This window comes from Polaromonas sp. P5_D5 (assembly GCF_054049435.1).
Map to the genome: position 1 here is coordinate 1 of NZ_JBFUMJ010000002.1, position 55,944 is coordinate 55,944.

The 55,944-nt window shown below is 63.0% G+C and carries 50 protein-coding genes and 1 pseudogene (1 of these 51 only partly in view); 27 read left to right on the forward strand and 24 right to left on the reverse strand.

Features of this window, described 5'->3' with window-relative positions; all coding sequences use genetic code 11:
• Window positions 1-414: 414 nt before the first annotated feature.
• From ACXJKE_RS06690 to ACXJKE_RS06700, 3 genes are all read right to left on the reverse strand, one after another.
• Window positions 415-1,182 carry an ABC transporter permease gene (locus ACXJKE_RS06690; RefSeq protein ID WP_457280952.1) on the reverse strand — a complete coding sequence of 256 codons (768 nt, stop codon included), beginning with the start codon at window positions 1,180-1,182 and terminating at the stop codon, window positions 415-417.
• A 2-nt stretch (window positions 1,183-1,184) separates the two neighbouring features.
• Window positions 1,185-2,006: an ABC transporter ATP-binding protein gene (locus ACXJKE_RS06695; RefSeq protein WP_457279814.1), complete on the reverse strand. Its 822-nt coding sequence runs from the start codon at window positions 2,004-2,006 to the stop codon at window positions 1,185-1,187.
• Window positions 2,007-2,117: 111 nt separating this feature from the next.
• Entirely contained in the window at window positions 2,118-3,119 is a 1,002-nt protein-coding gene (locus ACXJKE_RS06700) for an ABC transporter substrate-binding protein (RefSeq protein WP_457280953.1), read from the reverse strand.
• Window positions 3,120-3,888: 769 nt separating this feature from the next.
• Here ACXJKE_RS06700 and ACXJKE_RS06705 point away from each other — a divergent pair.
• The 3 genes from ACXJKE_RS06705 to ACXJKE_RS06715 are packed head-to-tail and all read left to right on the forward strand — an operon-like array spanning window position 3,889 to window position 6,740.
• On the forward strand, window positions 3,889-4,776 hold the full coding sequence (locus ACXJKE_RS06705) for a phosphate/phosphite/phosphonate ABC transporter substrate-binding protein (protein ID WP_457279815.1): 888 nt from the start codon (window positions 3,889-3,891) through the stop codon (window positions 4,774-4,776).
• Between the two features lie 3 nt (window positions 4,777-4,779).
• Window positions 4,780-5,865, forward strand: coding sequence for a hypothetical protein (locus ACXJKE_RS06710; RefSeq protein ID WP_457279816.1), 1,086 nt, complete (start codon window positions 4,780-4,782; stop codon window positions 5,863-5,865).
• A complete protein-coding gene (locus ACXJKE_RS06715; protein ID WP_457279817.1) occupies window positions 5,862-6,740 on the forward strand; it encodes a phosphate/phosphite/phosphonate ABC transporter substrate-binding protein in 879 nt (292 codons plus the stop codon). Before ACXJKE_RS06710 ends, ACXJKE_RS06715 begins: the two co-directional genes overlap by 4 nt.
• A gap of 7 nt (window positions 6,741-6,747) precedes the next feature.
• On the opposite strand, the gene ACXJKE_RS06720 is transcribed toward ACXJKE_RS06715, so the two are convergent.
• The 4 genes from ACXJKE_RS06720 to ACXJKE_RS06735 are packed head-to-tail and all read right to left on the reverse strand — an operon-like array spanning window position 6,748 to window position 11,385.
• Window positions 6,748-8,001: a M20 family metallopeptidase gene (locus ACXJKE_RS06720; protein ID WP_457279818.1), complete on the reverse strand. Its 1,254-nt coding sequence runs from the start codon at window positions 7,999-8,001 to the stop codon at window positions 6,748-6,750.
• Complete coding sequence (uraD, locus tag ACXJKE_RS06725) at window positions 7,998-9,773, reverse strand: 2-oxo-4-hydroxy-4-carboxy-5-ureidoimidazoline decarboxylase (protein WP_457279819.1); 1,776 nt, start codon at window positions 9,771-9,773, stop codon at window positions 7,998-8,000. The genes ACXJKE_RS06720 and uraD overlap by 4 nt, the downstream gene beginning before the upstream one ends.
• A gap of 2 nt (window positions 9,774-9,775) precedes the next feature.
• Window positions 9,776-10,711 (reverse strand): allantoinase PuuE, encoded by a 936-nt coding sequence (puuE, locus tag ACXJKE_RS06730; protein ID WP_457279820.1) that lies wholly within the window; start codon window positions 10,709-10,711, stop codon window positions 9,776-9,778.
• 8 nt (window positions 10,712-10,719) lie between these two features.
• Complete coding sequence (locus tag ACXJKE_RS06735; RefSeq protein ID WP_457279821.1) at window positions 10,720-11,385, reverse strand: GntR family transcriptional regulator; 666 nt, start codon at window positions 11,383-11,385, stop codon at window positions 10,720-10,722.
• A 197-nt stretch (window positions 11,386-11,582) separates the two neighbouring features.
• Between ACXJKE_RS06735 and uraH the strand changes: the two genes are divergently transcribed.
• Both uraH and ACXJKE_RS06745 read left to right on the forward strand, forming a co-directional pair.
• A complete protein-coding gene (gene uraH, locus ACXJKE_RS06740; protein WP_457279822.1) occupies window positions 11,583-11,936 on the forward strand; it encodes a hydroxyisourate hydrolase in 354 nt (117 codons plus the stop codon).
• Between the two features lie 84 nt (window positions 11,937-12,020).
• A complete protein-coding gene (locus ACXJKE_RS06745; RefSeq protein ID WP_457279823.1) occupies window positions 12,021-13,070 on the forward strand; it encodes a tripartite tricarboxylate transporter substrate binding protein in 1,050 nt (349 codons plus the stop codon).
• Between the two features lie 153 nt (window positions 13,071-13,223).
• On the opposite strand, the gene ACXJKE_RS06750 is transcribed toward ACXJKE_RS06745, so the two are convergent.
• Window positions 13,224-13,739 (reverse strand): hypothetical protein, encoded by a 516-nt coding sequence (locus tag ACXJKE_RS06750; RefSeq protein ID WP_457279824.1) that lies wholly within the window; start codon window positions 13,737-13,739, stop codon window positions 13,224-13,226.
• Between the two features lie 170 nt (window positions 13,740-13,909).
• Between ACXJKE_RS06750 and xdhC the strand changes: the two genes are divergently transcribed.
• Together xdhC and ACXJKE_RS06760 are read left to right on the forward strand one after the other, a co-directional pair.
• A complete protein-coding gene (gene xdhC, locus ACXJKE_RS06755; protein WP_457279825.1) occupies window positions 13,910-14,746 on the forward strand; it encodes a xanthine dehydrogenase accessory protein XdhC in 837 nt (278 codons plus the stop codon).
• Window positions 14,747-14,948: 202 nt separating this feature from the next.
• A complete protein-coding gene (locus ACXJKE_RS06760) occupies window positions 14,949-16,178 on the forward strand; it encodes a urate hydroxylase PuuD (protein ID WP_457279826.1) in 1,230 nt (409 codons plus the stop codon).
• A 12-nt stretch (window positions 16,179-16,190) separates the two neighbouring features.
• On the opposite strand, the gene ACXJKE_RS06765 is transcribed toward ACXJKE_RS06760, so the two are convergent.
• Window positions 16,191-17,126 carry a LysR family transcriptional regulator gene (locus ACXJKE_RS06765; protein ID WP_457279827.1) on the reverse strand — a complete coding sequence of 312 codons (936 nt, stop codon included), beginning with the start codon at window positions 17,124-17,126 and terminating at the stop codon, window positions 16,191-16,193.
• A gap of 101 nt (window positions 17,127-17,227) precedes the next feature.
• Here ACXJKE_RS06765 and ACXJKE_RS06770 point away from each other — a divergent pair, with 101 nt between their 5' ends.
• Complete coding sequence (locus tag ACXJKE_RS06770) at window positions 17,228-18,316, forward strand: tartrate dehydrogenase (protein ID WP_457279828.1); 1,089 nt, start codon at window positions 17,228-17,230, stop codon at window positions 18,314-18,316.
• Window positions 18,317-18,395: 79 nt separating this feature from the next.
• Complete coding sequence (locus ACXJKE_RS06775; protein ID WP_457279829.1) at window positions 18,396-19,376, forward strand: tripartite tricarboxylate transporter substrate binding protein; 981 nt, start codon at window positions 18,396-18,398, stop codon at window positions 19,374-19,376.
• Window positions 19,377-19,465: 89 nt separating this feature from the next.
• Here ACXJKE_RS06775 and ACXJKE_RS06780 read toward each other — a convergent pair whose 3' ends face one another.
• The gene (locus ACXJKE_RS06780; RefSeq protein ID WP_457279830.1) at window positions 19,466-19,801 is read right to left on the reverse strand and encodes a DMT family transporter; all 336 of its coding nucleotides are present in this window, start codon (window positions 19,799-19,801) and stop codon (window positions 19,466-19,468) included.
• A gap of 134 nt (window positions 19,802-19,935) precedes the next feature.
• Between ACXJKE_RS06780 and ACXJKE_RS06785 the strand changes: the two genes are divergently transcribed.
• Complete coding sequence (locus tag ACXJKE_RS06785) at window positions 19,936-21,294, forward strand: glycerate kinase type-2 family protein (protein WP_457279831.1); 1,359 nt, start codon at window positions 19,936-19,938, stop codon at window positions 21,292-21,294.
• A gap of 65 nt (window positions 21,295-21,359) precedes the next feature.
• Here the strand turns inward: ACXJKE_RS06785 and ACXJKE_RS06790 are convergent, their stop codons facing one another.
• The 3 genes from ACXJKE_RS06790 to ACXJKE_RS06800 form a co-directional block, all read right to left on the reverse strand.
• On the reverse strand, window positions 21,360-22,877 hold the full coding sequence (locus ACXJKE_RS06790) for an amidase (protein WP_457279832.1): 1,518 nt from the start codon (window positions 22,875-22,877) through the stop codon (window positions 21,360-21,362).
• Window positions 22,878-23,249: 372 nt separating this feature from the next.
• Complete coding sequence (locus ACXJKE_RS06795) at window positions 23,250-24,248, reverse strand: Bug family tripartite tricarboxylate transporter substrate binding protein (RefSeq protein ID WP_457279833.1); 999 nt, start codon at window positions 24,246-24,248, stop codon at window positions 23,250-23,252.
• Between the two features lie 85 nt (window positions 24,249-24,333).
• Window positions 24,334-25,467, reverse strand: coding sequence for an NAD(P)/FAD-dependent oxidoreductase (locus ACXJKE_RS06800; protein ID WP_457279834.1), 1,134 nt, complete (start codon window positions 25,465-25,467; stop codon window positions 24,334-24,336).
• 75 nt (window positions 25,468-25,542) lie between these two features.
• Here ACXJKE_RS06800 and ACXJKE_RS06805 point away from each other — a divergent pair, with 75 nt between their 5' ends.
• Complete coding sequence (locus ACXJKE_RS06805; protein ID WP_457279835.1) at window positions 25,543-26,154, forward strand: helix-turn-helix domain-containing protein; 612 nt, start codon at window positions 25,543-25,545, stop codon at window positions 26,152-26,154.
• A gap of 103 nt (window positions 26,155-26,257) precedes the next feature.
• Here the strand turns inward: ACXJKE_RS06805 and rtcR are convergent.
• Window positions 26,258-27,787, reverse strand: a pseudogene (rtcR, locus tag ACXJKE_RS06810) (RNA repair transcriptional activator RtcR); the annotation flags it as partial.
• Between the two features lie 199 nt (window positions 27,788-27,986).
• Between rtcR and ACXJKE_RS06815 the strand changes: the two are divergent.
• From ACXJKE_RS06815 to ACXJKE_RS06835, 5 genes are all read left to right on the forward strand, one after another.
• Window positions 27,987-29,540 (forward strand): vWA domain-containing protein, encoded by a 1,554-nt coding sequence (locus tag ACXJKE_RS06815; protein ID WP_457279836.1) that lies wholly within the window; start codon window positions 27,987-27,989, stop codon window positions 29,538-29,540.
• A gap of 608 nt (window positions 29,541-30,148) precedes the next feature.
• Complete coding sequence (locus ACXJKE_RS06820) at window positions 30,149-31,381, forward strand: RtcB family protein (RefSeq protein ID WP_457279837.1); 1,233 nt, start codon at window positions 30,149-30,151, stop codon at window positions 31,379-31,381.
• On the forward strand, window positions 31,368-32,009 hold the full coding sequence (locus ACXJKE_RS06825; protein ID WP_457279838.1) for a hypothetical protein: 642 nt from the start codon (window positions 31,368-31,370) through the stop codon (window positions 32,007-32,009). The genes ACXJKE_RS06820 and ACXJKE_RS06825 overlap by 14 nt, the downstream gene beginning before the upstream one ends.
• A 19-nt stretch (window positions 32,010-32,028) precedes the next feature.
• Window positions 32,029-33,087: an RNA 3'-terminal phosphate cyclase gene (gene rtcA / locus ACXJKE_RS06830; RefSeq protein WP_457279839.1), complete on the forward strand. Its 1,059-nt coding sequence runs from the start codon at window positions 32,029-32,031 to the stop codon at window positions 33,085-33,087.
• Window positions 33,088-33,206: 119 nt separating this feature from the next.
• On the forward strand, window positions 33,207-34,175 hold the full coding sequence (locus ACXJKE_RS06835; RefSeq protein WP_457279840.1) for a hypothetical protein: 969 nt from the start codon (window positions 33,207-33,209) through the stop codon (window positions 34,173-34,175).
• Window positions 34,176-34,201: 26 nt separating this feature from the next.
• On the opposite strand, the gene ACXJKE_RS06840 is transcribed toward ACXJKE_RS06835, so the two are convergent.
• From ACXJKE_RS06840 to ACXJKE_RS06860, 5 genes are read right to left on the reverse strand one after another with little or no spacing between them, the layout of a single operon-like run.
• Window positions 34,202-34,828 (reverse strand): hypothetical protein, encoded by a 627-nt coding sequence (locus tag ACXJKE_RS06840; protein WP_457279841.1) that lies wholly within the window; start codon window positions 34,826-34,828, stop codon window positions 34,202-34,204.
• A complete protein-coding gene (locus ACXJKE_RS06845; protein WP_457279842.1) occupies window positions 34,825-35,457 on the reverse strand; it encodes an SCO family protein in 633 nt (210 codons plus the stop codon). The genes ACXJKE_RS06840 and ACXJKE_RS06845 overlap by 4 nt, the downstream gene beginning before the upstream one ends.
• 35 nt (window positions 35,458-35,492) lie before the next feature.
• On the reverse strand, window positions 35,493-36,092 hold the full coding sequence (locus ACXJKE_RS06850) for a c-type cytochrome (RefSeq protein ID WP_457279843.1): 600 nt from the start codon (window positions 36,090-36,092) through the stop codon (window positions 35,493-35,495).
• An 18-nt stretch (window positions 36,093-36,110) separates the two neighbouring features.
• Window positions 36,111-36,713 carry a cbb3-type cytochrome c oxidase subunit II gene (locus ACXJKE_RS06855; RefSeq protein WP_457279844.1) on the reverse strand — a complete coding sequence of 201 codons (603 nt, stop codon included), beginning with the start codon at window positions 36,711-36,713 and terminating at the stop codon, window positions 36,111-36,113.
• Window positions 36,703-38,367, reverse strand: a complete 1,665-nt coding sequence (locus ACXJKE_RS06860) for a cbb3-type cytochrome c oxidase subunit I (protein WP_457279845.1) — start codon at window positions 38,365-38,367, stop codon at window positions 36,703-36,705. The genes ACXJKE_RS06855 and ACXJKE_RS06860 overlap by 11 nt, the downstream gene beginning before the upstream one ends.
• A 384-nt stretch (window positions 38,368-38,751) precedes the next feature.
• Between ACXJKE_RS06860 and ACXJKE_RS06865 the strand changes: the two genes are divergently transcribed.
• A complete protein-coding gene (locus tag ACXJKE_RS06865) occupies window positions 38,752-40,014 on the forward strand; it encodes an Nramp family divalent metal transporter (RefSeq protein WP_457279846.1) in 1,263 nt (420 codons plus the stop codon).
• Here ACXJKE_RS06865 and soxR read toward each other — a convergent pair.
• Window positions 40,011-40,487, reverse strand: coding sequence for a redox-sensitive transcriptional activator SoxR (gene soxR, locus ACXJKE_RS06870; RefSeq protein ID WP_457279847.1), 477 nt, complete (start codon window positions 40,485-40,487; stop codon window positions 40,011-40,013). The genes ACXJKE_RS06865 and soxR overlap by 4 nt on opposite strands.
• Before the next feature lie 101 nt (window positions 40,488-40,588).
• Here soxR and ACXJKE_RS06875 point away from each other — a divergent pair, with 101 nt between their 5' ends.
• Complete coding sequence (locus ACXJKE_RS06875; protein ID WP_457279848.1) at window positions 40,589-40,927, forward strand: antibiotic biosynthesis monooxygenase; 339 nt, start codon at window positions 40,589-40,591, stop codon at window positions 40,925-40,927.
• A gap of 144 nt (window positions 40,928-41,071) precedes the next feature.
• On the opposite strand, the gene ACXJKE_RS06880 is transcribed toward ACXJKE_RS06875, so the two are convergent.
• The 3 genes from ACXJKE_RS06880 to xdhA all read right to left on the reverse strand — a co-directional run bounded on the left by ACXJKE_RS06880 (window position 41,072) and on the right by xdhA (window position 45,559).
• A complete protein-coding gene (locus ACXJKE_RS06880; RefSeq protein WP_457279849.1) occupies window positions 41,072-41,491 on the reverse strand; it encodes a hypothetical protein in 420 nt (139 codons plus the stop codon).
• A gap of 49 nt (window positions 41,492-41,540) precedes the next feature.
• Window positions 41,541-43,892, reverse strand: a complete 2,352-nt coding sequence (xdhB, locus tag ACXJKE_RS06885) for a xanthine dehydrogenase molybdopterin binding subunit (RefSeq protein WP_457280954.1) — start codon at window positions 43,890-43,892, stop codon at window positions 41,541-41,543.
• Window positions 43,893-43,972: 80 nt separating this feature from the next.
• Window positions 43,973-45,559: a xanthine dehydrogenase small subunit gene (xdhA, locus tag ACXJKE_RS06890; RefSeq protein WP_457279850.1), complete on the reverse strand. Its 1,587-nt coding sequence runs from the start codon at window positions 45,557-45,559 to the stop codon at window positions 43,973-43,975.
• A 70-nt stretch (window positions 45,560-45,629) separates the two neighbouring features.
• On the opposite strand from xdhA, the gene ACXJKE_RS06895 reads away from it, so the two are divergent.
• From ACXJKE_RS06895 to ACXJKE_RS06925, 7 genes are all read left to right on the forward strand, one after another.
• Complete coding sequence (locus ACXJKE_RS06895; protein ID WP_457279851.1) at window positions 45,630-46,562, forward strand: LysR family transcriptional regulator; 933 nt, start codon at window positions 45,630-45,632, stop codon at window positions 46,560-46,562.
• A gap of 77 nt (window positions 46,563-46,639) precedes the next feature.
• Window positions 46,640-48,223 (forward strand): ABC transporter ATP-binding protein, encoded by a 1,584-nt coding sequence (locus tag ACXJKE_RS06900; RefSeq protein ID WP_457279852.1) that lies wholly within the window; start codon window positions 46,640-46,642, stop codon window positions 48,221-48,223.
• Window positions 48,220-49,329 carry an ABC transporter permease gene (locus ACXJKE_RS06905; protein WP_457279853.1) on the forward strand — a complete coding sequence of 370 codons (1,110 nt, stop codon included), beginning with the start codon at window positions 48,220-48,222 and terminating at the stop codon, window positions 49,327-49,329. Before ACXJKE_RS06900 ends, ACXJKE_RS06905 begins: the two co-directional genes overlap by 4 nt.
• On the forward strand, window positions 49,329-50,249 hold the full coding sequence (locus ACXJKE_RS06910; RefSeq protein WP_457279854.1) for an ABC transporter permease: 921 nt from the start codon (window positions 49,329-49,331) through the stop codon (window positions 50,247-50,249). The genes ACXJKE_RS06905 and ACXJKE_RS06910 overlap by 1 nt, the downstream gene beginning before the upstream one ends.
• Window positions 50,250-50,348: 99 nt before the next feature.
• A complete protein-coding gene (locus ACXJKE_RS06915) occupies window positions 50,349-51,497 on the forward strand; it encodes a BMP family ABC transporter substrate-binding protein (protein WP_457279855.1) in 1,149 nt (382 codons plus the stop codon).
• Window positions 51,498-51,605: 108 nt separating this feature from the next.
• On the forward strand, window positions 51,606-52,658 hold the full coding sequence (locus ACXJKE_RS06920) for an adenosine deaminase (RefSeq protein ID WP_457279856.1): 1,053 nt from the start codon (window positions 51,606-51,608) through the stop codon (window positions 52,656-52,658).
• A 59-nt stretch (window positions 52,659-52,717) separates the two neighbouring features.
• Complete coding sequence (locus ACXJKE_RS06925; RefSeq protein ID WP_457279857.1) at window positions 52,718-54,004, forward strand: YbfB/YjiJ family MFS transporter; 1,287 nt, start codon at window positions 52,718-52,720, stop codon at window positions 54,002-54,004.
• Window positions 54,005-54,016: 12 nt separating this feature from the next.
• Here the strand turns inward: ACXJKE_RS06925 and ACXJKE_RS06930 are convergent, their stop codons facing one another.
• Entirely contained in the window at window positions 54,017-54,421 is a 405-nt protein-coding gene (locus ACXJKE_RS06930; RefSeq protein ID WP_457279858.1) for a tautomerase family protein, read from the reverse strand.
• 133 nt (window positions 54,422-54,554) lie between these two features.
• On the opposite strand from ACXJKE_RS06930, the gene ACXJKE_RS06935 reads away from it, so the two are divergent.
• Window positions 54,555-55,439: a LysR substrate-binding domain-containing protein gene (locus ACXJKE_RS06935; protein WP_457279859.1), complete on the forward strand. Its 885-nt coding sequence runs from the start codon at window positions 54,555-54,557 to the stop codon at window positions 55,437-55,439.
• Window positions 55,440-55,699: 260 nt separating this feature from the next.
• On the forward strand, window positions 55,700-55,944 hold the 5' end (the start) of the coding sequence (gene queE, locus ACXJKE_RS06940) for a 7-carboxy-7-deazaguanine synthase (RefSeq protein ID WP_457279860.1). 391 nt of this gene lie beyond the right edge of the window; only the first 245 of its 636 coding nucleotides appear in the window; it begins with the start codon at window positions 55,700-55,702; its stop codon lies off the right edge, out of view.

A 55,944-nucleotide genomic window follows, 5' to 3' on the forward strand; every position in this document is an offset into this window, starting at 1 on the left:
AACCTGCGCTCCTCGGCGCAGACAGAAGGGGGTGGAGGCAGGAATACCAAACAACCGAAGACAAAACCCGGAATACCAGAAGAAACCAGGACTCGCCCTGGCGAGTCCTGGTTGGTATTTGTCTTTGGTATTCGGTCCCCGTTCCCGATTGGCCCTTGTGGATGCGCCGAGGAGCGGAGGTCCAGACGGATCGGGGCAAAAACTCGTTTGAGCGAAGCGAGTTGTTTTTGACCCCGGCTGGACCGAGCACCAGGCTGCCCGCAGCGAAGCGAAGGAACGCAGGAACCAGGGTCGCCTTTTCTTTGGTGACTTTCTTTTGGCGAAGCAAAAGAAAGTTACTTGCATGCCGGGCAACCCCCGGCCAACAGCCCTCAGCAAAGAGCGCAAAGGCCGGAGCAAGACCCGACCAATACCTTAGCCGTTCTGCGACCCCCGATGCGCCCACGCCGTAGTGTGCTTCTCGACATAGCTAAACAACTCATACATCGCCATAGCCATCGCCCCAATCACCACCAACCCGGCAAAAGCCAACGCCAGCCGTTGCTGCGACCCGGCACTTTGCATGAGGTAGCCAATGCCTGAATCACCCGCAGTCATTTCAGCCAGTACCGTGCCGACAAAAGCCAGCGTGATGGCGACCTTGAGCGAGGCAAAGAAGAAGGGCATGGAGCGCGGCAGGCCGACCTTGACCAGCACGTCCCAGCGTTTGGCGCCCAGCACGCGCAGCACGTCTTCCAGCTCTGGCTCCAGCGTGGCCAGGCCCGTGGCCATGTTCACGGTGATGGGGAAAAACGAGATCAGGAAAGCCGTGAGGATGCCGGGGCCCACGCCGATGCCGAACCAGACGATGAGGATGGGAACAATCGCGGCCTTGGGCACCGCGTTGAAAGCCACCAGCAGCGGATAGACCGCGGCATAGGCCAGCCGCGACGAGCCCACCAGAAAGCCCAGCAATACGCCGACCACGATGGACAGGCCGAAACCCACCATCGTGACCCAGAAGGTTTTCCAGGCGGCTTCGGCAATCGGGCCCGCGAATTCGTGCATGGCCTGGGCAATGGCCAGCGGCGCGGGAAAGATGAACTCCGGCACCGAGAAACCGGCGCACACCGCCTGCCACAGCGCCACCACGGCTGCCAGTAACACCCATGGCGCCCAGCGTTCGAGCTGTTTGTTGTTCATGTTCATACGGCGGCTCCGCCGCGCACCGCGCCGATGTGGCCGCGCAGCTCATGCACGATGTCGCTGAACTCGCGGGTGTAAGTGACTTCCAGGTCGCGCGGACGCGGCAGTTCAATCTCGCGCCGCACGACAAAGCGTCCCGGGCTTTTGCTCATCACATAGACGGTGTCGGCCAGGAACACCGACTCGCGCAAATCATGCGTGACCAGGATCACGTTGAAGCGCTGCTCGGTCCAGAGGTCGCGCAGGATGCACCAGAGCTCTTCACGCGTGAAGGCATCGAGCGCGCCGAAGGGCTCGTCGAGCAGCAGCATTTTGGGCTCGTGGATCAGCGCGCGGCAGATGCTGGCGCGCTGCTGCATGCCCCCAGACAGCTGCCAGGGGAATTTGTCTTCATAGCCTGCCAGGCCCACCTTCTGCAGCAGCTTGCGCGCCCGCTCTTCAAACTCCTTGCGCCTGGCCTTGAACTGGCTGCGATAAGGCTCGACGATCTCAAGCGGCAGCAACACGTTGTCGACGGTGGTGCGCCAGGGCAGCAGCGATGGCGCCTGGAAGGCCATACCGGAAATCTTCAGGGGCCCTGTCACTGGCCGTCCGTCAATCAGGATGCTCCCGGCCGACGGCATCTTCAGCCCGGTGGCCAGCTTCATGAAAGTGGACTTGCCGCAGCCCGAGGGCCCGACGATGGCAATGAACTCGCCCTGGCGCACCTGCAGATCGATGGCTTCAACGGAAAACTGTTTGCGCGCCAACAGCTCGTCGTTGTAGGCAAGCCAGACGTCCCGGAAGTCAACAAAAGGGCTGTCAGCGGTGGCGAGGGGCATGTTTTAGGTAGGAAAACGGCTGCTGGCCCAATCGGGATGTGCGCAAGCAGCTATTAAAAGTGTAGCAATCCGGGCAGGCATGGCGCCAGGCACAGAGCCTGAGGCCAGGACTTATTTCTTCGGCAGCACATTGAGCTCGGCTGCCGTGGGCAGGAAGGAGCCGTTCCACACTGCGTCGGGGTTGACACGGGTCTTGGTGCCGAAAGCGTCCGACACCTGCGAGGCCATCAGCGAGAGGCGCGGCGCTTTGACCTGGCCGAAGCCTTCGGCACGTGCGTCGGGGCTGTTGACGACGGTGTCGATGGCCAGGCGCAGGCGGCGCACTTCCAGCGGCACATTGATGATGCCGTCGCGCGCTTTCACGAATTCGATGGCGGCGGCCGGGTCGGCCACCACGTCTTTCACGCCCTTGGTAAAGGCCTGCAAAAACGCCTTGATGGCGGCCGGGTTTTCCTTGATGAGTTTGGGCGAGACGATCACCACGTTGCCGTAGTGCTTCACGCCGAAGTCGGCATAGGGCAGCACCACCACGTCTTCAGCCTTCACGCCGCGCGCCTCCAGGTTGAGCAGCGAGGTGAAGGTAAAGCCGGTGATGGCGTCCACGTCGCCGCGGGCCAGCATGGTTTCGCGCAGCGGCGGGTCCATGGCTGTCCACTGGAAGCCGGTGATGTTGTTGGCCTTGGCAAAAATCGGGAAGGCGCGGCGGCCGGCGTCAAACACCGGCGCGCCCATTTTTTTGCCGTTCAGGTCGGAGGGCGTCTTGATGCCTGATTTTTTGAGCGCCATGACGGAGGCCGGCGTGTTGTTGTAGACCATCATCACGCCTACCGGCTTGTTGGGTGCGTCCGGGTTGTTGGCGTGAAACTCCATCACCGAGGCCATGTCGGCAAAACCCATGTCGTAGGTGCCCGAGGCCACACGGGTCACCGCCCCGCCTGAGCCATTGCCGGCGTCCACCGTCACGTCGAGCTTGTTGGCCTTGAAGTACCCCTTGGCCACCGGCGTGAGGAAGAGGGCGGACGGGCCTTCGAAGCGCCAGTCGAGCTGGAACTTGATCGGCGTGTTTTGCGCATGGGCGTTCAGGGCTGCCAGGGCGATCACCGCCCCGGTCATCCTGGCTACAAGGCTGGGAAAGGCAGATGCGGCAGGTGCACGATTTTTCATGGCGGGATTTTCTTGAAGGGGTTGCAAAAGGGGAAACCGGCAGGCCAGCAATCAGCATAAGAACGCGGTGGCCGTGAAATCGAAGCGAACCTCAAAACGATACAGCAAAAACAATGCCTGCCACGCTGCGGAGTAGAACTTTGGCATTGCCCCGGCAGTTCAGGTGTCTGGTGGGTCTTGCCGCTGGGCGATGCGGATTGGCCTAAGAGCAACACCTGCCGCGTTCAGGTGCTGTCAGTTTTCGCACACTGGGATTACTCACAGGATGCATTTTGTGATGTATCGGCATCCGTATTTTTGGATGTACGGCTGGCCTGCTTTCCGCACATTGAGCGGCCCTGGCCGGGAGGATGCCCAAAGGCAGCTATTAAAAAGGTGGCCGCTGGCACCTCCTGTTCCTGGCCGCCAGGAAGTTCTGGAGGAAGGCTGAGGCTGTTACAGCTGTTTACGTTTGAGCGGAGCAGCTGCCGGTGATTTGGGCCGGGCACCGCCGCGCCCATGCCCATGGCAGGTTTCACCTGTCAGTCCTGACAGGGCGGACGCCATGAACAGGCTTTGACTATTTTTGCGGCCCGTCCATAGAGTGTATTTGCGTAGGTGACAAGGATTAAGCCGCAAGGCCATGCAGTTCCGAAGCCTTGACAAAGCCTTGGGGCAGTAGCCGAAGTCATCCAGCAACGATGTACTGGGTTAGCGGGCTTTCCAAAACAAGGCTTTCATGAAAACACCTTCCTCGCAGCTTCGCCGTCAGATGTTGTCAATCCTGGGCCTGGGCGCCCTCGCAGGGGGTATGGGTGGGCCGGGTAACGCCTGGGCCCAGGTTTCGGCTGCTGCCGCTGCCTCTGCTGCTAAAAAACCCGCAGGTGGCGCGAACTGGCGGTTGCTGATCAATGAAGCGGTGGGGGGCGACACCAACTCATTTTTGCTGACCAACCGTTATCGCCCTGCCGCCGACTTCATCAGCACCCAGCTCAAGGGGCGGCCCATCGTCGTGGAGCCCATGGTGGATATCAAGCGCTTCATGGCGGTGGCCCAAGGCGCCAGCAAGCCGGAGTTTGTCTTCGGGAAGTCCGTCAACCAGCTGGCCAAGCTGGTGCGCGACAACGGCTACCAGCCGGTGGTGCGGCGCGCCGATCCCTACAAGGCGGCCTTCATCGTGGCCAAGGATTCGCCCATTAAAACCCTGGCGGATGCGGCTGATGCAAAGGTCATCATGCCCGACGAGTCTGCCGCCACCAGTGCGGTGGCCCTGGCGGAACTGCGGCGGCAAAAACTCGGCCGGGTCCGCGTGACACACGTTCGCTTCCAGGAGGAAGTCGCGCAGTTTGTGAAGTCCGGAATGGGCCAGATCGGCGTGGTCAATCCCACCATTGCCAAAAAGTGGGTGGAAGAGGGCGGGCGCGTGGTGGCTGAAACCCAGCCGGTGGTGAACTGGTCGGTGCTCGCCAGTCCCAGCCTGGCGGCGGACATGGTGCAGCAGCTGCGCGACGCGCTGCTGGCCACCAATTCGGAAAGCGCCGCAGTGATGGCTTCGATGGGCGTGAAGGCCTGGGCTAAAGCGGAACGGAAGGACTACCTGGATTTGTTGGACTACACGAGGGAGTAAAAAATGGGTACGTTGATTCAAGCACGTCTGTTTTCACTTTCACTTTCGCCATGGCGGGCCGGACTGCTGGCAGCCATATTGGCATTTTCCTGCGGCGTACAAGCCCAGGAAAAAAGGGCGATACCGCCCAACATCGCACAGGCAGCGGCTGAAATTGCCGCGGAGCTCGCCAGCAGTTGCCCGCTGGCGCCGGCCGGTGACGTCAATGCCTACACGCAGTGCCGGCAAACCCTGTTCGGCCCGAGCCAGCTGCGTGCACATGTGGCGCCCATCATGCTGTGGGGTCGGCAAAACAAAAAGGACAACGCCACCCTGCGCCAGACCAACCTGACCCAGTTCGCCCCTGACGCCTGGACCGGCATGTATGCGCCGCTCTTCATGTTCAACGGCCGGCATACCGTGGAGTGGGTGGCCGACGAGAAGATGTTCCTGGTGCGGCTTGAGGCGGCCTTTCGCAACCGCCTGCCGCCGGGCCAGTTTCCTTATCCGTTCTGGCACGACGAGGCCAAGTGGTCGATGTACGAAAACGCCCGCAGCATGATGCTCTGGATCAGCCCCGAAACGGGAACCATCAAGGTAGCGCAGTTCACCGACGTGGCGCCCACGCCGCTGTTGCAACCGGTGCAGACGGTGCAGCATGAAAAATACCAGGGCCCATGGCTCTGGACTGACGACAAGGGCCACACCCAACCGGCGGTGACGCTGTTCGACGGCTTGTACCGGCCGGAAAACCCGCATCTGGGCAACGTCGACAAACGCTACCGTGACCTGGCGCTGCAGATGCGCGAGTCGCAGTGTGTGAACTGCCATGTACCCAACAACCCCGACAAGATGAGCCGCCTGGTGCTGCTGTCTACACCCGCGCATGCCGCGGCAGAGGTGGACCGGTTGATCAAGGCCGTGCGGGAAGACCGCATGCCGATGGACGAGTTCAGGTTGAGCTACGCGCTCTCGGAAGACAACAAGAAATGGCTGCTTGAGAGTGCGCTGGCATTCAAGGCAACCTTGACAGCTGCCAGGCAATGGGAAGACGAGGCAGCGAAGAAGACCGTGCAATCTGCAATTAACCCTTTGAAGGTGATCAAATGAATACTCCGTTGCTGTCACAAGTTACCGGTCGCCGCGCGGTTCTTCGCGGTGTGGTGGGCACCGCGGTTGCCGTGGCCTGGCAGGGCTTTCCCATGGTCAGCTGGAGCCAGCAGGCGGCGGGCCAGCTGGCGGGTGTTGATCGCTGGAGGCTGCTGATCAATGAGGCGGTTACGGCAGACCTCAGCATTTCGATGCTGGCCCTGCGTTACCGGGGGCTGGCCGACTACCTGGGAGGGCAGATCCGCAACAAGCAGGTGGTGGTTGACCCCGTCATCGACATCCAGAACTTCGTGCGGCAGGCATCGTCAGAGCAAAAGCCCCTGATGGTGTTCGGAAAATCCGTCAACCAGCTGTCCAAGCTGGTTCGCGATGGAGGTTACCAACCCCTGGTGCGCAGGCCCGAGCCCTACCAGGCCGCCTTTATCGTGAAGAACAACTCACCCATCAACAACATCGGGCAACTGAGCGGCAAGAAGATCCTGATGCCCGACGAATCGTCCGCCACGGTGGCGGTCGCGCGTGCCGAAATGCGCCGCCTGAACGTGCGCGAACCCTATATTTCCTACACACGCTATCAGGATTCCGTGTCGGCACAGGTGGCGGCAGGCCTTGCCGAGGTGGGTGCGGTGAATCCGACCATCGCCAGGAAATGGCAGGAGGGCGGGGGCCGTGTCATTGGTGAAACCCAGCCCGTGGTGAACTGGTCGGTGCTGGCCGCCCCCGGCGTGCCGGCGGACATGATCAGCCGCCTGCAGGATTCCCTGCTGGCCATGAACAGCCAATCGGCCGGCATCATGTCCGAGATCGGCGTCAAGCAGTGGGTCAAGGCCGAGCGCAAGGAATATCTCGCGCTGCTGGACTACACCCGCGAGTAACCTGCCATCAGACCGGGCCGGGCAGCAGCAGATCGAGTAGCGTCCGCGCAATCACCTTGGTAGCGCGGCGCAGGTCTTCGAGTTCCAGGCGCTCATCGGCCCGCTTGGCATGCGACTCCAGCACGGTGCGCGGTCCGGCGCCGTAAATGACGCCGGGAATGCCGGCCTCAGCGTACAGCCGTACGTCGGTGTACAGCGGCGTGCCCATGGCCGGGATGGCCTGGCCGAACAGCGCTTCGCCGTGCTTCTGGATGGCCTCCACCAGGGGCTTGTTGCCCGCCAGCGGCCGCATCGAGTTGGCCAGCAGCAGGCGCTTGATGTCGACCGAGATGCCCTTGCAGCCGGCGGCCGCGTCGGCAATCACTTTGCGGATGTTGGCCTCGACCTCGGCGGGGTTCTCCTCGGGGATCATGCGGCGGTCCAGCTTGAACATCACCTTGCCCGGCACCACGTTGGTGTTGGTGCCGCCTTCGATGCGGCCCACGTTCAGGTAAGGGTGCTGGATGCCCTCGACCTTTGAAGTCACCTGCTGGTACAGCGCATTCTGCGCATAGAGCGCATTGAGAATGTGCACCGCGCCCTGCAAGGCGTCGATGCCGGTGTCGGGAATGGCGGCGTGCGCCATCTTGCCGTGCACCGTGACTTCCATCTGCAGGCAGCCGTTGTGCGCGGTGACGACTTCGTATGAGAAACCCGCCGCGATCAGCAGGTCGGGTTTTGTCAGGCCCTTTTTGAGCAGCCAGCCCGGGCCCATCTCGCCGCCGAACTCTTCGTCATAGGTGAAATGCAATTCGATAGCGCCCTTGAGCGGCGCGCCCAGCGACTCCAGCGCGCGCACCGCGAAGGTGAAGCTCGCGAAATCGCATTTGCTGACGGCCGATGCGCGGCCGTAAATCTTGCCGCCTTCAATCTCGCCGCCATAGGGATCTTTGGTCCAGCCTTCGCCGGGCGGCACCACGTCGCCGTGGGCGTTGAGGGCAATGGTTTTGCCTTCGCCTTTGTTGCCGTAATGGCGGCGCACGATCAGGTTGGTGATGGACTCCATGCCGTAGCCACGCACTTCGGCTTCGGGCACGGGGTGTTTTTCAGCGTCAAAACCGAAGACCTTGATGAGCTCTGCCGTGCGCTCGGCATGTGGGGCGTTATTGCCCGGTGGCGTGTCGGTGGGCACGCGGATGAGCTGCTGCAGGAATACCGTTTCTTCGTCGAAATGGGCATCGATCCAGCTGTCAAGCCGGGCGTAATCTGTAGTGAGGGTCATTGTTGTTCAGAAGAAAGATGGGTAAGCAGATGCGCCAGGGCATGGATCGCAAGTTCGATGTCGTCGCTGGTGGTGCTTTCCAGCGGGTTGTGGCTGATGCCCGAGTTCTGGCCGCGTACAAAAAGCATGGCCTGCGGCATCACCTTGTGCAGTTTCATCGCGTCATGGCCGGCGCCGCTGGGCATGCGGTACAGAGGCACGCCCAGGCTTTGCACTGCGGCTTCCCAGCGCAGTTGCCAGGCAGGTGCGCTGGGGGCAGCGGCGGCGCGCTCGGTCAATTCGGTTGTGAAGTGCATACCGCGGCGCTCGCAAATGCTTTTGAGTTCGGCCAGCACGTCGGCCACCAGCGCGTCGCGCTGCGCATCGATGGGCGCGCGCAGGTCGAGCGAAAAGAGGCAGCGCCCGGGCACCACATTGATGGAGCCGCTGGGCACCTGCAGCATGCCGACCGTGCCGACGGAATTTCCGTCTTGCGCCGCGCGCCGTTCCACATACAGCAGTAATTCGGCCGCGGCTGCTGCGGCGTCACGGCGGCGGTTCATGGGCGTGGTGCCGGCGTGGCTGGCCATGCCGGTGATCTCGCACAGGTAGCGCACGTTGCCGTTGATGGAGGTGACGATGCCCAGCGGCAGGTCGAGCTCGTTGAGCACCGGGCCCTGCTCGATGTGCACCTCGATAAAGCCGAGGTAGTTGTCCGCGTCACGTTTGATCTTCCCGATGTCTTCGGGCTTCAGGCCGGCGTTGTGCATGGCCTCGCGCATGGTGATGCCGTCAGCGTCTTTCTGCTCCAGCCATTCGGGCTTGAAGTCGCCGATCAGCGCGCCCGATCCAAGGAAGGTGGCCTTGTAGCGCTGGCCTTCCTCTTCGGAAAAACCGACCACCTCAAAATTAAAGGGCAGGCGCTTGCCCTGGCGGTGCAGTTCGCGCACGCAGGCCATGGGCACAAAAATCCCGAGCCGGCCGTCGTATTTGCCGCCGTTGCGCACGGTGTCGTAGTGGCTGCCGGTCAGCAGGGTCTTGGCGTTGGGGGTGGCGGCCTTGTAGATACCCACTACGTTGCCGACCGCGTCGATCTTCACCTCGTCAAAGCCGCAGTCCCGCATGGTGTTGCTGATGAAAGCCGCGCAGGCACGGTGCGCATCAGTGAGGTAGGTCACCGTGAGCTGGCCCTTTTCAAGATAGCCCGGATCGCTGTACTGCGACATCGTTTCCTGCCAGTCCCACACGTCGTTGCCCAGCGCGGGCGTGGCGGCGAACTTGTCGTTGAGCCGTAGCTCCACCACGCGGTGGATGTTGCGCAGGTTTTCCTGCAGCTCGAAGTCAGGGTGATTTTGCAGGCGCCGAGCGAAGGTCTCGATGATCTGCTGCTTGCTCAAACCGTCGCCGCGCGGGCCGCGCACCGCCAKGATAAAAGGAAAGCCGAACTTCGCGTTGTAGTCGGCATTGAGCTTTTGCAGGGTGGCGAACTCTTCGGGCGTGCAGTCCGTGAGGCCGGCCTTGCCTTGCTCGTTGGTCGATTCCGCCGTCAGGCTTTTACTGACCATGGCTTTGCCGGCCAGTTCGGGGTGGGCCTGGATGAGCTTGACCTGCGCGTCCTTGCCGGCCTCGCGCAGTACTTGCGCCATGGTGTGCTTCAGGTGGGCGAGGGACTGGAAAGGGCGGGCGTCCAGCGCCTTTTCGGCAATCCAGGGGGAATGCTCATAGAGGCCGTCGAGCAGTTGCAGCGCTTCTGCGCGCGGTACGGCATTGACTTGTTCCAGCGTGATGGCCATGTTCAGCTTTCCTGCCGGGGCATGTAAGGATGGTTGGCCTGCCAGTGGCGCGCAATATCGATGCGGCGGCAGACCCAGACGCGCTCATGCCTTTGCACATGGTCAAGAAAACGCTGCAGCGCCACAATGCGGCCCGGCCGACCCAGCAGGCGGCAGTGCATGCCGACGCTCAGCATCTTGGGCGACGCACTGCCTTCGGCATAGAGCGCGTCAAAGCTGTCGCGCAGGTAGATGAAAAAATCATCGGCCTGCGAGAAGCCCTGCGGGAGGGCAAAGCGCATGTCGTTGGTGTCCAGCGTGTAGGGCACCACCAGGCGCGGCACGACCTGACCGTCGGTGCGTTTCACCTCGGTCCAGAAGGGCAGGTCGTCGCCGTAGTAGTCGCTGTCGTATTCGAGCCGGCCGTCATCGGCCACCAGCCGGCGCGTGTTGGGGCTGTCGCGCCCGGTGTACCAGCCCAGCGGGCGTGTGCCGGTGAGTTTTTCAATGGCGTCCAGGCCCAGGCGCATGTGTTCGCGCTCGGTGGCTTCGTCGATCTGCTGGTAGTTGATCCAGCGCCAGCCGTGGCAGGCGATTTCGTGGCCGAGTTCGGTGAAAGCCGCGGCGACTTCGGGGTGGCGCTGCAGCGCCATGCCCACGCCGAACACCGTGAGCGGCAGCTTGCGCTTTTCAAACTCGCGCAGGATGCGCCACACGCCCACGCGTGAGCCGTATTCGTAGATGCCTTCCATGCTGAGGTGCCGGTCGGCAAAGCTGGGTGGATTGGCCATCTCGGACAAAAACTGTTCGGAGCCGGCGTCGCCGTGCAGCACCGAGTTTTCGCCGCCTTCTTCATAGTTGAGGACGAACTGCACGGCGATGCGTGCCCGCCCCGGCCAGTTGGCTTGTGGCGGGTTGCGGCCGTAGCCGACCAAATTTCTAGGGTAGCCAGTGTTCATATCAGTACTCATGACAGCGCCATGGAAATATCGTTCGTCGGTACCTTGCGGTCAAAGGCGAGGCTCTTCTCGACGTGCAGCAGGTGGTCATTCATGAGGCGTACGGCCAGCGCTTCGTTCCTGGCGGCCAGCGCCTTGACGATTTCGGCGTGCTCGTCATTGGAGTGTTCAGCAGCACTGGCTGTCTGGTACATCAGGGTAATGAGGGCGCAGCGCGAGGTCAGCTCGCCCAGCATCTGGGCCAGCACTTCATTGCCCATGAGCTCGGCCATGCGCACATGAAAGTCGCCCAGCAACTCCGTCCGGCCCGAAACGTCGCCGAGGTCCACCGCGGATTTTTCGCGTGCGACGTGTTCCTTCAGTGCCTTGATTTTGGCGGGGGTGACTTCGCGCACAAAGGCCCGTGTCATTTCGGCTTCGAGCATGCGGCGCACGGCAAACACCTGCCGCGCTTCCATCACGGACGGCGCGGCCACGAAAGCGCCGCGGGCCGGTTCCAGGCGGATCAGGCGGTTTTGCGAAAGCTGGAACAGTGCCTGCCGCACCAGTGTGCGCGAGACGCCGAAATGGTCGGCCAGTTTTTGCTCGGCCAGCTTGGTGCCCGGATGCAGCCTGTGCTCCACAATAGCCTTGGTCAGGGCTTCGACGATGGTGTGGGTGGTTGACGATTCCATCGGTCGATAATAGCCGGAATGCTGAAAAGTGTATACACTTTTGGTAAACCGGATCAAAACAAGAGCTGCTCAAAAACCCAGCGAAGCGGTCCTGGCCAGGCGCGTCGCCGCAGACAGTGCTATCAGCACGGCAAGGTGGCGCAACAACGCCAGGAGGGTTTTTTGAGCAGCTCCCTCAACTACTACCAAGGAATACCATGGGCTTGAGCACACATGTACTGGACACCATGCACGGCACGCCGGCAGGCGGCATGAAGGCGTCGCTCTACACCACGCATGCGGGTCAGGCGACGCTGGTGAAGCACTTCATCCTCAATGAAGATGGGCGCAATCCCGATGGACTGCTATACGACAGCGCTAATCTGAAAGCCGGCACCTACCGGCTCGTGTTCGAGGTGGCGGCCTACTTCAAGGCGCGCGGCGTGAAACTGCCCGAGCCGGCTTTCCTGGACGAGGTGACGCTGGACTTCGGTGTGGCCGATCCGGGCCTGCATTACCACGTGCCCCTGCTGGTCAGCCCCTGGAGTTATTCCACCTATCGCGGCAGCTGAGCGGGTGCCAGGCCAGACCCGTGTCATGGCGCCGTCATCCGGGGCGGCGACAATCAGCGGTTTGTGCAACTTTCTTCCTCCTCCATGAATGTCAAGCCAATGACCCTGAGCCGCCGCCAGGCCCTGCTGCTGTCCGCAGGCACCGCCGCCAGCCTCGTGGCTCCAGCCGTATTGGCCCAAGGCCCTTCAGCGGGTTCTGCCGGCTCACCGGCCTCGGCCGCATCCGTTCCCGCCGGCATCTATCCTGAGCGCGCCGTCAAGATCGTCGTGCCTTTTGCCCCCGGCGCCGGCACCGACGCCATGGCACGACTGATTGCGCAAAAACTCGGCGAAACCATGAATGCCACCTTTGTGGTGGACAACCGTGCGGGTGCTTCCGGCGCTATAGGCACGCAGTATGTGGCGCAGTCCCCGGCCGACGGCTACACGCTGCTGCTGGTGGCCTCACCCTTCACCACCGTGGCGGCCTCCCTGCCCAGCGCCAATTACGACCCGCTGCGCCAGTTCACGCCGGTGGGCATGATCGCCAGCGGACCGCTGGTTTGGGCGGCCAACACCAAGCTGCCGGCCAACACCATGAAAGAGCTGGTCACGCTGGCCCGGCAAAAGCCCGGCGCGCTGAACTACGGCTCGGCCGGGGCGGGCGGTGTCAACCACCTCGTGCTTGAGTTGCTGAAAGCCCGTACTGGTACCTTCATCACGCACATTCCTTACCGCGGTGTGGCGCCCGCCACCATGGACATGATCGGCGGGCAGATCCAGCTGATCACAGGCACCATCCCGGCCCTGCTGCCTTTCATCAAAAACGGCAGCATCAAGCCACTGGCGGTAACAAGCGCCAAACGTTCAAGTGCCTTGCCCGACGTGCCCAGCATGACGGAAGCCGGCCTGGCGGGCATTGACGTTGTCAATTACTTCGCATTGATGGCACCCACCGGTACACCGCCAACCATCGTCAATGCACTGAACGCGGCCATCAACAAGGTCGTGGCTTTGCCCGAGGTGGTGGCGCGGTTCAAGGCCGACGCCGTGGAGGCCGCACCCGGCTCGCCCGCATTGCTCGGCCACTTCATCGAAGCCGACTACCGCGCCTGGCGCAACGTCGTTAAAACGCAGAATCTGAAGATTGAATAGGCCCCCACGGTCGCTCACTTCGTGTAGCTTCCTGCCCCCCGAGGGGGCCGCTCGCCTGCGGCCCGGCAAAGCCGGTTCCGCGGCTCATGCTGGCATGGCCGGCTCGCTTCGCATCGCCTTCTTCTCGTGCTTCTGCCCTTTGTCGGCGGAGTTCTAGTCCTGTCCCTCAGTAAGGGTGTCGAGCTGGAATTTGCCGCTCTTGTGCCAAAGCCAGGTGTCGGTGTAGACCACCTTGCCCATGCGCGTAGGCGCCGGGAAGGGGGACGCCTGCTGGATGGTGCGTTCGATCTCCGCTATCACTTCGGGTGCATGGCGCGGTGCGCGCATCCAGTCCAGGCGGGTGACGCGGCCGACCCTGTCGATTTCCACATTCAGCACACCCACGGCATACAGCAGCGGTGGCATGCGGCCTTTGTAGATACGGTCGGAATTGAGGCCGTAGATGTGCGTGGCGCCGTCTTCCCGGTAGGCGCGCGGTGTGGACGCCCCCGAACTTCTGGCGGAACCTTGCGGCCCCGCGATCGGCCCGATCACCGGGGAAGAGGGTTCCGGGGCCTTCGATGTCGGTGCTGCGGGTTCCGGCGCGGTCTTGCAGGCGCTCACCACTGCTGCACCGGCTGCAGAAAGCAGGGCCACCAGCCAGAAGCGGCGCGGTGTGGAGTCGGACATGTCTTGTCTCATCGTGCTTGCCTTTGCCGGCTTTTTGAGCGGCCGGCTCATTGAATTCTGTGTATACCTGCTATCACGCCCCGTAGCTGCCGGGGGCCAAGGTGGTGCTAAGGTGGCGTTCAAGGCATTTTGCCCAATATTTTGTCCACCCACCTGTCAAGTCGTCACCAATGGTTTCCAGTGTCTCCAGTCTGCAACTTGAAGACTTCCTGGCCCGCCTGGCCTCGGTGCCGGCGGTGCTGGTGGAGGTGGCAGAGGCGCAGGGCTCGGTGCCTCGCGAGGCGGGAACCTGGATGGCCGTCTTTCCCGATGCGCTGGTGGGCACGATAGGCGGCGGCCACCTGGAATACGACGCTATCGCCAGAGCTGGTGCGCTGCTCGCGGATGGCGCCGAGGGGCGTCAGGCGACAACCGTGCGCGTGGCGCTGGGTCCGTCGCTGGGCCAATGCTGCGGCGGCGTGGTGGAGCTTCGCTTTGAATGCGTCAGCGCGGGCGACACACAGGCGCTGGCCTTGCGGCTGGGTCAGACCGTGCTCACACCGGTGGCCCTGTTTGGCGGCGGCCATGTTGGCCATGCTCTGGTGCGGGTGCTCGCGCCTTTGCCGTTTTCGCTCACCTGGATAGACAGCCGCGACGGGGTGTTCCCCGCCAACGTGCCGCCACGTGTGGTGGCCGAACATTCCGATCCGGTGCAGGCCGCCGTGCCTGGCCTGGCGCCGCAGTCCCGTGTGCTCATCATGAGCTTCAGCCACGCGGAAGACCTGGACATCGTGGCCGCCTGCCTGCTGCGCCAGCGGGAGAAATCCGATTTACCCTACATCGGCTTGATCGGGAGCAAGACCAAATGGGCGGTATTCCGCCACCGCCTGGAAGCTAGAGGCTTCGCCGCGGGCGAGCTGGCGCAAGTGACGTGCCCCATCGGCGTGCCCGGCATTACCGGCAAGGAGCCAGAAGTCATCGCCGTGGCGGTAGCGGCCCAGCTGTTGCAAACCATCAACGCGGGTTGAGCGCGGCGCAGAAATTTTTCGGAGCTGAAGCCAAACTCTATAAACTTGGCGCGTCAGGCCGCAGCGGAGCCGGGAAGCCGGAGCTAACTTCAAGTTGGCGCCAGCTTCTTTTGTTCGCGGCCACGTTTTCTGCTTACAGCGCCCGCAGTGGTGAGCAGGTTGCACAAGGCAGCGCCCTCGCGTGCTGCATAGGTTGAGAGATATGGAAAACTACCTTCTCGACTGGGCCAACCTGCTGCTGCGCTGGGTCCATGTCATCACCGCCATCGCCTGGGTGGGTTCCTCGTTTTATTTTGTCTTTCTCGACAGCAGCCTCACGCCGCCCGAGGATGAAGACCTCAAAAAGCAGGGCGTGAGCGGCGAGCTCTGGGCGGTGCACGGCGGCGGTTTTTACCACCCCGTCAAATTTGCCGTCAAGCCGCCGCAGCTGCCGGCCCATCTGCACTGGTTTTACTGGGAAAGCTACAGCACCTGGCTGTCGGGCTTTGCGCTGTTCACGATTTCCTATCTGTGGAACGCCGGCACCTACCTCGTCGACAAATCGCTGATGAACTGGTCGCCCGGTGCGGCCGGTGCGGTGGCGCTGTCCTTCTTTGTAATTTTCTGGATGCTGTACGACGGCATCTGTCAGCTGTTCGGGCGCAAGAAAAACGGAGACGCCATCGTCGGCGCGTTGGTCGCGGTGCTGGTGTGCGCAGCCTCGTGGCTGGCCTGCCACTGGTTCGCCGGGCGCGCGGCCTTCCTGCTGGTAGGCGCCATGATGGCCACCGCCATGAGCGCCAACGTGTTCTTCTGGATCATCCCCGGCCAGCGCAAGGTGGTGGCCTCCATCAAGGCCGGCGAGCCGGTCGATGCGGTGCACGGCCAGCGCGGCAAACAGCGCAGCGTGCACAACACCTACTTCACGCTGCCGGTGCTGTTCGCCATGCTCAGCAACCACTACAGCTTTACCTGGAGCCACCCGCAAAACTGGCTGGTGCTAATCCTGATGATGCTGGCCGGCGCCGCCATCCGCCAGTTTTTTGTGCTGCGCCACGGCTACAAGCTGGGCCGCAACCGACACCCGTTGCCGTATGCGCTGGTGGGCGTGGCTGTCATCGCCGCCGTGATCGTCTGGATGAAACCTCCTGCCGCTGTGGATGCTATCAATTCAGTAGCTGGTGGCGCACAACCAGTGGGCGCTGCAAGCCAAAACAGCTTTCAACAAGTGCAGGCCATCATGGCCCAGCGCTGCTACCTGTGCCACGGTGCGCAGGTGCAGATGAAAAACGTGCGGCTTGATTCGCCCGAGGCATTGGCGCGCCACGCGACGCAGGTCTACCAGCAGGCGGTGGTCACGCGGCTGATGCCCATGAACAATGCCACGGGCATCACCGAGGCCGAGCGGCAGGCGATCAGGCAGTGGTTCGATGCGGGCGCCAAAACACAGTAAGCCGGGCAAGCCTTACCAGTTGCCCGCCAGCCCCGCAGCGCGTGTGGACGGCTTGCCGAAGTGCTGGGCCAGGAAATCCACAAAGGCCTTGACCCGCACCGAATGCTGGTGGCGGGCCGGGTACACCGCATGGATGTCGGCTGCCGGTGTGCGGTAGTTCTCGAGCACCTGCACCAGCCTGCCGCTGCGCAGGTATTTGGCGATGTCCCATTCGGCGCGCATCAAAATACCGTGGCCATCGAGCGCCCAGTTCACCGCAATTTCGCCGTCGCTGGTGCTGAGGTTGCCGTGCACCTTGATGGCCTGCGTGTGCTTGCCGGACGCCAGGCGCCACATGCCGTAGGCCTCGTCGCCCTGGCGTATGCCGATGCAGTTGTGCTGCGCCAGGTCGTGCGGCACCCTGGGTGTGCCGTGGCGGGCCAGATAGGCCGGTGAAGCGCAGAGCAGGCGGCGATTCGGCGCGATCAGCCGCGCAATCACGCGGGCGTCCGGCGGTTCACCGAAACGGACACAAACATCGAAGGCGTCTTCAGTCAGCGGCGGCGGATTGACCGTGAGCTGCAACTGCACTTCCACCTCAGGATGGGCTTTCACGAAACGCGAGATCAGCGGCGCCACATGGCTGCGGCCGAAGCCTATGGTGGCGTTCACGCGCAGCAGGCCCTTGGGCGCCGCCACGGCACTGGACACCTGCTGCTCCATGTCGTCAATGTCGGCGAGGATGCGGCGCGCGTGCGTGAGGTAAATCTCGCCTTCCTGCGTGAGGTTGGCGCGCCGCGTGGTGCGGCTCAGCAACTGCACCCCCAGCCTGGCCTCCATCTGCGCGAGCCGCTTGCTGACGGCTGCCGTGCTGACGCCGAGCTCGCGCGCCGTGGCCGACAGGCTGCCGTAGCGCGCCAGCAGGCTGAAAAAAGCCATCTCCGAGGGGGCTGTATTGACCGGATTCATTCATAACCTGTAGTTAACAGTGATCTTACTTTAAGAGGTTTTATTGCCTGTGCCAATCGCTACAGTGAGCAGATCACAACCGAGAAAACAGAGGAACCAACATGAAGACCTACAAGATCGCCTGCATCCCCGGCGACGGCATTGGCAAGGAAGTCATACCGGCCGGCCAGCAGGTGCTGCAAGCCCTGGCCGCCGCGCAAAAGAATTTCGCCTTCAGCTTCAGTGCTTTTGATTGGGGCGGCGACTACTTCCGCCGGCACGGCATGATGATGCCGGAGGACGGCCTGGACGCGCTGCGCGACAAGGACGCCATCCTGTTCGGGTCGGCCGGCGACCCGCACATCCCCGATCACATCACGCTCTGGGGCTTGCGCCTCAAAATCTGCCAGGGCTTTGACCAGTACGCCAATGTGCGGCCCACGCGCATCCTGCCCGGCATCGACGCGCCGCTCAAGCGCTGCACACCGGAGCAACTCAACTGGGTGATCGTGCGCGAGAACTCCGAAGGCGAGTACTCAGGCGTAGGCGGGCGCGCCCACCAGGGCCACCCGATCGAAGTGGCCACCGATGTGTCGATGATGACCCGCGCCGGTGTTGAACGCATCATGCGCTTTGCCTTCAGGCTCGCCCAGTCCCGCCCGCGCAAGCTGCTGACCGTGGTCACCAAGTCCAACGCCCAGCGCCATGCCATGGTGATGTGGGACGAGATCGCGCTGCAGATCAGCCGGGAGTTTCCGGACGTGACCTGGGACAAGGAACTGGTCGACGCCTGCACGGCCCGCATGGTCAATCGCCCCGCATCGCTCGACACCGTGGTCGCCACCAACCTGCACGCCGATATCCTGAGCGACCTGGCCGCTGCACTGGCTGGCAGCCTGGGCATTGCACCGACCGGCAACATCGACCCCGAGCGCCGCTTTCCGAGCATGTTCGAGCCGATTCACGGCTCGGCCTTCGACATCATGGGAAAAGGCCTGGCGAACCCTATTGGCACTTTTTGGAGTTGTGTCATGCTGCTGGAGCACCTGGGCGAAACCGGTGCGGCCGCGGTGTTGATGGCGGCGATTGAAAAGGCGACCGCGAACGCCGCCCTGCATACGCGCGACCTGGGCGGCAGCGCTACGACGGCGCAGGTCACCGAGGCCGTCTGTGCAGAGGTCGGCAGGCAGCGGCAACTGCAGGCCGCTTGAGCCTTTCAGTGAAAGCCGGTGCAACCCGGCTACGCATGCTGGCGAGTTTTCCGCTTCAGAAACATTCAGGAGACACACCATGAAAGTTGAAGTGAAAAAGTGGATAGGCATTTTCTGCATGGCCGCAGTGCCCGCCGCGATGGCGCAGACTGCCGCGCCCGCAGCGGGTGTGGTGTGCCCCGACAGGAACGTGCTGTACTGGCAGGCCTTTCCACCGGGTGGTGAGTCGGACCTGTCGGCGCGCCACCAGCAGGTCGTGCTCAAGAAAAAATGCCCGGCCGTCGACACCATCATCCAGTACAAGGCGGGCGCCGGCGGCGGCCTGATGTGGGGCCAGATGAACAGCCTGCCGGGCGACGGCCTCAATGTAGTGGGCATCAACCTGCCGCACATCGTGTTCCAGCCCATCGAGGGCGAGGTGCAGTACAAGACTGCCGACATCGTGCCGGTGTTCTGGTTTCACTACACCCCCGACGTGCTGGTGGTGCCCGAGAAAAGCCCGATCAAAACGTTTGCAGACTTCATCGCCGCAGCCAAAAAAGACCCCGGCAAGCTGAACCTGGGCGGCTCGGGGCTGAACTCCGCCAACCATGCGGCGCATGAGCGGCTCAACGCTGCCTTCGGCGTCAAGAGCACCTACGTGCCCTACAAGGGTACGGGCGACATGTCGATGGCCGTGATCGGCTCGCAGGTCGACGGTGCGATGACCTACACGCCGTTTGCCATCGGCAACAAGGGCAGGGTGCGCCCGCTGGCAGTCGCCATGGAAAAACGCCACCCGATGATGCCCGACGTGCCCACCTTCAGGGAGCTCGGTGTGGACTGGGTGGATGGCGCCTACCGCGGCATTGGCGTGCCCAAATCCACCCCGCTGGAGGCGCGCAGGCGCTTGTCCGACATGTGGGCCGTGCTGAACAACGACCCCGAGATGAAGGAACTCGCCGCCAAAAATGGCTTTGAACTCGTCAGCGTGGGCCTGGACCAGATGGACGGCTTCATGAAGGAGCGCATCCGTATCTACACCGAAGGTGCGAAGCGCCTGGGCCTGGGGAAAAAGTAGCTCCCGGCGCCGGTCGGTTATGGCTTCAACTCCAATGTCGGATCTTTGCCGTGAGATGAAAGTCCTGTCAGGGCCGCAAGACCGGGGCGTCAGTGGAGGCTGGTGGTGTTGGAAAGAAGGTTCAACACCACCACGCCGGCAATGATGAGCGCCATCCCCACCATGCCCCAGAGGTCAATCTTCTGCTGGTGAACGAAGAAACTGGTGATGCTGATCAGCACAATGCCCAGGCCCGACCAGATTGCGTAGGTCACGCCGGTGGGGATGGACTTCATCGTCACCGTGAGGAGATACAGCGCGGTGCCATAACCCGCGATGCTGATCAACGAGGGCACCAGGCGCGTGAAACTGTCGCTGGACTTGAGTGCCGTGGTGGCAATGACTTCGGCAACGATGGCGATGCCCAGGGCCAGGTAAGCGTTCATGAGGCTCTTCTTTCTGCTTCGGTGGATGATGGCTCATTCTAGGAAGCTGCCTTTCCGGCGAAATCCCAAACCCTCCCGCGTTGCCGGGTTACTGCCCGGTTACCACGGCACAATCCGGGGGTGGAGACATTTCAATGACTGCAGCCAAGACACCTACCCCCGGCACGCCCATCCCGGACGCCGCCACCCAGCCGCGCCAGTTCCTCGAGCACCTGTACGCCGCCGCCGTTGCGCGCGCGCTGCCGCTTGAGAACACCGCACGCTACCTGCCCAAACCGCCCACCTCCGAAAGCGGCGGCCGCACCATCGTGATCGGTGCGGGCAAGGCCGGCGGTTCCATGGCGCAGGCGGTGGAGGCACTGTGGCCCGCTGACGCACCGCTTGAAGGCCTGGTCGTGACCCGCTACCACCACATCCCGCCGCGCCCCGAGGGACTGAAACAGCGCATCGCGATTGTCGAAGCCGCGCACCCGGTGCCGGATGCGGCAGGGCTGGAAGCTGCACAGCGCATCCTGGCCATGGTGCAGGGGCTGGGCAAAAACGACCTGGTGCTGTGCCTGATCTCGGGGGGCGGCTCGGCGTTGCTGACCCTGCCCGCTGAAGGCTTGACGCTGGAAGACAAGCAGCGCATTAACAAGGCGCTGCTCAACAGTGGCGCCAATATTTCCGAGATGAACTGCGTGCGCAAACATCTCTCGCGCATCAAGGGCGGCCGCCTGGCCGCAGCCTGCGCGCCGGCGCGTGTGGTGACGCTGACCATCAGCGATGTGCCGGGAGACGATCCGTCCATCATCGCCAGCGGCCCGACGGTGCCCGACGCCACCAGTTGCGCCGAGGCGGTGGCCATCCTGCAACGCTACGGCATTGAAGTGCCCGGCGCCATCATGAGCCTGCTGGAGCAGGGCGCACTCGAAACCCCCAAACCGGGCGACGCGGTCTTCAAAGGCCATGAGGTGCACATGATTGCCACGCCGCAGCAAAGTTTGGAGGCCGCCGCCGCGGTAGCGCGCGCAGCCGGCCTGCAAGCGTACATCCTAAGCGACGAGATGGAAGGTGAGTCCCGCGAGGTTGGCAAGGTGCATGCGGCGCTGGCCCGTGCCGTGGCGCTCAAGGGGCAGCCCTTCAGCAAGCCCTGCGTGATCCTGAGCGGCGGGGAAACCACAGTGACCGTTCGCAAGCAAGCAGAAGGCACGCCGCGCGGCCGCGGAGGCCGTGCCGGCGAATTCTGCATGGGCCTGGCCCTGGCCCTGCAAGGCCAGCCGGGCGTGTATGCGCTGGCAGCAGACACCGACGGCATCGACGGTGTGGAAGACAACGCGGGTGCCTATGTAGCGCCCGACACACTGCAGTGCGCACTGGCCAAAGGCATGAAGCTGGACCAGTACCTGGACCGCAACGACGCCTACGGCTACTTCGAGCCGCTGGGTGGCCTGGTCATTCCGGGGCCCACACATACCAACGTCAATGACTTCCGGGCGCTATTGATTTTGTAGCTGCTCGCGCAGGTTCTACCTGCGCTGCGGGCCTGTTTGATACATAAAACAGGCGAAAAAAAGCCTCACACGGCTGTCAAACCACCCGTGCCGGGCGCCGCGCTGGTCTCGGGCGGATGCGTGACGATGGATTTGAGTTCCGGCCGTGCCGTCTGCAAAGTTTGCAAATCGGGTTGCGGCCTGCGCAAGGTATCGCTGGCTTCAAAGACCTGTTCCAGCGCCTGGCATGCGGCCAGCAGTTGCGCATCGGCGTGCAGCCGTCCAATCACCTGCAGTCCGAAGGGCATGCCGTGTTCGTCTTTGCCGCAGGGCAGCGCGAGCGCCGGGTTGGTGGCCAGGGTCACCACATAGGTCAGGCCCAGCCAGTGGTAGTAGTTGCGCATGGCCTGGCCGTCGATGTGGCCGGCATACAGCTCCGTCCAGGGAAAGGGTGTGACCGGCGTGACGGGCGCCAGGATGATGTCGTATTGCTCGAAAGCCTTGGCAAAGTGGCGTGAAATGCGTGTTTGCTCCAGGTGTGCCCAGGCGCGGTCCGCCAGCGTGATGGCGGCCGCGATTTCCATGTTGGCGCGTACATTCGGGCCCAGGGTTTCGGGAGCGTTGCGATAGGTGTCGGCGAATGCCGCTACAAAACTTTCTGCGCGCAGCGTGTCAAAGGCGCGGTCGGCATCGCCCAATTCAAGGTCTATCGGCTCGCAGCTCGCTACCAGCGGCCGGACGGCTTCCACGCGCTGGCGGAACACGCGCCGGATTTCCGGGTCCACGATGCACATGCCAAAGTCTTCCGTGGTGCCCACACGCAAGGTGGAAAGGTCCACCTGCTTCAAGGGCCAGAACGTGGAGGCATCCACCGGGTAGGAAAGCGGGTCGCGTGCGTTCGCGCCCACGCTGGCGGCAAAGAGCAGCGCCGTATCGGCCACGTTGCGCCCCATCGGCCCCAGCACGGAGATGACAGACCAGCCCAGCGGCCGGGCGTCGTTGGCCACCAGCCCGGGCGAAGGCCGCAGGCCGACCACGCCACAGAGCGAAGCCGGAATACGCAGCGAGCCGCCGGTGTCGGAGCCGGTGCAGATCGGCAGCATGCCGGCTGCCAGCGCCGCCGCCGAGCCTCCGGAAGAACCGCCCGCGTTGAGCGTGGGGTTGAACGGGTTGCCCGTCGCGCCCCACACCGGGTTGCGCGAGTTGGCGCCGGCGCCCATGTCGGGCACATTGGTCTTGGCCGTGACGATGGCGCCGGCCGCGCGCAGTTTGGCCACCAGTGCGTTGTCTTTGGCCGGCACGTTGCCGCGAAGTCCTATGTTGCCGTAGGTGGTGAGCAGGCCCGCGGTGTCCTGCAGATCCTTCACCCCCAGCGGCAGTCCGTGCAAAGGGCCCAGCGCCCCCCCGCGCATCACTTGCGCTTCGGCTTCGCGTGCACCCTCGCGCGCACGCGTGAAGTCGGTCGCGCAGATCGCGTTAATGGCGGGGTTGAGGCTTTCGATGCGGTCTATGCAGGCGTCCATCAGCTCCACCGGCGATACCTCGCGGCTGGCGATCAGGCTGCGGAGTTCGACGGCGGAGATGTCTGGAAGGGTGGAGTGCATATCAATGTCTTGTGTCGAAGGAAATGGTCATGTTCCGCCGCCGGGCCGCCCCAAGGCGGAACGCGCCCCCTCGGGGGGGCAGCGAAGCACACGAAGTGGCGAGCGTGGGGGCCAGGTCTCGCCGCCGGGCCGCCCCAAGGCGGAACGCGCCCCCTCGGGGGGGCAGCGAAGCACACGAAGTGGCGAGCGTGGGGGCCAGGTCTCGCCGCCGGGCCGCCCCAAGGCGGAACGCGCCCCCTCGGGGGGGGCAGCGAAGCACACGAAGTGGGGAGCGTGGGGGCCAGGTCTCGCCGCCGGGCCGCCCCAAGGCGGAACGCGCCCCCTCGGGGGGCAGCGAAGCACACGAAGTGGCGAGCGTGGGGGTCGTCATGACTAATCTGTTTTGATCTGGGAGCGTTCGGCCAGCGCCTTCATGCGCGCGATCTCGGCCGTCACCAAGCCGGACCAGTCGGGAACCGCGGTATAGCCGGGTTCGAAGCCGGCGGCCTTGAGCTTGTCCAGTGTTTCGGTGCTGGCCATCACCGTGGCCAGGGCCTTTTCCAGTCGGGCCTTGACGGGCGCCGGCAGGCCCTTGGGCGCCACCACGGCCAGCCAGGCGTTCATGTCGACGGCTGGGTAGCCGGCCTCGGCCATGGTCGGCACATTCGGCAGCAGGGCCGAGCGCTTGTTCATGGCCACGGCCAGCACGCGGATCTTTCCGGACTTGAGTTGCTGCGATGCGGCGACCACGGTGTCGAAAGACACCGGGATTTGGCCGCCGATCAGATCGGTCATCAGGGGGCCGGAGCCTTTGTAGGGCACATGCGTCATCTTCAGGCCCGTGGCCGTATTGAACATCGCGCCGGCGAAGTTGGAGCTGGTGCCATTTCCGAAACTGCCGTACAGGTATTTGTCCGGATTGGCCTTGGCCGCCGCCACGAACTGGTGCACGTCGGCGGCCGTGACCGACGGGTTCACCAGCATGGCCAGCGCCACTGAGCCCACCATGCCTATCGCCTCAAAGCCCTTGGCCGGGTCATAAGACAGCTTGGGTTGCAGCGCCGGGTTCAGTGTGAAGGTGGAGTTGGAGCTCACGAGCAGGGTGTAGCCATCGGGCTTGGCATTGGCCACTGCGGCGGCGCCTATGGCGGTGCCGGCGCCCGGCTTGTTTTCGACCACCACGGGCTGGCCCAGCTGGTCACCCAGGGCTTTGCCAAGGATGCGCGCCAGCACGTCGGCCGCACCGCCGGCTGGGAAGGGTGCGACCAGTGTGACGGGCCGCTCAGGAAACTCGGCCGCATGGGCGGGCCCGCCCACGGCGGCAAGTCCACAAAAAAAGACAGCGCTGGCGGCCAGCGTGCGGCGCATTGCTTTGAAAGACATGTGTTGCATGGTAGGCCTCGTTGAAGATTGGATCAATCGGAAGTGGGGATGCGGGGATGTGGGGGCGGGGCGATTCTGAAAAGCGGCTCCAGGATTAACGCAACCGGGCAGGTGACAGCCTGGAGGCTTCAACGCCTTGTAGGGCCAATTCTTCAGGCAGCGCCGCCTGGCGGATCAGCGCATCGGCCAGCGCACTTGCACCTGCCGCGCTCTGGATGCCGTAGCCGCCCTGCGCCGCGAGCCAGAAAAAACCGGGGCAGGCGTCGTCGTGGCCAATCACCATTTCCCCGTCGGGTACAAAAGAGCGCAGACCGGCCCAAGTGCTGGAAGGGCGGCGTATCGTCAGTGTCGACACACTTTCGATCTGGTGGATACCCATGGCAATGTCCAGCTCTTCAGGAACCACGTCGTGCGGAACCGTCGGATCCGCATTGGCGGGCGAGCCCAGCAGCTGCCCGGCATCGGGCTTGAAGTAATAGCTTTCGTCCACACCCACCACGGCGGGCCAGTGTGAGGCGTCCATGCCCTCGGGCGCCTTGAAGGTAAAGGCGCTGCGCCGGTGCGGCACCAGGCCGATGGGCTGCGCGCCGAACATGGCGGCCAGCTCGTCAGCCCAGGCGCCTGCGGCATTCACCACGGTTTTGGCGCGCAGCGTCTCGCCGTCGCTGAATTGCAGGGCCCAGCGCTGTCCGTCATGCGTGGCCTGTGTCAGTGTGGCGGCGGTGCGCAGCTCTCCGTCGGCGCCTGCCTTCTGGCGAAAGCCGCGCAGAAAGCCCTGATGCAGTTCATGCACATCCATGTCCTGCGCGCCTGCGTCGTACAGCGCGCCGTGCACCACATCGGGCCGCAGGCAGGGCACATGGGCCAGCGTGGTGTCGGCGTCCAGCGTCACCAGGCCGGGGCAGCTTGCGGACAGTTCCTGGCGGGTGTGCGCCAGTTCTTTTTCCTGGCCGTGCGTGGCAAGGTAAAGCACGCCCCGGGGCTGTATCAGCGCCGGGTGAAACCCTTCCGGCGGCCGTTCGTAAAACCCGCGGCTGGCACGCGTCAGTGCCCGCACCATGGGCGGGCCATAGGTTTCCATGAACATGGCCGCCGACCGGCCGGTGGAGTGAAACCCCGGCTGGGATTCACGTTCGACGAGCGCAACGCTGCGTTGCCCGGCCAGGCGCCAGGCCAAAGATGCGCCCGCAATGCCGGCGCCGAAGATCAGGATGTCAAATTCTCTCATTTGAGAATTCTCACATGCGAGAATCGTGCCTGTCCAGCCCATTTACCGGGATTTTTCGAAAAAAGGGAAAACACCATGCCTGCACGCCCCGCCCGCAACCCTGCCGCCGCCCCCGAGGCGGACCGGGTGCGGCTCGGTCTGAGCCTGCGCGGGCACCGCAAGGTGCGGCGGCTGACGCTCAAGGACCTGTCCGGCCGTTCCGGCGTCGCGCTGTCCACGCTGTCCAAGATGGAGTTGGGCCAGATTTCGGTCAGCTATGAAAAGCTGGCCGCCGTGGCGCGGGCGCTGTCGCTGGACGTGGGGCAACTGCTGGACGCGCGGGCCGCGGCGCCGGCCCCCGGCGCTGCAAAGCCGGTGGTGGTCTGGTCCGAGGCGGGCGGTGCGCCAGCCTACAGCTCTGGCAACTATGACTACGGCGCGCTGGCCGCCGGCTTTCCGGGCAAGCGCATGACGCCGATGCACGGCCGCATCGTGGCGCGCAGCCGCAGCCAGTTCCCCGACTTCATTCGCCACGCAGGGCAGGAGTTCGTAATCGTGCTGTCGGGCCGTGTGCGCATCGAGTTCGAGACCGGCGAAATCATCGAAGTGGGGCGCCATGAGTCGGCCTATTTCGACAGTGGCGTGGGCCACATCTACCTTTCGCTGGGCCGCAGCGATGCGCAGGTGCTGGTGGTGATGAGCGAATAGGGCTGCCTGGCCTTGTGTCTCGGGTTTGTACCCAGGTTCAGGTCGACAGCTTCTCCCAGGTCAGGTCAAATTTCAGCAGATATTTGCGCAACCGGTCCGCATCGTTCACCACGCTGCGCTGGGTACGTGAGACATTGAAGAGCACCCGCCCGGCGTCGCTGAGGGAAGCGCTTTTGCGGCAAACCTCAATCACGGCTTGAAGCTGTAGCTGTTCAAAGTAATCGAGTGTGTCCGCGGCGCCTCCCATTAATTCGGCGAGTGAGGCAGCGCCGCCGCTGGCTTCCTGTTCTGTGGCCTGCCATTGCCAGCGTAGCCGCGCGATCTCGGCCTCCACCAGGCTCGCGCCGATGCGGCCGTTGTCGCCCAGCGTGGCAAGGCGGGTGATGGATGCGCTCAAGTCCCGAAAATTGCCAGCCCAGATGGCCTCGCCCGATTGTGTAAATCGCAGGTAGGCTGCGCGGGCTTCGGCGGTCATGCGGGTTTTTCTGCCCAGATCTTCGGATGCGAGCATGAGCTGGTGGTCCATGTTGGGCTCGATATCCTCCCGGCGCTGGCTGAGGCCGGGCAGGGTGTAAGTCCACAGATTGATACGTGCAAAAAGGTCCTCGCGGAAGCGCCCGCGGGCGACTTCCAGACGCAAGTCCTTGTTGGTGCCGGCGATCAGCTGGAAGCTGCTTTCGACTTCTTTGTCGGCGCCTACGGGCAGGAAGCGCTTTTCTTCCACGGCCTTGAGCAGCATGGCCTGCTCGTCCAGGCCCAGCTCGCCAATCTCGTCGAGAAACAGCACGCCCTTGTCGGCGGTGCGCAGCAGGCCGGGACGGTCATTGGCCGCCCCGGTGAACGCTCCCTTCTTGTGGCCGAACAGCGTGGAGCCTGCACCGTCGCCGTGCAGCGTCGCGCAGTTCACGTCGACAAAGCTGCCGCTGACCTGGTGGCGTGACTTTTTGAGCTCGAAGATGCGCCGCGCCAGCATCGACTTGCCCGCGCCGGTCGGTCCGGTCAGCAGGATGGGCGCCTTGCTCTGGACGGCGATGTGTTCGATTTCCTCGATCAACTTGTTGAAGCGGGGGTTGCGTGTGGCGATGCCGCTTTTGAGGAAGGACACTGCATCTTGCTGCGCCACCGCAAGCCGCGTGTTGATCGCGTCATACCGCGAGAGGTCCAAGTCAATCAGTTCATAGCTGCCCACACCCTGGCCTTGCCGGCCCCTGGGCGGCGCCGTCTGCAACAGAACGCCGGGAATGAAGCGCGCCTCGACCAGCAGGAACAGGCAGATCTGCGCTACATGGGTGCCGGTGGTGATGTGCGCCCAGTACTCTTCGCGCTCGGTGTCGAAGGCGTAGGCACGCATCCAGTCATACAGCGCGCCATAGACCTCGCCGAAATCCCAGGGGTTGGCCAGGTTCATCTCGACCAGGCGAACCTCGGTGCCGGGCGAGAGCTGAACCACGTCTTCGCGCACCCTTTCGGCCAGCGCCTTGTTGCGCACGTCGTGCATCAGCTCCAGCCGGTCGACGATCAGGTCCTCATGCTGTGCGATCGACACCGTCGGCCGCCATTTCTCCCAACGGGAAGCACTCAGGCCCGAATCCAGTTGGGTACCCAGGAAACCCATCACCACTTTCTTCTTCATATTTCTAATGTACTAGCTTTAAAGCTAAAAAAATAGGAGAGATGAGTGAAGATGAACCGGTTATTTTTTGATTTTTATGAAAAATACTCAATTAAATCAATGATCTACGGTGATGGAGAAAAAGTTTTGAAGAGTTGGCACGCTGCCTGCAATACATAGTTCGTCACCACAACGGTGAATGCAAACAAGGAACAAGAACATGGCAAACACTCAACTATTTCAAAACAGCAAAGGCGCTTTCCCGTCTGCTTCCACCACTGTCAACGAGGCGGGTGGTGTGGCTTATGCTCTGGCACCTCGGCATGCGCTGGTGCAGTTGGCCGTCACCGGTTGCCTGAACAATGTTTACTACGCCGGTGCTGCCGAGCAACTGGACAAAGTGCTGGAGCTGGCTGCGCAGGTGGATGCGGGCTTCGTGGCCAAAACCGCCATCTATGCCCGTGAGCGCGGCCATATGAAAGACATGCCGGCGCTGCTGTTGGCCTCGCTGGCGACCCGCGATGTGGCACTGTTTGCCAAGGCGTTTCCTCGCGTCGTGGACAACGGCAAGATGCTGCGTAACGTGGTGCAAATTCTGCGTAGCGGCCGTGTGGGCCGTAAGTCAATGGGTTCGCGTCCCAAGAAGTTGGTGCAGGCCTGGTTGTGCAATGCAAGCGAGAAGCAGCTGCTGAACGCCAGCGTGGGTAACAGCCCGTCATTGGCCGACGTCGTGAAGATGGTTCACCCAAAACCGGCTGAGGCCTGGCGCGCCGCGTGGTTTGCCTGGTTGATTGGCCGTGACTTTGACGTGAGCCAGTTGCCCGAGGCGACGCGTGCTTTTGAAGCCTACAAAAAGGACCGCTGCGGTGCGGCACCCGATGTGCCTTTTCAGATGCTGACCGCGTTGAACCTGACCACCAACCAGTGGACCCAGATTGCCAAGAACGGCTCGTGGCAGATGGTTCGACAGAACCTCAACACCTTTGCGCGCCACGGTGTGTTTGGTACGACCAAGGCTGAAAAGGCCATTGCCGCCAAACTGCGTGATGTGCAGAGCATTGAGAAGGCCCGCGTGTTGCCCTACCAGTTGATGGCTGCCTACAAAGCGACGGATGAAACCGTTCCTCTGCAGGTACGTGAAGCATTGCAAGACGCGATGGAAATCGCGTTGAAGAACGTGCCCGCTCTGGTGGGTAAGGTGGTGGTGTGTCCTGATGTGTCGGGCTCCATGAGCTCGGCGGTGTCTGGACACCGTGGTTCTGCAACCAGTGCGGTGCGTTGTATTGACGTGGCGGCCCTGGTGGCTGCGGCTCTGCTGCGCAAGAACCCGGCAACCATGGTGCTGCCGTTTGAGCAGAAAGTCGTCAACTTGTCGTTGAACCCGCGTGACTCGGTGATGACCAATGCGGAGAAACTGGCTGCCGTGGGCGGTGGCGGAACCAACTGCTCGGCGCCGTTGGCCCTGTTGAACGCCGGTAAGGCCAAGGCAGACCTGGTGGTGCTGGTGTCGGACAACGAGTCATGGGTGGATAGCAAGCGTGCCGGTGCGACGCAAACCTTGCGTGAATGGGAAGTGTTCAAGCAGCGCAACCCGCAAGCCAGGTTGGTGTGTATCGACATCCAGCCTTACGCCCATACGCAGGCGCTTGAACGGCCTGACATCCTGAACATCGGCGGTTTTACCGATGAAGTGTTCAAGGTACTGGCTTTGTTTGCCGCGGGGGCGTTGGGAGCCGACCACTGGGTCGGATTGATAGACGAGCTGGCTTTGTAAGCCATGACTCGATGTGTTGAGCGTCGTCGCCTGAGGAATGCCGGTGTGATTACATCCAAACTGTTTCTATCACACAACTGTTAGTCCTCAGGCGGGGGCCTTTTTTAAAGATTGGCAAGAGGGTTTTCAAAAGCACGAATGCTGGCGGGATTACATTGGATATAGCCGGTTCGACTCTGGCCATGTGCATCACAGGAAACTGAATGCACATGAAAATCTCACCGATCCTTGTCGTGTTTTTGAAAGTTCTTGAAGAGAGAGCAAAAAGTTTTGATTGCCGGCGGCAAATGCGGTTGGAATTACAGCACTGTTAATGCCGAGGTCGCGGGTTCGAATCCCGCCGGTGCTGCAATGGGCTTGTGCCCGAGCCCATTGCAGCACCGTAGCTCAGTCTGGTAGAGCACGTATCCATTTCAACAATTTTGTTGCTGCTGGTGATCAAAAGGTTTTGGATGAATGCCCGTGAAATTACAGGTAGACGCGGCGTGCAAACGCTCTCGCGCTGAAAGGCGCGGGGTCTGGGTTCAAGCCCCAGCTTGGCAACAAGTGGCGGAATTTCATTTCACAAGCTCTAGTCATCCGTTTTTATTGAAAAAGGAAGAAAAACAATGAACTACCAACAACATGAAGTCACCGGCGGTGTGCCGGTCAAGATGTGGACCAACGGCGTACCGGTGGAAGCCCAGGCCCTGAAGCAGTTGGAAAACTCCGCCCGCCTGCCCATTGTGTTCAAGCACGTGGCCGTGATGCCCGACGTGCATTACGGCCTGGGCGCGACCATCGGCAGCGTGATCCCGACCTTCAAGGCGATCATTCCAGCTGCGGTGGGCGTGGATATCGGCTGCGGCATGATGGCCTGCAAAACCACGCTGCGCGCCGAAGACCTGCCTGACAACCTGGGTCCGCTGCGCTCGGAGATCGAAAAAGCCGTGCCGCACGGCTCGGCGCCCAAGACCTATCGCAGGAATGGTTCAGTGCGAGAAGTCGGCGCCTGGACGAATCCGCCCAGCGCGGCAGATGCGGCCTGGGGCCAGCTGGTCGAAGAGTTCGAGGCAATCTGCCTGGACTACCCACGCCTGAAGAACACCAACAACCACCGCCACATGGGAACGCTGGGTGGCGGCAACCACTTTGTCGAGGTGTGCCTCGACGAAGGCGGCGGGGTGTGGATCATGCTGCACAGTGGTTCGCGCGGGGTGGGTAACGCCATCGGTACGCACTTCATCGAGCTCGCGAAGAAAGACGCCGAGCTGCACCAGCGCAACCTGCCCGACAAGGACCTGGCCTACCTCGAAGAAGGTTCGCAGTACTTTGGCGACTATGTGCGCGGTGTGGGCTGGGCGCAAAAATTTGCGCGCCTGAACCGCGAGGTGATGATGCAGGCCGCCATTGGCGCGCTGCGCAAAGTGATCAGCAAGCCCTTCGAGACGCACCTGGAGGCGGTGAACTGCCACCACAACTATGTGCAGAAGGAAACGCACTTTGGGCAAGAGGTGTTTGTGACCCGCAAGGGTGCCGTGAGCGCCAAGGCGGGAGAGCTCGGGATCATTCCAGGCAGCATGGGCGCCAAGAGTTTCATCGTGCGCGGCAAGGGTAACCCGGACAGCTTCATGAGCTGCAGCCACGGAGCAGGTCGCACCATGAGCCGTACGCAGGCCAAAAAGCTGTTTACGGTGGACGACCAGATCAAGGCTACCGAAGGCGTGGAATGCCGCAAGGACGCGGAGGTGATCGACGAGATCCCGATGGCCTACAAGGACATTGACGCCGTGATGCTGGCCCAGAGTGATCTGGTGGAAGTGGTTTACACGCTCAAGCAGGTGGTGTGTGTCAAAGGTTGAGGGAGGGGGGCAAAAGGACAACGCTCTGCAGGCATTGTCCGGTCCTGCCCTGACGGCTCTTCGGGCAAAACTTGCCGAAGCAGGCTGCGTATTTGATTTTGCTGTTTACACGCTGGAGAAAGGCATTGATCCTTCTGCGGCGCTGCATCGGTGCGCGCTGGAGCTGCTGTTCGCGGACGTACGGGAGCGATGGTTGGTAAACCACCAGGAGGCCATCAAAAAATTTCCGCAATTTAGTGCGTCGAATTTTCATCAGCTCGACTACGACTGTGCCGCTGCGAGTCCGGAAATTTTGCCGGTGGAAAAAGTACAGGACCTCTTTTCCTGCGCGGCGCATCCAGCCGGTGCGCCTTGTTTGTTTTTGAGTTTTAGTGACCCACCTTACGGTTTCATGAAAGATGCTGACGCGAAGGCGCTGTTTGATCGGTGGTGTCAAATTTTAGGTTTGATCCCGGGCCATCTTCCTGAGGTGATCGACTGGGTTGGTGATCCTGATCTTGAACCATCGCGCAGCCAATGGAGTAACTATTTTGAAGCGGGAAAAGAGTGGTGGGGCATTTGGTGCCTGACGGTGTGGAACCCTGTTAACCGGACCTTGAGCGTGCTTGCCGCCAGCGCAACTGACTGATGATGAAAGAAGAAAAACAATGATTGAACTCGATGGCTCGCAAGGCGAAGGCGGCGGGCAGATTCTGCGCACGGCTCTGGCGCTCAGCTTGGTCACGGGCAAGCCGTTTCGCATGAACAACATCCGTGCGAAGCGGCCCAAGCCCGGCCTGATGCGCCAGCACCTGGCCTGCGTGAACGCGGCTGTGGCTGTGGGCGGCGGCGGCGATGAGACTTCTGCCGTCAATGCCACCGGTCAGGCCGTGCAGATTGGCGAAACCACGTTGCTGTTCACGCCAGGTGAGGTGCGCGCGGGCGACTACGAATTTGCGGTCGGCTCGGCAGGCAGCTGCATGCTGGTGCTGCAGACCGTGCTGTGGCCGCTACTGCAGGCCGAGGCGGCTTCGACGCTGCTGCTCAGCGGCGGCACGCACAACCCGATGGCGCCGTCGTGTTCCTTTCTGACCGCGCTGGCGCCTTATTTCGCCGGCAGCGGCGAGGCACTGTTTGACATTGAACTGCGCCGCCACGGTTTCTACCCGGCGGGAGGCGGGGAGGCGCGCGTGCGCCTGAACCCGCCCGCGCACGGCTTTTCGGCCATTCACCTCATGGAACGTGGCGCGTTGGTAGAGGCATACGCCGAATGTCTGCACGCCGGCCTGCCGAGAGGTGTGGCCGAGCGTGAGCTGGACGTGTTGCGCAAGGGGCTTGGCTGGCAGGAAGACTGCCTGCGCGACCGCGGGCTGCGCAGCAACGAAGGGCCGGGCAATGCGCTGCTGGCTGTCCTGCGCTATGAAAACATCACCGAGGTCTTTGCTGCCTATGGCGAAAAGAGCGTGAGTGCCGAGCAGGTTGCCCGCCGTGTGCTGCAGGAAGTGAAGGATTACCAGGCACACGAGGCGCCGGTAGGCCCGCACCTGGCAGACCAGCTGATGATTCCCATGGCACTGGCGGGCCTGCAGGGTCGGATGGGTCGCTATTGGGCGACGGAGCTGACCGAGCACACCCGCACCAATGCGCGGACCATCGAAGCCTTCCTGCCTGTGAAGTTCTCATGCGAGCCATGCGGTGGCGGAACGGTGATTTCGCTGCAGATGTGATGAATGGCTGGGTCATTCCTGGCCGATGCATGCCAATATGAAAACTGCGGGACGTTGCTGGTGTTGAGTCCGGAACCAGAGAAGCCTTACAGTATGGGCTGGTCGCATGAGGAACCTGCATGTCCAACGGCAAAAATACACTACCATCCGGCGCCCCCGATAAAGCCCAGATCGAGAACGCGATCGAAAAGGTCAATCGGCAGATCAAGATTCTGCGGGCCTTCAAAATATCGGTGACGCAAACCGGCTGGGATTCGAGCGTGGAGTCCCTGCAAAAGAAAGTCAACACCACCCTGGCCGACAGCTTTGGCGTGGGCACGCCCGAATACCGGCAGTTTGCCGTCGCGATACAGGATTTTCTGCTGGACAAGACTTTCGGCGACCGCTTCACGGACGACGAACGCCAGCAAAAAGTCAGGCAAGGGATCGATCTGGCCATCATGCGCGTGAATGCGGCCAAGAAGCTGCTGAGCGACTACCTCGATGGCACTGCAGCGCCGATAGTGGAGCCGGTTGCGGAGGCGAAACCGGTGCCACCGCCCCCACCACCGCCCCCACCAGCACCAGCACCAGCACCGGAACCAGCACCGGAACCGGAACCGGAGCCGGAACCGGAGCAGATCTCCACACCTTCACCTTCCATTCCAACGAGGATGCCCATGTCCAAGACCGATCTCTCTTCCGCCACCGCGCCGCAAGCCGTGTCCGGTTCTCGCGTGGCCATCCTGGGCCTGGGCGGAGATGCCGTGGGCGACGCGTGCCAGTTCATGGAGCAGCTGGGGCTGGAGGCGGCGATACTCGACGCCGTCACCATCGACCAGCTGGAGGGGCTGCGCAATGTGGCGTTTTTGCTGCTCCTGCCGGGCAACAAATCCGATGCGCCAGCGGCCATGCTGGCCATCGGGTTCATGCTGGCCGCGCTCGGCCGTAACCGCATTGCCTGCCTGCTGTCCGAAGACGACGCCTTGCCGGATGTCCTGAAAGGCGCTACAAGCATTTCGGTCGACGAGGCCGGATTGTGGCGGCTGCTGCTGGCACGTGAAATGAAGCGGGCAGGCCTGGAAGTGGATCTGAACCTTGCCATGTGAGTGGCGCCCCGGCGGCATGAGTGGTGTCAGCGTGCCGTGGGTTTCGTTACTGCATCGTCAGGCAGCATGGCAGTGTCTCTTTGCATCAAGGCACGGACCAGCCAGGTAAACCACGCAGCGGCAATCGCTGCTGCAATCCAAACCAGCATCTGCCCCAGGCGCGCCTGATCGTCCAGCAGGTAGGCGTTGCAGACGCGTACCGGCGAAGTTTCATACAGGTTGCCCACGACTGCCATCATCGGCAGCACATTGCCCAGAAAGAAACCCTGCACCAGCAGGCCCGCCGCTTGCCAGGACAGGCGCACGGCGGCGCCGCAGGCCAGCAGGGCCAGGCATTTCAGGATTTCGATGCGGCCGTCCACCAGCGCAAGGTCTAGTACGCGGGGGATCATCAGGATCGCGAGCACCACCGCGGCAGCGAACAAACCGCTGATGCCGTGGGCATTCCAGAGCCCCAGGCGAGCCAGCCAGCGCCCCGGCAGTGCAGTGGCGAGCAGATAGCCGGCCAGCGCCAGCAGGGGATACTGCACCAGCATATGAAGTGTCATGCTGGCTTCCAGTCCATGCCGCAGGCCGGGCAAGGCCAGCAGGCAAAGCAGGGCGACGGCCATAACCGCCAGGGTGCCGCGCGAGGGAGGCGCCAGCCTCTTCATGGCGGGGCAGCCTGCGCAAGGTGCTGCGCATAGTCGAGCGCGAGCTGCTGTTCCGCGTAGTCAAAAATGCGAACCAGCCGGCCTTTCTGGTCGATGACCAGCAGCGCCGCGTTGTGTTCAAAATCGCCGCGGCCATCAGGAACCACCACGACCTGGAAACCCGCCAGCAGGCGCTGGGTGTCCCGCGGGTCCTGCACACGCACAAAGCGCCACAGCGCCGGGTCAGCGCTCAATCGTGCTGCATAGGCCTGCAGCACGGCGGGGCTGTCGTGACGCCCATCGAAGCTGATCGACAGCAGCTTGACCCTGCCGCCGCGCTCCTGCCTCGCCTGCAATATCTGCTGCATTTGCTGGAAGCTGCTGCCCATCGCCAGGCAGACGGTCTGGCAACGTGTGTAGATGAAATCCACCAGCGTGACGGACTGCCCGTCGGCGAGATGCTGCGACAGTGCCTGAGAGGCGATGCCGGGCCCGTCGACGCTGACTGCGGGGGTTGCGACAGGTCGCAGTGCAACTTCGAGCCGACGGGCGCCCTCGGCGGTCCAGACCTGAAAGTCGTGCGTCAGCCACGCGGCGGCGGCGTAACCCGCCAGGGCCAGCATGACGCTGAGCAAGGCGGTGCGAAGCATCAGGGCTGGCCCACCACGCTTGCTGCCCCTTCAGCTCAGGAGCTTTTGGCCGCCAGCGCCTTGAGCTCGGCAGCGCCGTTGAACGGTGTGGTGCGCGTGCCGGCCTTGCGTTCGGCTTCAAACAGCTCGGGCTTGACGGCCCCCGCCTTGTTGGACCATTCGGCGCGGACGTAGCTCGCCACCGCGGCCAGTTCGGCATCGCTGAGCTGCGCGAAGGCCGGCATGGCGCCCTTGAAGGTGTTGCCCATGACGGTGATCTCGCCCGTGACGCCGTGCAGCAGGATGTTGGCCACGGTGCGCTCGTCGCCGGTGACCCATTCGGAGCCGTCCAGCGGTGGAAACACCCCGGGCAGCCCTTTGCCGGTGGCCTGGTGGCAGGCCACGCAGTTGGCGGTGAACAGCTGTTTGCCGTTGGCCGCAGCGCCCGGCGCGGGGCCCGAGAGGTCCGCCAGGGTGCGCTTGTCCCCCAGGTCGGCGCGGCCGAAAGAGCCGGACAGCACGATGTAGCCCGCGCCCCACAGCACCAGGGCCAATGCCCCGACCAGGAAGATCAGCGGGATGGGCTGGCTTTTTTCGGAAGGCTCGGCCTGTTCCCGCTCCTGGGCCCGGCTTTCAGATGTCTTGTCGTTCAGCATGGGATGACCTTGTGTGGCTCAGGGCTTGGGGGCGGGTGGCAGCACCGGGTAGGTGTGGTTCAGGCCCTGCAGGTACTTGACCAGGTCCAGCGCCTGCGGCGAAGGCACGACCACCTGGCCGATGTTCGGCCCGTAGGCGGGTGGCAGGGCCAGCGGCTGCTCGCCCTCGCTTTCGGCGTCTTTGGCGTCCTTCACCGTGAAAAGATAGGGGTAGGACGGCATGATGGAGCCGGGCACATAGGCGCGCGGCTGGTACAGGTGGCCCAGGTGCCAGTCCTTGCTCGGCTGGCGCGCCCCGATGTTGAAGAGGTCCGGCCCGGTGCGCATGCTGCCCAGCAAATGCGGCCTGTCATAGAAGTAATCGCCCGGCACCGAGGCCCGGCCCCAGCCGCGCTCCGCGTCGGGGCCGAAGTTCCGGTCACGCGGCTGCTGGCTGTGGCAATAAACGCAGCCATTGGCAATGTAGACCTCGCGCCCGCGGAGTTGGGCGCTGGTGTAGTTTTTCAGCTCCGGCGGCGGTTTGATGTCGCGTACCTGCATGTAGGGCATCACCACCAGGGCCGCCGTGGCGATGCCCAGGGCCACCATGGCGCCCGATGCCAGCTTGACTTCATTTTCCATGAGCGGCTCCCATTTCAGCGCTGCGTGCGTCGTTGGGCCAGAAGAGGGCGGCGCCCGCGCGGCCCGGCCCGAAGCGAAGCGCCATGGCCAGGAAATGGCCGACGAACACCAGATGGCTGAGTACCATCAGGCCGCCGCCCACGGATCGCCATTTCAGGTAGGGCAGGGTCAGCTCGACGGAAGCCATGAAGGGCTGGGCGGCATCCAGCATCGCCACACCTTGAAGCCAGCCGCCGATGGTGAGCCCGACAAAATATATCGTCACCCCGACAGCCGCCAGCCAGAAATGCAGGGTGATCAGTTTCGGGTACGGCCACTCCCAGTTCAGCACCCGGGGCATCATGAAATAGATGGCGCCGAACAGCACCATGGTGACGAAGGCATAGGCGCCCAGGTGCGCATGGGCCACCGTGAAATGGGTGAAGTGGGTGATCTGGTTGACGCTGCGCAGCGCCTCCAGCGAGCCCTGCAGCGATGAGGCAAGGTACATCAGCCCGCCGAACATCATGAAGCGCAGCGTCGGCGAATAACGCGCCAGGTGCATGCGCCCCTGCAGCGTGGCGCCCATGTTGATGCTGAAGGCGATCACCGGAATCACCATCATGACGCTCTGCACGATCGACAGCGTGATGAGCCAGCCGGGCACCGGGCCGCCGATGAGGTGGTGGCCGCCGACCTGGCCGTAGAAAAACGCCAGCGTCCAGAAGCCCAGCAGCGAGAGGTTGTAGGAGCGTATCGGCCGGCCGATGATTTTGGGCAGGAAGTAATAGATGGCGCCCACGCTCACGGGCGTGAACCACAGGCCCAGCACGTTATGCCCATACCACCAGTTGGTGGTGGCCTGCTGCACGCCGGTGTGCACGCCGGGCATCTTGCCGACCAGGAAGAGCAGGGCAATCCACAGCAGCGCCGCCGTCATGTACCAGACGCTGACGTACAGGTGCGAGACCTTGCGGTTGACCAGCGTGAACAGCACCGGCAGGATGACGAGGGCAAAGCCGGCGAACATGAAGATCGCGATCTGCCATGGAATTTCCAGGTATTCCATGCCGTCGTTCCAGCCGGTCGCGATGGCGCCTATGCCGCCGGCGATGCCCATGTTGATGAGCGCCCCGCCCAGCATGACCCAGATGGCGCCGTAGAGCCGGGTGCGCAGCAGTCGCGGCAGCAGCCACACGATCATTCCCAGCGCCGCATTGGTGATCCAGCCGTAGAGCACGCCGGTCAGGTGCACGGTGCGTATCCGGCCGAAGGTCAGCCAGGCATAGTCGGTGAGCCAGTCGGGCTCATGCAGCTTGATGGACGACACCAGCCCCGCCATCGAGCCCACGATGAGCCACAGGCAGGCAAAGGTGATGAACATGAACACCGGAAACGCGGTGGAGCGGTCGGACGTGATGCGGTCCAGCAGTTCGGCGGCGTCGGCCGCGTGCGTCTTGATGCCGCCTTCCTTCGCTACCTTCTGCATTGACGCCTGTGCCGCGTCCTGTAGCGCGGGGTCGTCGACCTGGCCGATCTCGCCGTGCGCGAAGATGACGGAAGCCGCGACAGGGTTTTCTTGCAGCAGACCTTTGCGCAGCGACCAGATGAAGACAAAGAGTCCGATGATGGACAACAGGAAAGCACCCAGAAGGCTGAGGGCGGCGCTGTCCATCATGCAGCTCCCGCAGGCAACGCGCGCGGCATCGTCGGGTTCTCATTGCCCGCGCTCCGGGTTTCCAGAAAAAGCGGTGTCAGCCATCTGAACGACTGAGCCGGTCCGCCGCTTGTGCATGGTGCAACTGTCATGATTTCTCCGGTGTGAAAACCCGCAGACGCCATCTGCTGCCTGGCGCCGGTCGGGTGGGGCCGCGAGAACTTGCCGCAGGTGTTCCATACTACGCCTTTGATGGCTGCCAGCCTGGACGCCAGGCTGTATTCCAGTCATCTGCTACTGTTTTTATAGCTGCTGGCGCTCGCCTGCATTGGTCTGTAGCCTGAATCGATATGTTGATCTGGCTTAAGCCAGGCCTCATCAAGCCGTGTTAGCCTCGCGGCCATGTTGAACCGCATCCCCTCTTTCCTGCGCCATGTCGGCCCAGGTGTAGTCACCGGCGCTGCCGATGACGACCCTTCCGGTATCGCCACCTACACGCAGGCGGGGGCGCAGTTCGGCACCGGGCTGCTGTGGACGGTGTTTTTGTCACTGCCCTTCATGATCGCCATCCAGCTGGTCAGCGCCCGCATAGGTCGCGTCACCGGCAAGGGTGTGGCGGCCAACCTGCGCGAGCACACGCCGCGCGCCTTCCTGATGAGCATGGTGTTTTTGCTGGTCATTGCCAACACCATCAACATCGCCGCCGACATTGCCGCCATGGGCGAGGCGCTGCAGCTGGCTGTGGGCGGCGGCGACCACTTTCATGCGGTGGCCTTCGGCATCATCACCGTGCTGCTGCAGGTGTTTGTGCCTTACCGCAAGCTCGCACCCATTTTGAAATGGCTCACGCTCTTTCTCTTTGCCTATGTGATCGCCGTGTTCCTGGTGCAGGTGCAGTGGGCCCAGGTGCTGCATGACCTGGTCGTTCCCAAACTGCAATGGACCTCGGGCTACTGGATGATGATCGTCGCGCTGCTGGGCACCACGATTTCGCCTTACCTGTTTTTCTGGCAGGCCTCGCAGGAGGTCGAAGAGCTGCGCTTGAAGGGCGGCGTGCTGGGCGCTGAAAAGAAGATCCGCCGCGACCTTCGCCGCGTCAAGCGCGACACCTACATCGGCATGTTTTTCTCTAATGCCATCGCCTTTTTCATCATGGTGTTGGGTGGTGCGGTGTTGTATGCGGCCGGTATCCATGATGTGACATCAGCCGCGCAGGCGGCGCAGGCTTTGCGGCCACTGGCCGGCGATTTTGCCTTTGCGCTGTTCGCCGGCGGCATCATCGCCACCGGCCTGCTTGCCGTGCCGGTGCTGGCCTCGTCAGCTGCCTACGCCGTGGCCGAGGCCTTCGGCTGGCCCGAAGGCCTGGAGCGCCACTGGTACGAAGCCAAGCGCTTTTACGCCATCATCGTCATTGCTACCGTGGTAGGCACGGGCATGGACTTCACCAGCATAGACCCGATGAAAGCGCTTTACTGGAGTGCCGTGATCAATGGCGTGGTGGCCGTGCCCATCATGGCCGGCCTGATGCTGCTGGCCGGCCGGAAATCGGTGATGGGCAATTTCACCTCGGGCCTGAAGACCACGTGGTTCGGCTGGGGCGGTGTGGTGGTGATGGGCTTTGCGGTGGCGATGATGTTGCTGGATCTGATCCGCCCCTTGTTCTAGGCTTCCCGGCGACGAACCCACAAACGCTGCGGCCCCGCGCCCTGCCCGGCGAGCTGGTCATACGGGTTGCGCAGCCGGCATTTGTCAATCGACAGGCAGCCGCAGCCTATGCAGTCGTCCAGGGTGTCGCGCAGTTTTTTGAGCTGGGCCATGCGCTCGTCCAGGTCGGCGCGCCAGGCTGCCGACAGTCGGGCCCAGTCCGCGCGGCTGGGGGCCGCCTTCGCGGGCAGGGTGGCCAGGGCTGCCTCGATGTCGGCCAGCGCAATGCCCACCCGCTGCGCCACACGCACAAAAGCCACGCGTCGCAGCATCTCGCGTGCGTAGCGACGCTGGTTGCCTTCGGTGCGGGTGCTGCTGATCAGCCCTTTTTTCTCATAAAAGTGCAGGGTGGACACCGCCACGCCGCTGCGGCGTGCCATGTCGCCGACCGAGAGTGTGGGAAAGATGCCGGCCTGTTCCAGTTCCGTGCCCATGGATTTCCTTGAAAAAAATGCTTGACCTAAACTTTACTTGAGGTTTCAGACTCCTCATTTTCAGGCCAATCCGGCCCGCTTATTTCAAAGGAGTTGTTTTCATGTCCAGCGATTTATCAAGCCCCGCTTCCGCCTCCGTGTTCCGCGTCGACAAATTCGTCGTGCCCTCGCAATCGATCTCCGCTTTTGTCGAGCGCATTCACCAGGTCCAGCGCATGCTGGGCGAGCAGCCCGGCTGCCTGCAAAAACATGTGCTGACCCAGACGGGCGACAGCAGCGAGTTCGATGTGGTGACCGTGGTCGAGTGGGCCAGTGCCGATGCGGTGGCCGCCGCCCAGACCGTCATGCAAAAGCAGCTCGCCAGCGAGGGCTTTGATATTCAGGCTTTCCGGAAAAAGCTGGGCGTACGGGGCGACTCGGGGATGTACCGCGAGGCTTGATTTTCCGTCTCGGATCAGGCGCTCAAACGCTGCCGTAGCTGCGGGGTCGCAGGCTACCGCTGTGCTTGACCACGCCTGGGCGAAGCGTGGACCCGCCTGTTGTCGTGAAGTATTGGCAACGGCGCGCGAGGAATCCAGGCACAGTCATTTTTTCGAGAAAGGAACAAATGCATGCGCAGTCGCTGGTGCGGCTCCTGGCGGGACGTAGGAACTGGTCGCACTGATGCGTATGCCTGAGCTGCCGCCTTCCTGGGCCCATCGAAACTCACAGCCTTCATGGCCTTGGCGCAACCAGGCCTCCTTGTTTTTTGGGATACGCACCGTAGAGTCGCTCCCGTTCTCGTTGCTGCTTTCGGGTACCAGGGAGAAGGTCGTATCCGGCTGTTGGGCGCCGGGAGACGTGATGCCCATAAACCCACGGGCAGCAGGATCGAATTTCACAATTGCTTCGCCTGTGTCGGACAGCGAGGTGCTACGAACCCAGCAGAGAGAAGGGGAGCCTTGCGCCTCTGCGCCTGAAATGGTGAATCCCAGAACGAATATTAATAAAGCGGATTGCCACATGCGTTGCTCCCCTGCACGGCTTGATGTTGATCTGTCCAGGGGCATGAGCCTACGTCAATAATTTTGGCGAATCACCATAGCCGACGGCCCTCAGCACATTCTCCGCCGTAGCCGGCGCATCCATCACCACAAGTTGATCCCCTGGCTTTCCAGCCCCCACCGCATCCCGTAGTGCCTCGTACACACTGATCGCCAGCATCAGCGGCGGTTCGCCCACGGCCTTGCTGCCGAAGACGTTGTCTTCGCGGTTGGGCTCGGGCCACAGATCGATCTTGAAATGCTCGGGTACATCGCCGGTTGCAGGAATCTTGTAGGTGCTGGGCGCGTGCGTGGTCAAAAGGCCCTTGTCGTTCCACACCAGCTGCTCGGTGGTGAGCCAGCCCATGCCCTGCACAAAGCCGCCTTCGATCTGGCCGATGTCGATGGCCGGGTTGATGCTGGTGCCCACGTCATGCAGGATGTCGACTTTCAGTACACGGCTTTCGCCCGTCAGGGTGTCGATGGCGACTTCGGTGCAGGCTGCCCCGTAGGCGAAGTAGTAGAACGGCCGGCCGGTCAGTGTGGCCTTGTCGTAGTGGATTTTGGGTGTGCGGTAAAAGCCGTCGCTCCAGAGCTGGATGCGGTTGGCATAGGCCAGCTTCACGACTTCGGTGAAAGGCCGCGCGCCTGCGGGTGTGACAACCTCGCCCCCTTCAAACTGCACCGCGCCCGCGCCGCACCGGTCCAGGCCGGCCACAAATTGCGCCAGGTTGTCGCGCACATTGCGGGCGGCGTATTGCGCGGCGCGCGCGTTCAGGTCGGTGCCGGCTGAGGCCGCGGTGGCTGACGCGTTCGGAATCTTGCTGGTGTCGCTGGCGGTGGCCAGCACCTGGTCGAACGGCACGCCCAGTTCATCGGCCACGATCTGGGCGACCTTGGTGTTCAGGCCCTGGCCCATTTCGGTGCCGCCGTGGTTCACTTGTACGCTGCCGTCGGTGTACACATGCACCAGTGCCCCGGCCTGGTTGAAGAGGGTGGCGGTAAACGAAATGCCGAACTTGACGGGTGTGATGGCGATGCCGCGCTTGATGACCGGGCTTTGGGTGTTCCAGGCAGAAATTTTCTGACGGCGTTGTGAATAAAGCGCAGACAGCGCCAGCTTTGATAGCAGCGGGTCGAGGATGTTGTCCTCGACCTTCATCTGGTAGTGGGTGACGTCGCGCTCACCGATGCCGTAGAGGTTGCGTTTGCGAACCTCCAGCGGGTCCAGCCCGAGCGTGCGTGCGATGTCGCCCATGATGGCTTCAATCACGATCATGCCCTGCGGCCCGCCGAAGCCGCGGAAGGCGGTGTTGCTTTGCGTGTTGGTCTTGCAGCGGTAGGACGCTATCTCCACGTCCTCCAGAAAGTAAGCGTTGTCGGCGTGGAAGACCGCGCGGTCGGCCACCGGGCCCGACAGGTCGGCGCTGAAGCCGCAATTCACCGCCATCATGAGCTTGAGGCCGCTGAGCCGGCCGGTCTCGTCAAAACCCACGTCGTATTCATATGCAAACGGGTGGCGTTTTCCGGTGACCATGAAGTCGTCGTCGCGGTCCAGCCGCAGCTTGACGGGGCAATGCAGTTTGTGGGCAGCGATGGCGGCCCAGACGGCCATCTGGCCTGACTGCGTTTCCTTGCCGCCAAAGCCGCCGCCCATGCGCCGGCATTCAACGCGCACTGCGTGGTTGGCAATGCCCAGTGCGTGCGACACCCAATGCTGGATTTCGCCGGGGTGCTGGGTGCTCGAATACACCAGCCATTGCTGCTGCTCCTGCGGCACAACGTAGGCAACCTGGCCTTCGAGGTAAAAGTGCTCCTGGCCGCCCACTTCGAGTGTGCCGTGCAGCGTGTGCGGAGCTTTTTTGTGTGCAGCTGCCGCATCGCCGCGTTTGACGAAGACCGGCGGCAATACATAACTCTCAGCTTTGAGTGCATCACGCACGGTCAACAATGCAGGCAGGGGTTCGATGTTGCACACCACCTTGCGCGCGGCGCGGCGGGCCTGCATGACGGTGTCGGCCACCACCACGCCGATCACCTGGCCGATGTGCTGCACCGTGCCCTGCGCAAATACCGGTTCGTCGTGCGAGAAATTGCCCAGCACCGGGTCGCCCGGAATGTCGCGCGCCAGAATCACATCGCGCACGCCCGGCATGGCCAGCGCCGCAGTGGTGTCGACGCCCAGCAGCTTTCCGTGTGCCACGGTCGACAAAATGGGCGCGGCATGCAGCGTGCCGCGCACCTCGGGAATGTCGTCGACATAGGTGGCGGCGCCGGCGACTTGCGCGCGAGCGCTTTCATGGGGCGTCGAGCGGCCCGCCGCCTGCGTGCCTGCAGGTTTTTTGGCCAGCGACGTTTTTTCCGCCAGGTCCGCAGCGGGCATATCACCAGCGCGGGCGTTGGCTGCGCGTACGTCCGGGTCGGCCACCGCATCGCGGCTGACGGAGATGTCTTTCGCGGCGTTCATGCGGCTTCCTCCAGCCGGAAGCTCGCCAGGTTGATCTGCTGCAGTCCCTGGCTTTCAAGCCAGTAACGCTGGAGCAGGTTGCCCAGCACCTGACTGCGGTAGGCCGCAGAGGCGCGCATGTCCGAGATGGGCGAGAACTCGGCGCGTAACGTAGCGATGGCGTGCTGCACAGTGGTCTGCGTCCAGGGTTTCTCCGTCAGCGCCGCCTCGGTCTGGATGGCACGCACCGGCGTGGCGGCGACGCCGCCCGCACCGATGGACGCAGTGACCACGGTGTTGTTTTCAATCTGCAGATTGATCGCCAGACAGACGGCGGAAATATCGTCGTCGTAGCGCTTGGAGATTTTGTAAGCCTTCATCGCCTCCCGGGGCTGCGCCTTGGGCACCTTGATCCAGGCCAGCACTTCGTCGGGCGCCATCAGGTTCTTGCGGTAGCCGGTGTAAAGCGCTTCCAGCGGCATTTCGCGGTGGCCGCGCACGCTCATCAGGACGATGTTGGCCCCCAGCGCAATCAGCAAGGGCATGGAGTCGCCAATCGGCGAGCCGTTGGCAATGTTGCCGCCCAGCGTGCCGGAATTGCGCACCGGCAGCCCCGCAAAGCGGGCCGCGAAGTTGTGCAACTGCGGCCGGTCTTTGACCAGCGCCGCATAGGCGTCGGCCAGTGTCACTGCGGCGCCAATGGCGATGTGCCGCGGGTAGTCTTCAATGCGGCGCAGCTCCCGCACCCGGGTGACGTCAAGCACTTCGCCAAACTGCATATGCTGCTTGGTCACCCACAAGCCCACGTCGGTGCAGCCGGCCACCAGCTGGGCGCCAGGGTGGGCGGCGCGGGCCTGCAGCAGGGCTGCCAGTGTTTTCGGCGATTTGTAAGCCAAATCGGCCTGCAGCCCAATAGGGACGGGCGCAAGCAGCTCCAGTTTTTGTAGCAAACCGGCTTCGTCGATCCGAACGGGACGCAGGCTGCCCATCGTTTGCGCGGCCTCCAGGATGGGCCGGTAGCCGGTGCAGCGGCAGAGGTTGCCCGAAAGTTCTTCCTGCGCGAGCTCCCGCGTGACAGGCTCGCCCTTGCAGATGTGGTTTTGGTACATGCCGAACAGGCTCATCACGAAGCCGGGGGTGCAGAAGCCGCATTGGGAGCCGTGCTTGTCGACCATGGCTTGCTGGGCAGGATGTAGCGCTGGTTCAACCCCTTCTCCCTCGCCAGCAGGGGCCGCGGAACCGGCTTTGCCGGGCCGCAGGCGCAGCGCCCCCTCGGGGGGCAGCGCATTACACGAAGCCGAAGGCGAAGTGAAAAGCGTGGGGGCAATATCTTCCACGGTCCAGACGGCCAATCCGTCAATGGAATGCGCCAGGCGAATGCAGCTGTTAATGGCGCGGTATTCGAGCTTGCCGCCGGCCGCCTCGCCCAGCACCACGGTGCAGGCGCCGCAGTCGCCTTCGCCGCAGCCCTCCTTGGTGCCGGTGCAGGCCAGGTCCTCGCGCAGCAGCTCCAGCAGGGTGCGGCTGGGTGGTACATTGCTGACGGAAACAACTTCACCCCGCCTGACGAAGCGGATGGGTCTGGAAAAAGATGGGACAGCCATGCTTCAGGTTAAAACAGTCGCGCCGCGGCCAGCATACAAAAGTGCATATCAACCGCATGGGTGAAAAGGTATGAAAGACCAGGCGCTTTTCGACAAGATAGACCTCCATCTCATCAGGGTCTTGAATACCGTGCTTACTGAACGCAGCGTATCACGCGCCGCCCTCCGCCTGGGTATGTACCAGCCCGCCGTCAGCGCGGCGCTCAAGCGCCTGCGCACGCTGGCGGGTGACCCTATCCTGGTGCGGTCCGGCTCCGGCATGGTGCCTACGGATGCGGGCCTGCGCATGATCGAGCCCTCGGCCAGCATTTTGCGCGCGGCCGGCATGCTGTTCAGTGACGCGCGGGGGTTTGACCCTGCCACGGCAGAAACCACCTTTAGCCTGGCGGCGAGCGACTACCTGGACCCGTCTTTCCTGCCGCAACTGGTGGCACAGATCAAATCCCAGGCGCCGCTCTGCCATATTGAAATCCACCCGCTGTCCGCTGAATCCGACTACCGCATGCACCTGGCGCAAGGCCAGGCCGACATCGTCATAGGCAACTGGGCCGCACCGCCCGACGACCTGCACATGGCGCGGCTTTTCGGCGACGAAGTGGTGTGCCTGGTCGCCAAAGACCACCCGGCGGTGCGCCGCGGCTGGGATGCCGCGACCTGGCTGGAAGCCGAACACATCGCCCCTACCGCCACGCACCCCGGCGCCAAGGGTGTGATCGACGAGCATCTCGACACCCTGGGCATGGTGCGCAACATCACGGTGCGCTGCCCGCACTTCAGCCTTATGCCGTCCATGGTGGCATCAAGCTTGCTGGTGATGACCACCGGGCGCCAGTACTGCGAACGCTTTGCCAGCCTGCTGCCGGTGAAAATACTGCCCACCCCGATCGCCTTTCCCCGCATGATGTATTACCAGCTCTGGCACGAACGCACGCACGCCTCCAACTCGGCCCGCTGGCTGCGCGAACGTGTCAAGTCCGTGGCCTCAACGCTACGAAAAGAATAGCTGCTTGCGACCGTCCTGTATGGGCTGCAGCCAGAATTACCTATAAACCGACGACAAAACCGGATACCCCAGAGACAATGACCGCAGCCCCGCCCCAGACTGACAGCCCGCCCGGCCAGCCGCCGCGGCTGCAGCTTTCCGGCATCACCAAAAGCTACCCCGGCGTGGTGGCCAACAGCGGCATTTCGCTGACGGTTCAGCCCGGTGAGATCCACGCCGTGCTCGGTGAAAACGGCGCGGGCAAATCCACCCTGATGAAGATCATCTACGGTTCGGTCAAGCCCGACGCCGGCAGCGTGGCGATGGACGGCAAACCGGTCGTGGTGCGCAACCCGCACGAAGCGCGGGCGCTGGGCATCAGCATGGTCTTCCAGCACTTCAGCCTGTTCGACACGCTGACGGTGGCCGAAAACGTCTGGCTGGGGCTGGACAAACACCTCACGCTGGCCGAGGTCTCGCAGCGCATCATGCAGACGACGCAAGCCTATGGCCTGCAGCTGGACCCGACACGTCCCGTGCATACCCTGAGCGTCGGCGAGCGCCAGCGGGTGGAGATTGTCAGGGCGCTGCTCACGCATCCGCGGCTGCTGATCCTGGACGAACCCACGTCGGTGCTGACGCCCCAGGCGGTCGAGAACCTCTTTGTCACGCTGAGGACACTGGCCGCGCAGGGCTGCAGTATTTTGTACATCAGCCACAAGCTGCATGAAATCCGCGCGCTGTGCACCGCCTGTACGGTGTTGCGCGGCGGCAAGGTTTCCGGTTTCTGCGATCCACGGCAGGAGTCCAACGCCTCGCTGAGCCGTTTGATGATTGGCGCCGAGCCGCCCGCGCTGGAACACCGGGCGGTGCGCACCGGCGCCGTGGTGTTAGAGGTGAAACAGCTCGACTTGTCCAAAGAAGAACAGTTCGGCGTCGACCTGCACCAGGTCGCGTTGCAGGTGCGCGCCGGCGAGGTCGTCGGTATCGCCGGAGTGTCGGGCAACGGCCAGAAGGAACTGCTCTATGCGCTGTCGGGCGAAGATACCCGCGCTGCGGCCGATGCGGTTGCGGTGAAAGGCCAGCCGGTGGGCAAGCTCGGGCCGGGTGGCCGGCGCGCACTGGGCCTGCACTTTGTGCCTGAAGAACGCCTGGGCCGCGGCGCCGTACCGTCGCTTTCGCTGGCGCGCAACCTGTTGCTCACGCGCAAGGAGGCCGTCGGCAAAAGCGGCTGGCTCGACCGCGGCGCGTTGCAGGCGCAGGCCGACCGCATCATTGCCGAGTACAAGGTGAAGTCGGGCGGGCCGCAGGCAGTGGCCAAATCCCTTTCGGGCGGCAACCTGCAGAAGTTCATCATGGGCCGCGAGATTGATGCCCGGCCTGAACTCCTGATCGTCTCGCAGCCGACCTGGGGTGTTGACGTGGGCGCGGCCACGCAGATCCGCGGCGAGCTGCTCAAGTTGCGCGATGCCGGCTGCGCGGTGCTGGTGGTGAGCGAGGAACTCGAAGAACTGTTCGACATCTGCGACCGGCTGTACGTGATGGCCAAGGGTCAGCTCTCGCCTTCGCTGCCTCGCGTCGACGCCACGGTGGAACTGGTGGGGCAGTGGATGAGCGGGCTCTGGGCGCCCGGCACGCACCCAACAGAAACAACACAAACCACGGCGGAGGCCTCGGCATGAAGCTCGAAATCCGTCCCCAGCCGTCTTCCTTCTGGAGCTATGCCTCCCCGGTGCTGGCCCTGCTGATTACCGTGCTGATCGGCGTGGCGCTCTTCGTGGCACTGGGCAAAGACCCCGTCAAGGGGTTGCAGGTGTTTTTCTGGGAACCCATCAAGTCGCCGTATGCCATCGGCGAACTGCTGGTCAAGGCCACGCCGCTGCTCATCATCGCGCTGGGGCTGGCCGTGTGTTTTCGCTCCAATGTCTGGAACATCGGCGCCGAAGGCCAGTTCGTCATGGGTGCGATCGCCGCAGGCGGCGTGGCGCTGCTGGCTGAAAAAACCACCGGCCCCTGGATCGTTCCGGCCATCCTGCTGGCAGGCCTTGCGGGCGGCATGGTGTGGGCCGGCATCACCGCCTTGCTGCGAGACCGTTTCAACGCCAATGAAATCCTGGTCAGCCTGATGCTGGTCTATGTGGCGGAGATGGTGCTGAACTACCTCGTCTTCGGCCCCTGGAAAGACCCCAACGGCTACAACTTCCCGCAAACCAAAACTTTCGAGGCCGTGACACAGATTCCGCGGCTCATGCAGGGCTCGCGCGTGAACATCGGCATCATCCTCGCGCTGCTGGGTGTGGCCGGGCTGTGGCTGTTCATGTTCCGCACACACGCGGGTTTCCGGCATGAAGTCAGCGGCCTGGCGCCTGCTGCTGCGCGCTATGCCGGCTTCTCGTCGCGCCGGGCGTTGTGGCTGGCGCTGCTGACATCGGGTGCCGCGGCGGGCCTGGCAGGCGCGCTGGAGGTGGCCGGCCCCATCGGCCAGCTCACGCCTTATGTGCCGGCGGGGTATGGTTTTGCCGCGATCATCGTCGCCTTCGTCGGGCGCCTGCACCCGGTCGGCGTGGTGTTCTCGGCCATCCTGATGAGCATGTTCTACATTGGCGGCGAGCTCGCGCAGTCGCGCCTGGGGCTGCCCAAGTCGATCACCGGCGTGTTCCAGGGCTTGCTACTCTTCAGCCTGCTGGCTTGCGATACCTTGATCGCCTACAGGCTCAGGCTGTCCAGGCCCATCCCCGTGCAGGTGGCCACGCTTCCTTCCACCGACCTTGTGAAAGGAGCCGGTTGATGGACTCCACCGCATTGCTCATCGCGGCCACACTCAGCGCGGGCACCGTGCTGGCCATTGCCGCGCTCGGCCTGCTGATCAACGAGAAGGCCGGCATCGTCAATCTGGGCGCCGAAGGCATGATGCTGTGCGCCGCCATTGCCGGCTTTGCCACCGTGGTGCACACCGGCAACAGCTGGCTGGGCTTTGTGGCCGGTATGGCGGCGGGCGCGTTCCTGGCCGCGGTTTTCGGTGTGCTGGTGATCTGGCTCAACACCAACCAGTACGCCACAGGCCTGGCGCTCAGCCTGTTCGGCGCGGGTTTTTCGGCCTTTGCCGGCATCAAATACGTGCAAGAGAAGCTGCCCGAACAGTCGCAGTACCCGATTCCCTTCCTGGCTGATATTCCGCTCGTGGGCCCGGCGCTGTTCCGCCAGCACCCCATGGTTTACATCGCGATGGCGCTGACGGCCGGGTTGATCTGGTTTTTGTACCGCACGCGCGCTGGCCTGGTGTTGCGCTCGGTGGGTGAAAGCCCCGAGTCGGCGCATGCGCTGGGCTACCCGGTGCGGCGCATCCGGCTGGCGGCCGTGGTGGCCGGCGGTGCGCTGTGCGGGCTGGCGGGCGCCTATGTGTCGGTGGTCTATACGCCGCTGTGGGTGGAGGGCATGATCGCCGGCAAAGGCTGGATCGCGCTGGCGCTCACCACCTTTGCCACCTGGCGCCCGGCACGGGTTTTGCTGGGTGCTTACCTGTTCGGTGGCGTGACCATGCTGCAGTTTCACCTGCAAAGCCTGGGCGTCAACATGCCCACGCAATTCCTGAGCATGCTGCCCTACCTGTCCACCATCGTGGTGCTGGTCCTGATCTCGCGCAACCCGCTATGGATTCGCGTCAACATGCCCAGCTCCATCGGCAAGCCTTTTTACCCGGGGGCCTGATGGTGTATTGACGGCCGATCCGCCGCATAATTGCTTTTTTTCGCCTTCCCGTTCCACTTTTCATTTCAATGTCATTTCCTACAACGAAAGCGAGTTCACATGACTGACCTGCAAAAACGTTCCCTGCTCAAGCTGGCGGCCCTGTCGGCCGTGGCGGGGGCAGCCCTGATGGGCTGCGGCAAGAAGGAAGAGCCGGCAGCGGCGCCTGCCGCACCAGCGGCGGCAGCGCCTGCCAAGGTCGAGCCTCTGAAAATTGCCTTTGCCTATGTGGGCCCTGTGGGCGACGGCGGCTGGACCTTCGCGCACGACAACGGCCGCAAGGCCGTGGAGAAAGCCTATGGCGACAAGGTTGTCACCAGCTTCGTCGAAAAAGTACCCGAGTCAGCCGACGCCGAGCGTGTGATCCGCGACATGGCAGCCCAGGGCAACAAGCTGATCTTCGGCACCACCTTCGGCTACATGGAGCCCATGCTCAAGGTAGCAGGCGACACCAAAGACGTGAAGTTCGAGCACGCCACCGGCTACAAGCAGGCCGCCAACATGCGCACCTATGACAGCCGCACTTACGAAGGCGCCTACATGGCCGGCGTGATCGCGGGCAAGATGAGCAAGACCGGCACGCTGGGCGTGGTTGGCTCGGTGCCGATTCCTGAAGTAGTGCGCAACATCAACAGCTTCACGCTGGGCGCGCAGTCGGTCAATCCCAAGGTCAAGACCAAGGTGGTGTGGGTCAATGAATGGTTCAACCCACCCAAGGAAACCGAGGCTGCCACCGCTCTCATCAATGGTGGGGCCGACGTGCTGTTCCAGAACACTGATTCGTCCGCCGTGCTGCAGACCGCCGAAAAAATGGGCAAACGCGCCTTCGGCTGGGATTCGGACATGACCGCTTACGGCCCCAAGGCCCACCTGGCATCGGCCATCATCAACTGGGGCCCGTACTACGTGAAATCCGTGGGTGAGGCCCTTGAAGGCAAATGGACGGGCAACACCGCTGCCTGGTGGGGCGTCAAGGAAGGCGCGATTGACATCGTGTCAATTGCCGCCGATGTGCCGGACGACACCAAAAAGCGCATCGACGAAGTCAAGGCGGGCCTGAAGGACGGCAGCTTCTCGATCTGGAAAGGCCCCATCACCGACAACACCGGCAAGGAGCTGCTGGCCAAGGATGTGGTGGCGGACGACAAATTTCTCGGCGGCCTGAAGACGTATGTCAAGGGTGTCGAAGGCAAGGTTCCCGGCAACTGAGGATAATGGACGCAGCGCCGTGCCTGGGGCAACAGTTCCCGGGCCGGAGCGCTCGCAACGTAGTTTCAAAGCTGCCTTCGGGCAGCTTTTTTTGTTTCTGGAGTTGAAATGACGCCCGCACCATTCAATGTAAAACCCGTGTCCGCGGACCGCCTGCCTGAGCTGCTCAAAAGCATGCCCAAAGCCGAGCTGCATATGCACATCGAGGGCTCGCTTGAGCCCGAACTGATCTTTGCACTGGCCCGCCGCAACGGCGTGAGCATTCCCTACGCCAGCGTTGAAGAATTGCGCAGCGCGTATGCCTTCACCAACCTGCAGAGCTTTCTCGACATCTACTACGCAGGTGCCAGCGTGCTCATCACCGAGCAGGATTTTTACGATATGGCCTATGCCTACTTGCGCAAAGCTGCCGCTGACAACGTGGTGCACACCGAAATGTTCTTCGACCCGCAAACGCATACGGCGCGCGGCGTCAGCATGGAAACGGTCGTCAACGGCCTGCACCGCGCCTGCGTGGATGCACAGGCCGGGCTGGGCGTCAGCGCCTCGCTGATCCTGTGCTTTTTGCGCCACCTCAGCGAGGAGGACGCGTTTAAAACGCTGGAGCAGGCCTTGCCGTTCCGCGACAAATTCATCGGTATTGGGCTTGATTCGGGCGAGGTGGGCAACCCGCCTGAAAAATTCGCCCGTGTGTTTGCGCGCTGCCGCGAGCTGGGCTTTCACCTGGTGGCCCACGCCGGGGAGGAAGGCCCGCCCGAATACGTCTGGACGGCGCTTGACGTGCTCAAGGTCGAGCGCGTGGACCACGGTGTGCGCTCCAGCCGCGATGCGTCGCTAATGCAACGTCTGGCGAAAGACCGCATTCCGCTGACCGTGTGCCCACTCTCCAACCTCAAACTCTGCGTATTCCCGGACCTTGCCAGCCACAACCTGCGCGAGCTGCTCGATGCCGGGCTGGTGGCCACCGTCAATTCAGACGACCCAGCCTATTTCGGCGGCTACATGAATGAGAACTTCACGCAGACTTTTGCTGCGACGGGGCTGAATGCGCAGCATGCCTATGTGCTGGCGCGCAACAGCTTTGAGGCAAGTTTCATCGAAGCCTCGGCAAAGTCCCGCTATGTCGACCGCCTCCATCAGGCCTTCGAAACATTTCAATAAGCCTATCAGCGCGTTGCCCCCAAGGCACGGCCTGAATTCAACATGACGGAGAACTGTGTATGGCGTTGACGCCAAAAGAAGGGCAAACCCCTGTCGCCCAAAACCCCTGGCCCATCGCGCTGGCGGGGCTGGTAGCGTTGGCGGTGGCCATGGGTCTAGGGCGCTTTGCCTTCACGCCGCTGCTGCCGATGATGCTCAACGACGGCGTGGTCGATTTGCCGACGGCCAGCTGGCTGGCCAGCGCCAACTACTTTGGCTACATGCTGGGTGCGATTCTCTGCACGCTGCAGCCCTGGCTGTGGGCGCGCTTCAAGTGGCTGCCGCACCTGGCGTACTCGTCCCTGGTGCGCGCCGGTCTGGTTGCCACAGGCGTGCTGACGTTGGCCATGGGCTGGCATTTTCCGGCTGCATGGCCGCTGCTGCGCTTTGCCGCGGGCGTGACCAGCGCGGTGGTGTTTGTGTTTACTTCGGGCTGGTGCCTCTCGCAGCTGGCCAAGCGTGGCGTTCCCGCGATGGGCGGCATCATCTACGTCGGGCCGGGCGCCGGCATTTTGGTGAGTGGCCTGTTTGCCACTGGCATGGTCGCCTGGCACTGGACGGCCGCCACGGGCTGGATGATTTTCGGCGTGCTGGCGTTTGCGCTGACAGCCTCGGTGTGGCATGTCTTGCGCGGCGGCGATGAACGCCTGATTGCACTGGCGCCGCGCGCTGCTGCCCGGCCGGGTGATGCGCCGCAGCACCACGGCAATGCCGAGATGACCCTGCTCACGCTGGCCTATGGCCTGGCCGGTTTTGGCTACATCATTACCGCCACTTTTTTGCCGGTGATCGCGCGTGCGGCCTTGCCGGGATCGGCCTGGCTGGACATGTTCTGGCCCATCTTCGGCCTGGGCGTCATGGTGGGTGCGCTGCTGGCCACACGCCTGCCGCCGGGCAAAGATTTCCGCCTGCTGCTGGCCGGCTGCTACTTTTTGCAGGCGCTGGGTATTGCCGCCAGCCTCTGGAGCCCCAGCCTCGCGGGCTTTGCCATCGGTAGCCTGATGCTGGGCATACCGTTTACCGCCATCACTTTTTTTGCGATGCAGGAAGTGCGCCGCCTGAAGCCCGCCACAGCCGCCAGTTTCATGGGCCTTCTGACAGCCACCTACGGTGTCGGCCAGATCCTCGGCCCGCCGCTGGTGGCCGTGCTGCTGCGGCGCACACCCAACGCGGGTGTGGGTTTCACGATGTCGCTGGAAATTGCGGCGGCCTCGCTGCTGGTGGGCGCTGTGGTGTATGGGTGGATGGCGAAGGCTTATCCGGTACTGCCGGCTTTACCGTCTGGCGGCGTAGCGGCGCAGAAGTAAGCGCTTCGCTCATCAGTCAGGACCGGGCTGTTGCACCAGCGCCATGGCAAACTTGCCGCCGCCCACCGACCAGTCCGAATAGTCGTTTTCATGCATGAAGATGAAAACGTCATCGGCGGCAACACCGGCGTTGGTCTTTAAATTGCGCGCGATGGCCGCATAGAGTGCTCGCTTCATCGCGTCGCTGCGGCCGCGCCGCATCGTGATCTCGACGACCACCGGCTGCTCTGAACGTGCCATGCCGTTGAAGCTTCGGTTGAAGAAGAACTGCTGCGCATCGTAGCTGCTGACCGAATTAAAAAGCTCGTCTTCAGGCATGCCAATGCTGTCGACCAGCGCCTGGTGAATCCCGTCGACGATGCCTTGCCGTTGTTCGGGGCTGGTGCTGTGGTGGACGCTGGTGCGGACAAAAGGCATGTGATTTTTCCTCAATTTAAATAGATGGTGGTGAATTGAAGCTTTCACCGAGGTTGCTCGAATTCTGACAATCAATGACCGTCAGGAAAAGCGATTTGTTCGCAAGTCATATGTGCCATAAACTCACATAATGATGAAGCGCCATCTCCCACCTTTGAATGCCCTGCGTGCCTTTGAAGCCGCTGCCCGGCTGGGTCGCATGACAGCTGCGGCCGAGGAGCTGTCGGTGACCCCCGGCGCCATCAGCCGGCAGGTGCGCCAGCTGGAGCAGTCCCTGGGCGTGCCGCTCTTCGAAGGTGCCAAAAACAAGCCACAACTGACCGCTGCCGGCGCCGCGCTGTGGCCGGCCCTTGCCGCTGGGCTGGACCAGATGGAAGCCGCCGTGCGTGAAGTGCGCAGCAGCGAGGCCGGAACGCTGGACGTTTCCTGCTTCAGCACCTTCACCGTCAAATGGCTGATTCCGCGTCTCTATGACTTTAATGCGCGCCATCCCGATATCGACGTCCGGCTCAGCGCCGCCGAGCGTGTGGTCGATGTGGACCGTGACGGTTACGACCTCGTCATCACGGTAGACGGGCGGGGCAGCGAAAAATCGGGCACGCTGCTGCCGCTGTTTGTGGAGCGCCTGGGACCTGTCATGGCGCCTGCGCTCGCCAATCAGGCGAATGTGCGTGAAGCGATCGACCTGGCCCGCTTGCCGCTGCTGCACACCCGAACGCGGCGGGATGCCTGGCAGATGTGGTGTGAGTCGCGCGGCCTTGCCCTTCCTATTCAGGACGGTCCTGAGTTTCAGCACTATTACTTCACGCTGGAGGCGGCAGTGGCTGGCCTGGGCGTTTGCATTGCGCCCTGGCACCTGGTGATGGACGATATCCGCGCGGGACGGCTGGTGGCGCCGCTGGGCTTTGAGGAAAGCAGCTACCAGTACGTGGCCAGGCGCCGGGCCCGGGCGAATGTGCGGCTGGACAAATTCTGCGATTGGCTGGAAAAACAGGCACACGAAGCTCCCGCGCCCTGAAGCCGCTATTGGCCGGTAAATCCCCCGAAATCCCGCTATTGGCCGCTGGCCGTTAAAATCAGGGCTTGCGTGCTGCCTCGGCGCGCCGGCATTTGCTTTGTTTCCGGGGCCATGTAGAGGACTACCATGTATAAAAACCTCGCGACCCCCGGTCTTTCGGCCTCAGTGGGCGCCTGTTTTATTTCTCCCGCTCAATGTCTCCCTTCGCCCCGGCAACTGCCTGTGGCGCGCCGCGGCTATGGCGCTGCGAAAGCCGCGCCATGAGCTACCAGGTCAAGGAAATTTTCTACACGCTGCAGGGCGAGGGCGCCAATGCCGGGCGGCCGGCGGTGTTCTGCCGTTTTGCCGGCTGCAACCTGTGGACAGGCCGCGAGCAGGACCGTGCCACGGCCGTCTGCCAGTTTTGCGACACTGACTTTGTAGGTACCAACGGCACATTGGGCGGCAAGTTTGCCGATGCCGATGCGCTGGCCCAAAAAATTGAAGCGCAGTGGCCGGCGGGCGA

Coding starts and splice junctions, on each gene's coding strand:
- ACXJKE_RS06690 (WP_457280952.1), bottom strand. CDS start 1,182: ATGAACAACAAACAGCTCGAACGCTGGGCGCCATGGGTGTTACTGGCA.
- ACXJKE_RS06695 (WP_457279814.1), bottom strand. CDS start 2,006: ATGCCCCTCGCCACCGCTGACAGCCCTTTTGTTGACTTCCGGGACGTC.
- ACXJKE_RS06700 (WP_457280953.1), bottom strand. CDS start 3,119: ATGACCGGGGCGGTGATCGCCCTGGCAGCCCTGAACGCCCATGCGCAA.
- ACXJKE_RS06705 (WP_457279815.1), top strand. CDS start 3,889: ATGAAAACACCTTCCTCGCAGCTTCGCCGTCAGATGTTGTCAATCCTG.
- ACXJKE_RS06710 (WP_457279816.1), top strand. CDS start 4,780: ATGGGTACGTTGATTCAAGCACGTCTGTTTTCACTTTCACTTTCGCCA.
- ACXJKE_RS06715 (WP_457279817.1), top strand. CDS start 5,862: ATGAATACTCCGTTGCTGTCACAAGTTACCGGTCGCCGCGCGGTTCTT.
- ACXJKE_RS06720 (WP_457279818.1), bottom strand. CDS start 8,001: ATGACCCTCACTACAGATTACGCCCGGCTTGACAGCTGGATCGATGCC.
- puuE (WP_457279820.1), bottom strand. CDS start 10,711: ATGAACACTGGCTACCCTAGAAATTTGGTCGGCTACGGCCGCAACCCG.
- ACXJKE_RS06735 (WP_457279821.1), bottom strand. CDS start 11,385: ATGGAATCGTCAACCACCCACACCATCGTCGAAGCCCTGACCAAGGCT.
- uraH (WP_457279822.1), top strand. CDS start 11,583: ATGGGCTTGAGCACACATGTACTGGACACCATGCACGGCACGCCGGCA.
- ACXJKE_RS06745 (WP_457279823.1), top strand. CDS start 12,021: ATGAATGTCAAGCCAATGACCCTGAGCCGCCGCCAGGCCCTGCTGCTG.
- ACXJKE_RS06750 (WP_457279824.1), bottom strand. CDS start 13,739: ATGTCCGACTCCACACCGCGCCGCTTCTGGCTGGTGGCCCTGCTTTCT.
- xdhC (WP_457279825.1), top strand. CDS start 13,910: ATGGTTTCCAGTGTCTCCAGTCTGCAACTTGAAGACTTCCTGGCCCGC.
- ACXJKE_RS06760 (WP_457279826.1), top strand. CDS start 14,949: ATGGAAAACTACCTTCTCGACTGGGCCAACCTGCTGCTGCGCTGGGTC.
- ACXJKE_RS06765 (WP_457279827.1), bottom strand. CDS start 17,126: ATGAATCCGGTCAATACAGCCCCCTCGGAGATGGCTTTTTTCAGCCTG.
- ACXJKE_RS06770 (WP_457279828.1), top strand. CDS start 17,228: ATGAAGACCTACAAGATCGCCTGCATCCCCGGCGACGGCATTGGCAAG.
- ACXJKE_RS06775 (WP_457279829.1), top strand. CDS start 18,396: ATGAAAGTTGAAGTGAAAAAGTGGATAGGCATTTTCTGCATGGCCGCA.
- ACXJKE_RS06780 (WP_457279830.1), bottom strand. CDS start 19,801: ATGAACGCTTACCTGGCCCTGGGCATCGCCATCGTTGCCGAAGTCATT.
- ACXJKE_RS06785 (WP_457279831.1), top strand. CDS start 19,936: ATGACTGCAGCCAAGACACCTACCCCCGGCACGCCCATCCCGGACGCC.
- ACXJKE_RS06790 (WP_457279832.1), bottom strand. CDS start 22,877: ATGCACTCCACCCTTCCAGACATCTCCGCCGTCGAACTCCGCAGCCTG.
- ACXJKE_RS06795 (WP_457279833.1), bottom strand. CDS start 24,248: ATGCAACACATGTCTTTCAAAGCAATGCGCCGCACGCTGGCCGCCAGC.
- ACXJKE_RS06800 (WP_457279834.1), bottom strand. CDS start 25,467: ATGAGAGAATTTGACATCCTGATCTTCGGCGCCGGCATTGCGGGCGCA.
- ACXJKE_RS06805 (WP_457279835.1), top strand. CDS start 25,543: ATGCCTGCACGCCCCGCCCGCAACCCTGCCGCCGCCCCCGAGGCGGAC.
- ACXJKE_RS06815 (WP_457279836.1), top strand. CDS start 27,987: ATGGCAAACACTCAACTATTTCAAAACAGCAAAGGCGCTTTCCCGTCT.
- ACXJKE_RS06820 (WP_457279837.1), top strand. CDS start 30,149: ATGAACTACCAACAACATGAAGTCACCGGCGGTGTGCCGGTCAAGATG.
- rtcA (WP_457279839.1), top strand. CDS start 32,029: ATGATTGAACTCGATGGCTCGCAAGGCGAAGGCGGCGGGCAGATTCTG.
- ACXJKE_RS06835 (WP_457279840.1), top strand. CDS start 33,207: ATGTCCAACGGCAAAAATACACTACCATCCGGCGCCCCCGATAAAGCC.
- ACXJKE_RS06840 (WP_457279841.1), bottom strand. CDS start 34,828: ATGAAGAGGCTGGCGCCTCCCTCGCGCGGCACCCTGGCGGTTATGGCC.
- ACXJKE_RS06845 (WP_457279842.1), bottom strand. CDS start 35,457: ATGCTTCGCACCGCCTTGCTCAGCGTCATGCTGGCCCTGGCGGGTTAC.
- ACXJKE_RS06850 (WP_457279843.1), bottom strand. CDS start 36,092: ATGCTGAACGACAAGACATCTGAAAGCCGGGCCCAGGAGCGGGAACAG.
- ACXJKE_RS06855 (WP_457279844.1), bottom strand. CDS start 36,713: ATGGAAAATGAAGTCAAGCTGGCATCGGGCGCCATGGTGGCCCTGGGC.
- ACXJKE_RS06860 (WP_457279845.1), bottom strand. CDS start 38,367: ATGGACAGCGCCGCCCTCAGCCTTCTGGGTGCTTTCCTGTTGTCCATC.
- ACXJKE_RS06865 (WP_457279846.1), top strand. CDS start 38,752: ATGTTGAACCGCATCCCCTCTTTCCTGCGCCATGTCGGCCCAGGTGTA.
- soxR (WP_457279847.1), bottom strand. CDS start 40,487: ATGGGCACGGAACTGGAACAGGCCGGCATCTTTCCCACACTCTCGGTC.
- ACXJKE_RS06875 (WP_457279848.1), top strand. CDS start 40,589: ATGTCCAGCGATTTATCAAGCCCCGCTTCCGCCTCCGTGTTCCGCGTC.
- ACXJKE_RS06880 (WP_457279849.1), bottom strand. CDS start 41,491: ATGTGGCAATCCGCTTTATTAATATTCGTTCTGGGATTCACCATTTCA.
- xdhB (WP_457280954.1), bottom strand. CDS start 43,892: ATGCCCGCTGCGGACCTGGCGGAAAAAACGTCGCTGGCCAAAAAACCT.
- xdhA (WP_457279850.1), bottom strand. CDS start 45,559: ATGGCTGTCCCATCTTTTTCCAGACCCATCCGCTTCGTCAGGCGGGGT.
- ACXJKE_RS06895 (WP_457279851.1), top strand. CDS start 45,630: ATGAAAGACCAGGCGCTTTTCGACAAGATAGACCTCCATCTCATCAGG.
- ACXJKE_RS06900 (WP_457279852.1), top strand. CDS start 46,640: ATGACCGCAGCCCCGCCCCAGACTGACAGCCCGCCCGGCCAGCCGCCG.
- ACXJKE_RS06905 (WP_457279853.1), top strand. CDS start 48,220: ATGAAGCTCGAAATCCGTCCCCAGCCGTCTTCCTTCTGGAGCTATGCC.
- ACXJKE_RS06910 (WP_457279854.1), top strand. CDS start 49,329: ATGGACTCCACCGCATTGCTCATCGCGGCCACACTCAGCGCGGGCACC.
- ACXJKE_RS06915 (WP_457279855.1), top strand. CDS start 50,349: ATGACTGACCTGCAAAAACGTTCCCTGCTCAAGCTGGCGGCCCTGTCG.
- ACXJKE_RS06920 (WP_457279856.1), top strand. CDS start 51,606: ATGACGCCCGCACCATTCAATGTAAAACCCGTGTCCGCGGACCGCCTG.
- ACXJKE_RS06925 (WP_457279857.1), top strand. CDS start 52,718: ATGGCGTTGACGCCAAAAGAAGGGCAAACCCCTGTCGCCCAAAACCCC.
- ACXJKE_RS06930 (WP_457279858.1), bottom strand. CDS start 54,421: ATGCCTTTTGTCCGCACCAGCGTCCACCACAGCACCAGCCCCGAACAA.
- ACXJKE_RS06935 (WP_457279859.1), top strand. CDS start 54,555: ATGAAGCGCCATCTCCCACCTTTGAATGCCCTGCGTGCCTTTGAAGCC.